A 57671-nucleotide genomic window follows, 5' to 3' on the forward strand; every position below is an offset into this window, starting at 1 on the left:
GCTCCGTCGGTCGTACATGCGCCAGCGACTGCATCCAGTGACTCGGAAAGCACACCAGCTGCCGCGGTGGTCGCAACGCCCGATGCTAAGGCTGCTGCAATTGTCGCGAACCGGATGAAGGGCTACACACCGTTACGTCCGCGCGATGGCTCAACCAAGTCCGTGGCTGTCCCCGCGGACCTAACCACCGAGGAATCCAACCAGACCCCACAGGTCGCAGAACCGGTGTCCGAACCAGCAGTCGTCGCAGCGACGGCCACCGAACAGCCGGAAACCTCGCAAGAGGCCAAGGCAATGAAACCCGTCGCCGAACCGGTGGCAGAAGAAGCTCCTGCGCCCCAGGCACCGGACAAGGCTGCGAACATTGCAGCACCAGTGACGCACTCCGAGTCCCCAGCTGCTGCCAAGCCAGCAACGGCCCCGGTGAGCGGAGCAAAGCAAGATGCTTCATCGATCAAGATGAAGCCTTGGGTAAAGCCCGCGATGCTCATCATCGGTGCGGTGCTGGTTGCACTGCTAGTAGTACTGGCGGCTCGTGGCCTGCGCCTACTTGGCCCGGTCCAGGATTTCATTGGCACCTATGATGGTCATTCGACCATGCCTGATTCGGCGCCCACGGGTATTCCTGGATGGCTCGGTTGGCAGCACTTCTTGAATATGTTCTTTATTGTGTTGATCATTCGCACGGGCTTGCAGGTACGTCATGAAAAACGTCCGGCAGCCATGTGGACTCCGAAACCCAACTCGTGGTTCTCCCCGAAGGGTAATAGTCCAAAGAAATACTCACTGAGCATCTGGACCCACCAGGCACTGGATGTGTTGTGGGTAGTAAACGGCGTGATCTTCGTGATTCTCTTGGCCGCCACCGGTCAGTGGATGCGTGTGGTCCCAACCAGCTGGGATATCTTCCCAAATATGCTCTCAGGTGCGCTGCAGTACGCTTCGCTCAATTGGCCTGTGGAGAACGGATGGATCCACTACAACGCGTTGCAGATGGTCTCCTACTTCCTGGTGATCTATATTGCCGCACCACTGGCAATCTTGACCGGCGTGCGCATGTCCAGCTGGTGGCCAACACAGCCGAAGGCACTGAATAAGTTCTACCCGGTTGAAGTGGCCCGCAAGATTCACTTCCCGGTCATGCTCTTCTTCTCGGCCTTCATTCTGGTTCACGTGTTCCTGGTAATGACCACCGGTGCCTTGAAGAATCTGAACCATATGTATAGCTCCCGTGATGCGACCGATGCCTGGGGACTGGTGATCTTCTTAGTTTCCGTAGCGGTTATCGCGGCCGCATGGATCTTCATGAAGCCAATGTTCTTGTTGCCGGTAGCCTCAGCGACGGGCAAGATTTCCAAAAACTAAGTTTCACTAGATCAGGGGCCTGCCAAACTTTCTCTGGAAAGTTCGGCAGGCGCCTTTTGTTTTTTACTAGCTAGCCAAGTTCCGCTTCGAACAGCAGGAGCTTGGATGCCCCGTCATCCGCGCGTACTGAACGGATTTCTTCGGCTTCTGCGAGCCATTCAAACCCGAGACTCGCGTGTAGCGCTCTGGAGGCCTCATTCTGTTCGTTGGTGAAGTAGTACGCGTTCTTAGCGCGTTGACCTATCCACCGAAGCCGTGCGGCCGTTAGCTGCGTTCCGATCCCCTGCCGTCGCCAGCTCGGATGCACAATAATGCCTCCGAGGTAGTGTCCGGCCGGTGCAATCCCCTCGGCCTGCGCATGCCAATGAGTCTTAGCTAATCCAACGATCTGTGAATTGTGCACCGCCACCTGTACGGTTTTGGTTTCACCGGATGCTAATGATGCTGGCGCCCAAGGTAGTAGTCCGCCGGCTCGGCATAGTTCAGCGATCGGTTCAAAGTCAGCCTCTTCTGCCTGGCGTAGGTCAAACGATCTCTGGTTTTTACTTGCCGCATAAATTCCACTCACCTCCAGACTTGCCTGTGACTCAAGGAAATTATTCGCTACGCAGTGACTTGATGACTTTTTCTACCCGACGGGTCCTCGTGTCTTCGCCGCGCGCGCTGATAATCGGATCAACGTGGCCGCGTTGCTTGCTGTAGGAAAGCTTGTTCCAGGCATCGGCAAGCTCGGGTTCAGCCGATAGCAGCACGGCTAGTGGCTCGGGGACCTCAACGGTGCGTGGTTCTTCATCAAGCTCCAACTGCACCGTAATCTCATCTCCTGCACCTTTGCCGGTAGCCTCACGAGTCTCTGAGTTGAACGAGACCAGAAACTGCCCTGCCATGGAGGCAATGGTATTTCGGTAGGTGTAGTCCCCATTGATTTGTACCGTTACCGGGACGCGTTTGCCGCGGCCAAATCCAAACACGATGTCATCGGGCACAACGATTCCCACGTTGTTACCGCTAGCTGCTACGAGGGTCGTAGTGAATTCTGGCATGAGCTTTACCTTTGATCGGAGCCTACGGTGTGAGCCCACGCTATCTCAGGAACTGAGAGGTGACTAGTGGTAAACAGCAGATTCAGCTTCGCTGTGAGTGTAATTCGCGTACCAGTTGAAACCAACAAACGCCCCGGGTAGCACGCACATTGTGCGCACCGCCCGAGGCGTTGGTGTTCAGACTAAACGTTCACAAGCCCTTAGGCTTCTTCTTCGTCTTCGTCCTTCTTGTATGGATCTGCGTCGCCAGCGAAGGACTTACCTTCACGTAGCGAAGCGACCGCGGCGTCCTTTTCCCGGGCCACGGCCAGCAGTTCATCCAGCTGCGAAGCATTCTCTGGAATCTCATCTGCCACGAAGGTCAGGGTGGGGGTCAACCGGATGGTCAGGTTACGTCCAAGTTCCTTGCGCAGTGCGCCGGTTCGCTTGGCCAAGATCTCGGCAATTTCTGCCTTGATCTCGCCCTCGCCGAATACCGTGTAGTACACGGTGGCGTGCTGCAGGTCGTTGGTGACGCGTGCGTCGGTCACGGTCACGTTGTCGATGCGCTCATCTTTGATGACGGTGCGCAGCGACTGGGCCATGAGGACCTGCACGCGCTTGGCCAGGCGGGCCGCGCGGGCTGAATCAGCCATGGTTCTCTCCTAATAGAAATTGTGGTGAAACTGAGCAACGTGGGCGCCAGCCGGTCAGCTGACCGGCAAGCGCCCACGTGGTACTTAGTTAAGGATTAAGCTCGTGGCTTTTCGCGCATCTCGAAGGTTTCGATGATGTCGCCTTCCTTGACGTCGTTGAACGAGCCCAGGCCGATACCACATTCGAAGCCCTCGCGGACCTCGGTGACATCGTCCTTTTCGCGGCGCAGCGAATCGATGTTCAGGTTGTCTCCTACGACCTTGCCATCGCGAACCAGGCGTGCCTTGGTGTTTCGCTTGATGGTGCCGGAGCGGATGATCGAACCTGCGATGTTGCCGAACTTCGAGGAGCGGAAGACCATACGAATCTCGGCGCTGCCCAGGGCAACTTCCTCGTATTCTGGCTTCAGCATACCGGTGAGGGCTGCCTCGATGTCGTCGATTGCGGAGTAGATGACCGAGTAGAAGCGCATGTCGACGCCTTCCTTGTCGGCCAGGTCTGCCACGCGCTCTGCCGGACGCACGTTGAAGCCAATGATGATGGCGTTATCAACGGTTGCCAGGTTGACGTCGTTCTGGGTGATCGCGCCGACGCCGCGGTGGATCACGCGCAGCTGCACGTCATCGCCCACGTCAATCTTCATCAACGAGTCTTCCAGTGCTTCAACAGCACCGGAAGCATCGCCCTTGAGGATCAGGTTCAGCGTATCGATCTTGCCGTCTGCCACAGCCTGGTCGAAGTCTTCCAGGGTGATGCGCTTACGACGCTTGGCCAGCATTGCGTTACGCTCTGCGGTCTCGCGCTTGTCAGCGATCTGGCGGGCGGTGCGCTCGTCATCGGTGATCAAGAAGCCGTCGCCGGCGCGAGGCACCGAGGACATGCCCAAGACCTGGACCGGGCGCGAAGGCAAGGCCACGTCGAGGTTCTCGCCGTTTTCGTTGAACATTGCACGCACACGGCCGTGGGCGGTGCCCACCACCATGGTGTCGCCAACTGCCAAGGTACCGGACTGAACCAGCACGGTGACAACCGAACCGCGACCCTTATCCAGGTTCGCTTCAATGGCCACACCGCGGGCTGACTTGTCAGGGTTTGCCTGCAGTTCGAGCACGTCAGAGGTCAACAGCACCGCGTCAAGCAGTTCGTTGATACCTTCACGCTGAAGCGCGGAGACGTGGATGAACATGGTGTCGCCACCGTATTCTTCGGGAACCAAACCGTATTCGGCGAGCTGGCCCTTGACCTTGTCAGGGTTTGCAGCTGGCTTATCGATCTTGTTGACCGCGACGATGATTGGCACGCCAGCGGACTGTGCGTGGTTCAGCGCCTCAACGGTCTGTGGCATCACGCCGTCATCAGCTGCGACAACCAGTACGGCAACGTCGGTGACCTTGGCACCACGCGCACGCATGGCGGTAAACGCCTCGTGACCTGGGGTGTCAATGAAGGTCATCGCGCGCTCGCGGTCCTCGTGCTCGTGAACGATCTGGTATGCACCGATGTGCTGGGTGATACCACCGTGCTCGCCCTCGATAACGTTTGACTGGCGGATCGCGTCAAGTAGACGGGTCTTACCGTGGTCAACGTGACCCATGATGGTGATGACCGGAGCGCGCTCCTCGAGCTCGTCCTCGCCTTCAGCCTCAAGTTCGGCGTCAAGGTCAAGGCCGAAGCCTTCGAGCAGTTCCTTGTCTTCGTCTTCTGGGGAGACCACTGCAACCTTGTAGCCCAGCTCTGCGCCGAGGACCTCAAAGGTTGCCTCGTCCAGCGACTGGGTGGCGGTAGCCATTTCACCAAGGTGGAACAGTACGGTGACAAGCGCTGCCGGGTTGGCACCAATCTTGTCTGCGAAGTCGGTGATCGATGCGCCACGGCGCATACGGATCTCTGTTGCTCCGTTGCCGCGTGGAACGTTTACGCCGCCTAGCGACGGAGCACTCATCTGCTCCAATTCCTGGCGCTTAGCGCGCTTGGACTTGCGCTGCTTGCCGCGTCCTGCGCCGCCCTTACCGAAGGCACCGCCAACGCCGCCACGGCCACGTGGTGCGCCTGGACGGAATCCGCCACCGGCACCTGGTGCGCCACCGGTACCGCCTGGACCGCCGCCGCCTGGGCGACCGCGTCCGCCGGCACCCGGACGACCGCCGGCTGCTGGAGCCGGACGATCGGTACGGTTAGGCATCATACGTGGGGTTGCGCCGCTTGCTGCGGCACCCGGACGTGCGCCACCCGCGCCAGCGCCTGCTGGACGAGGTGCTCCCGCGCCTGCTGGGCGTGGTCCGCCCGCGCCGGCACCGGCTGGACGCTGTCCGCCTGCGCCCTGTGGGCGTGGGCCGCGACCTGGTGCGCCACCATCACGTGGTGGGCGTGGACCGCCGGCACCCTGTCCGCCTGCGCCCTGTGGGCGTGGGCCGCGACCTGGTGCGCCACCATCACGTGGTGGGCGTGGTCCGCCGGTTCCGCCTTCGCCGCGCATACCCTGCTGAGCAGAGAATGGCGAGTTGCCCGGACGTGGACCGCCTGGACGTGGGCCACCGGCTCCGGCGCCCTGTGGGCGTGGTGCACGGTTGCCGCCTTCGCGGTTTCCACGGCGTTCGTCGCCGGCTGAGCGCATTCCCTGCTGTGAGGAGAATGGGCTGTTGCCCGGACGTGGGGTGCCTGCTGGCTTAGGTGCTGGCTTTGGACCGGGGCGTGGACCGCCTGGAGCCGGAGCCGAAGGAGCCTTCGCTGCAGGGGCTTCGGAGGCTGCTGCCTCTGGAGCCTTAGCTGCTGGGGTCGCTGGAGCGGCCGGAGCTGCTGGCGTGGCCGGAGCCGCTGGGGCAGCTGGTGCCTTAGCAGCAGGTGCTGGCGCAGCCTTCGGTGCTGGCTTCATACCTGGCTTTGGGCCACCGGTACGTGGTGCTGGCGTAGCGCCTGCTGGCTTTGCAGCCGGAGCCGAACTTGGGAAGGCTTCGCGCAGTTTGCGCGCTACCGGAGGCTCGACGGTTGAGGATGCCGAACGAACGAATTCGCCCATATCCTGCAATTTAGTCAATGCTTCTTTTGAAGTAATTCCGAGCTCTTTAGCGAGCTCGTGAACGCGGGGTTTAGCCACATCTCTCCTGTATCGATGTGATCGGCTAGAACCCCGGGTTCAATAAGACTTGGGTGTTCTGGCTGATCAACGTTGTAATTCGTGAAATTCTTCCGTCGCACGGTTAATCACGCAAAACTGATTGTTCATCGTTGTGCGCTCAACTTAGCGGACTCATCGGGTTGCCATCAGATTTCTGACCCGCTTTCATCATGATTGCCAGATAGTCGGCCTTTTGCCGACTGATCTTCGTATGCAGCGAACTGCTGTGCCACGCAAGAATCATTCACCGAGCTTCTAAAAGCTCGAGAAAACGCCTTGCGTCGCACAGCATGCTGCACACACTTTTCTGTTCCATGGGTCCAGGCTCCCCGCCCTGAGGCGGCGGCCGAAAGATCCAGCTGCACACCGCGTAGCGGCGCTTCCTGGTTTAATACCCAACGGAGTAGCTCATCTTGAGATGTGATGGTTCGACAGCCAATGCACGTACGTTGCTGATGCAGTTTCATGCGAGCGCCATCCTCACCTTCCACAACTTGTCAACGAGCCAACTACTAGTCTAGCGCGTTTGAGCCTCGGTGCGTGCGTGAGGTTCAGATCACAGGCACACCGAGGCTGAAAAACGTGCTAAGCAAATCTTTCTTCCAAGCAGCTTTCTTTGCTGTCCGGAAGGGCAGCTTTCTAAAGCTGTGGTTCCTTGCCACCGGAGACGGCAATGATGTCGATGCGCCAGCCGGTGAGCTTGGCGGCCAGACGCGCGTTCTGGCCTTCCTTGCCAATGGCCAGTGACAACTGACTATCCGGAACCACCACACGAGCCCGACGCTCATCTTCATCGAGGATCTCTACCGAGACGACCTTCGATGGCGACAATGCAGCCGCGATGAATCGTGCTGGATCTTCGTTGTAGTCAACGATGTCGATCTTTTCGTCATTAAGTTCGTTCATCACCGAGCGCACGCGGGTACCCATTTCACCGATGCAAGCGCCCTTGGCGTTCACTCCGGCCTGGGTAGCGTGCACCGCGATCTTGGTGCGGTGTCCGGCTTCGCGAGCCAGCGCCTCAACAACAACGGTGCCGTCTGCGATTTCTGGAACTTCCATTTCGAAGAGCAGACGAACCAGGTTTGGGTGTGAACGGGACAAGGTGATTGCCGGCCCCTTGGTACCGCGCTCGGCGGACACCACGTAGGAACGCAGTCGCGCACCGTGGACGTAACGCTCACCAGGAGCCTGTTCAACTGGTGGCAACAGTGCTTCGACGTCACCGATTTTGACCTGCACCATATGTGAGGAATGACCTTGCTGGATCACACCGGAAATCAGGGTGCCCACGCGGGAAGAGTACTCCCCGACAACTACTGCGTCTTCGGCTTCGCGCAGACGCTGCATGATGACCTGGCGTGCGGTGGAGGCTGCAATGCGGCCAAAACCGTGCGGGGTGTCGTCAAATTCGCCCAAGAGCACGCCGGCGTTGTCGCGGTCCTCTACGAGGATCGCTACGTGTCCGGTGCTTGGCTCGATGTGAGCGCGAGCGCCTGGCATCGCGCCATCGGTTTTGTTGTAAGCCAGCAACAGTGCCGACTCAATGGTAGGGATCAGCACATCCATAGGGATGTCGCGGTCTTTTTCCAGGATGCGTAGCGCATCGAGATCTATATCCACGCTTAGCCCTCCAAATCTTCGTTATTAATATTTTCAAACAGCGCGTCGTCGAAATTAATTTCCGGGTCTACGACTGCCTTGCGGATGTCAGACAGGGCAAAGGTCTTTGGATCATCTATCTTGACCTTCATACCCTTCTTAGCAGGCTCGTGGTGTACGGAAATCACGACTTCGGTGTCTGTTACCTCGGTCAGTCGGCCGCGCAGCTTGGTGCCATCGCTCAGGGTGAATTTCACCATCCGGTTCTTCGCGCGAACCCAGTGACGGTTCAGGCTCAGCGGACGGGAAAGACCTGGGGAGCTTACTTCGAGTTCATAAGGATCTGCGGACGCAAATTTGGCGTCCTTGTCCAGTGCATTTGAAATGGTGGTGGTAACTTCGCCCAGTTCGTCCAAGATCACCGAATCGGTGCCATCGGCTTTGTCGACGAGGACCTGTACAAGAAGCTGCTTGCCCGAGGGGCGCACAGAGACTTCTTCCAGGACCAGCCCGTGGGATTCCACTTCCTTCTGAAGCACAGTCGTCAACCGTAGCGCTTCTTGTTCGGTATCGGCCGGCTTAGCGGTCATGGATATCCTCCCACATTATTCGATGTTGTTCTTTAAGGGTATATGCACCCGCGCAAGATGAGAACTGCTTAATGGCCTCAGGTGAAAGAACTCACGCCCAATTCGCACCTAACGCGAGTTTGAGCCGGGTTCTGCAGTGTGTTTCGTGGCATGATCGATACGCCATGACTGAGAATTCCACACCGCCAGCATCTAATCGCAGTACACGAGTCAAACGTGCACCGGGGTGGATCGCGCCGATTATTGCCGCAGTGCTCTGTATAGGACTCACCTGGGGCATAGGGATGAGCGTATTTCGCGGAGGTCTAGAAAATCGTGGCCTGCCCGAAGAGATCCGTGACAGTTCCGCCGAACAGCGGCAGTTATGGCAGTACGGATCGACGCTGGCAGATCTCGGGGCGCAAGCTAAAGCTCTGGCCGCGGTGGCAGATAAAAAAACCACCCCGGCACTCAACGAGCTAAGTTCCACGCTGAGTTATGGCGCGCAGCTGACCGGACAATTGAGTTTCGATGACCAACCCGAGGTTGAATTGGCGCAAGCTTTCACCCCGGCAGCGCTCTTGGAACTCACTACGAAAGTCGCACAACTCAGTACCGAGCTTCCAACTCTGCCAGCTGATCAAAGTCACTTGGGTGGAGCACTGACCGAATTGGCGTATCAATCAAATCTTCAGGCGCGCAGCGCGCTGCGCACGGTGGCGTCGCAAAAGAGTGTTAATCAGTTGCCCACCCCGCTGGTTGTCGGCGCCGGAGATACCGCAGGAGAGCCAGTTGGCTGCCTGACGAATCTGGCCCTGTTACCCACCACCTCCGAAATTACCGATCCGGCACTAACCGATGACGTGTTGGTGGCCCGGGCCTTAGACCGTGGTTATGCCTTGGACTACACCTTGCAATTACTGGCCGCTCGCGGCTCCGCTGATCAGGCACCTAAAATCGAAGAACGCCGCGCAAAACTTAACACTGAAATTCGCTCGGTGCGTTCGGTCTTGCCCGATAACTGTGCAGATCTCCGACAACCGGCCTACGTCTTACCGCAAGATGGTCTGAAAGACCTCAGCTCGGTGACCACCGCCGCGGAAGAAGACTTTGTCGCCCAGCTGGTGCTGGCCTCTGGTGCTTCTGCAGATCGCGCGCAGGACACCTTGGCGAAGACTACCTGGCAGGTCCTGCTAGATCAGCGCGTACGCGGACTAAACCTGCAGCTATTAGATCCGGTTAAATAACTCGCAGCACCGATGGCGCTCCATACGATGCTGTGAACTTACCTGCTCAGAATGATGTCCGCATCTGCTCCGCTATGACAAGATGCTCTTAACTGCACGAATATTTTAGGAGGGTCAGTGACTATATTCCTCGGCGGCGCTTACGCCTCCGCGCTGAATGCACGTTCGCTGACTACCTTCACTGCACCCACAAGACCTTAGAAAGTCGTTGCCATGGTTGCTCCGCCGGGTTCAGGTCCCACCCAAAATGCCCCGAGATTTCCAATTCGTTCCCAAGCCAGTCTTTCCATGCTTGATCGAGTGAAGGCCCTAATTCGTACCGTCACGTGGCAGCGCTCAATCATTGCTCTTGCCGGCTTTCTCCTCGAAATGTATGTCTGGTACGCGCGAAATCCTAGTGAGTTTAGCGGCTCCGTTTCCGTGTGGATCATCGCAGGGGTTTCTTTCTTGGGATACTGCACACTGGTGTATTCACGTTCCTTTGTACCGGCCTATCTGACGATGATGGCGCTGAGTACCGTTTGCCTCTTCGTGCCCGGAGCCCCGACCATGATGATCGGGTTCCTGATAGCGCTCTTTTTTCTCGCCAGGCATCTCCCACCTCCACGTGCCTATCTGGCCCTGCCAGCCGCGATTATCCCGATCCTCACTGCCTCTTTTGCCTCCACGAAGCTACAGCTTTTGAGTAATTTCACCTCGGCGCTTCCCAGCTTCTTTGTGATGACCCTGTTGGTACTCTCAGTGTGGTTTTCCGCTGTGGCCTTGTCGCGTTATGAACACGCTTTGCGTACCGAACGTGCGTGGGCCACCCAGGCTCGCGAAGAAGCCACCATCATGGAACGTCTGCGGATCAGCCGTGATCTGCACGACAGTGTGGCGCATTCGCTGACCGCAATCGTGTTGCAAACCGCGGGCTTGCGCACCGTGCAACGCACCAAGTCCCGAATGGTGGATTTGGACGCCGCGTTGGCGGACGTTCAAGAAACCGCAGAGCAAAGTATCCGAGAACTCCACCGGCTACTGGGAATGTTGCGCAGCGAAGACGCTAAAGATCTTGGGTCGTTGCCGCGCGAGCTAGATGACATCGCAGAGCTCATCGACGCGGCTCGGGCTGCAGGCGTAGAGATTTCAAAGAAAGTTACCGGCACCGAGTGTCCCATCGATCCAAGTATTGGCCACGCAGGCTACCGGGTGGTGCAAGAAAGCCTGTCAAATGTTATGCGCCATGCTGGGCAAGGTGCGAAGGCAACGGTTGAAATACACTGGGATCCGTTGTCATTAACAATTGTTGTCCGCTCAGTTTCTGGTGCGGTTAAAGCTCCGGGGCTCTCCGGAGGATTCGGACTCTTGGGATTGCACGAACGCGTCACCATCAGTGGTGGCACCTTAGTCGCTGAACCAACTAAAGACGGTTTCTGGGTCAAGGCAGTATTACCTGCCAAGAGTGATCAGGACTCGCGCGAGCAAACCCCGATAGACGATGCTGGGTGAAAGGTAAGTCGACGAAATGAATACCGAAAATTCCAGAACTCTTCCGGCGCAGCTCAAGACTAAAACGCGCGTGCTAATCGTGGACGATCAACACATGGTCCGGGCCGGTATTTCCATGCTACTTTCGGCAGAGCCGGACATTGAAGTTGTTGCTGAGGCTGGATCAGGTACCGAAGCACTCTCAATGGCCCGGGAGTACGCCGTCGATGTGGTGCTTATGGATGTCCGCATGCCTGGCATTGATGGTGTCCAAGCGACGCGGAAACTTGTTCAAGAAACACGTGAGTCCAGTGATCAGCTGATCCGGGTGCTGATCATGACGACCTTTGACGACGAAGAAATTGTAGCTCAAGCCTTGCAGGCCGGGGCCAGCGGATATCTGCTCAAACATGCTTTGCCTACCGAAATTTCCGTCGCGATTCGGCGTGTGGCGGCCGGTGAAACGTGGTTGGATGCCACGGCCGCAACCCGACTCGTTAACCGAATTCGGGCAAGCTCCACGGACCTTCCCGATGTCTCAACTTTATTGACCCGGCGTGAACAGGAAGTTCTGCGGTTAGTGGCCGCTGGTATGTCTAACCACGAAATCCGAGACTTGCTGGTTCTCAGCGAGGCCACGGTGAAAACACATGTTGCCCGGATTCTTTTCAAAACTGGTTCACGGGATCGAGCGTCGGCGGTCGCGTTGGCTTATCGTTCAGGTTTTACCCTGCCAGATGACCCGGTTCCTAAACGAAGCTGAGTGTTCCCCGTGAAAGATACCGTGCTGGTATGACGCGGCTGACTCATAGTTTTGAGATCCTTAAATGAACGTCAGATTATTCCGCTCAAAGTAGGGAATTTTCTGGCACAGCGGGAACTGTTGTTACCAACAAAAATCGTCCTAGAAGACGGTCAGCTTTCGCGGGCACCTGCAAAGAGGGAGAAGGATTGGTTGTGGCAATACAACCAATTCGGCTCTTCAAGCCGCACCGGCCTATGGGGATGGGTCGGGGCTGGTTGATGTTGATTCTAGGTAAGGCAATATGGGGACATTGCCTCCAGAGACTGTCGGTTCACTTTTGAGCGAACCGACAGTTTTTGGTTAAGCAACTGAACGGTGTCGATGCTCCCCCAAAATTGCTTGGAGACGTTTACTTCTTCATGGATTCCACGTCCCAGTTCCGCTGTGTCTGGACTGCGCACCAGAGTGCGATGAGCTTTAGCCCGACTAGGCGAATAACATGTCGGAACCCAGTTTGAGAATCAAGGCGCACACCACAATCACGAAGATGATCCGAATGAACTTACTGCCCTTGGATATTGCCATGCGAGCGCCGAGGTAGCCACCGGCCATATTCATCACGCCCATAGCCAAGCCGAGCCCGAAAACAACGTGCCCAGCGGGAATGAATAAAACCAACGCGCCAAAGTTAGTGGCAAGATTGACGATCTTTGCTTTGGCCGAAGACTGTAAGAAGTTGTAGCCGAGCACCGTGACCATCGCGATGATCAAGAATGATCCGGTGCCGGGGCCAATCATGCCGTCATAACCGCCGATAATCAGACCGATCAGAATTGCACGCAGGTAATGACCGCTGCCTTGATACCGTAGTTTGCTTAGCTCTCCGGCTGCGGGTTTAAAAATTGTAAAGGCCAACACCGCTACGAGAGCAGCAATAATAATCGGCTGGATCCACTGTTCTGGAAGTACCGTCGCAATGGCCGCTCCCCCGAAGGCACCAAGCATCGCCATCAACGCCATGGGGATAGCGGTCTTTAGATCCGGACTAGTTCGCCGGTAATACGTAATAGCACTGGTTGTTGTGCCAAAAATTGAGCCCAACTTATTTGTAGCTAAGGCCTGCACCGGACTCATTCCGGGAAAAAGCAGCAGCGCGGGCAACTGGATCAATCCCCCACCACCGACAACCGCGTCAATCCAGCCCGCCGCGAACCCTGCTAGTAAAAGCAGGATCAGCGACGTCCAATTGAATTCAAGACCGTCAAGTGACAAAAAGGAAAAAATCTCCTGCACCGCGCTGCTACCTCTATTCATTTATTACTGAGTAAATGCACCGGTGTTAAGCGGTCAATTCCTCCACGACATCGGTCACTGCCACGTCGCGGCGTTCGCCGGTCGCACGGTCCTTGACCTCAACGACTCCGTCGGCAAGTCCGCGGCCAACTACCACGATGGTTGGCACACCGATGAGCTCTGCATCGGAGAACTTCACACCAGCGGAGACCTTCGGACGGTCATCAAAAATGACCTCCATGCCCTTGGCTTCGAATTCCTTGGCGAGATTGTCGGCTGCTACCAAAAGCTCTTCACCCTTGCCTGTCACCACAATGTGGATGTCCGCCGGAGCAACCTGCTTAGGCCAGGCCAGACCATTGTCATCATGATAAGCCTCGGCTAGCGCCGCCACCGCACGGGTGACACCGATTCCGTAGGAACCCATGGTGACTACGGAAAGCTTGCCGTTCTTATCCAAAACCTTCAGGTCCAAGGACGCAGCGTACTTACGGCCGAGCTGGAAGATATGTCCCATTTCGATACCGCGCTCGGTGCGTAGTGGTCCAGAACCATCCGGTGCTGGGTCGCCTTCGCGAACCTTAACTGACTCGATGGTGCCGTCAAAGGAGAAGTCACGTTCAGCCACAAGCCCGAAGACGTGCTTGCCCTTTTCATTGGCACCGGTAATCCAGCTGGTTCCGGAAACAATGCGTGGATCTACAAGGTAGATGATGCCACTGGAAGCTTCGGTCCCAAGTACTTGCTGGTCTAGTCCGTTGCCTGGGCCAATGTAACCCGCGATCAGTTCCGGGTGCTTCGCAAGGTCTTCGGCGTTAGCCGCTTCGACAGCCACTTCACCGTTGATCTCCAACGCAAGGCCGATGGTTGCTTCGGCACGCTTCAAATCGACCTGACGGTCACCGGGGATACCGATAACAACCACGTGACGGTTGCCTTCTGGATCAATGACAGCGACAACAACGTTTTTCAGGGTGTCAGCTGCGGTCCATTGGCCTTCGGCGCGCGGGCGCAGCTGGTTAGCCGCCTCAACCAAGGTCTCGATGGTTGGGGTATCGGGGGTGTCCAGTACTTCGAAAGCCGCAGCGTCGCTGAAATCAATGGCGTCAGGGACCACTGTGGTCACTGCTTCAACGTTCGCGGCATAACCGCCTGGCGAACGCACGAAGGTATCTTCGCCTACCGCTGTTGGGTGCAAGAACTCTTCAGACTTGGACCCGCCCATGGCACCGGCCTGCGCGAACACAGGAACAACTTCAAGACCCAAACGTTCGAAGATTCGCACGTAGGCGCCTCGGTGCGCAACATACGCTTCGTCGAGGCCCTCATCATCAATGTTGAAGGAGTAAGAATCCTTCATGATGAATTCGCGACCACGCAATAGACCCGCACGTGGACGAGCTTCATCACGGTACTTGTTCTGAATCTGGTACAGGTACGCCGGAAGGTCCTTGTACGAGGAGTACAAGTCCTTGACCAACAAGGTGAACATTTCCTCATGGGTCGGAGCCAGTAGGTAATCGGCTCCCTTACGGTCCTTCAGACGGAACAGGCCTTCGCCATATTCAGTCCAGCGACCGGTCTGCTCATAAGGTTCACGCGGTAACAATGCCGGGAAGTGAACTTCTTGGGCGCCAATGGCGTTCATTTCTTCACGAACAATGGCCTCTACCCGAGCAAGCACCTTCAAGCCCAGTGGCAGCCAGGTGTAAATGCCCGGCGCTGCGCGGCGAATGTACCCGGCACGAACTAGCAGCTTATGGCTGTCTACTTCTGCTTCAACGGGATCTTCGCGCAAGGTGCGCAGGAACAGGGTGGAAAGCTTCAAAACCACGCGGGGGCGTCCTTTTCCGTCCGTCGACTCCCGAGGCGTTTTCGGGTGCCGACCAGCTATGCAAAATCAAATGGGTTTCGGCCACAATCTCGACCATCTTCAATCCTACCGCTTCCCGCCACTTGCCAATAAATTCAAGGGATACGAGAGGTCGGGTTTCGCCGACAACGGCCTATAAAAGACCTCGGCGGAGCCGTTTTCTACATGCCAATAACCTCATTCTTCGGTTCCATTTTCTTGATCCTTGCTACTAGAACCCGTTTTTGCGTTTCTTCGGTCACTTTTAGTGTGTGTCTGAAGAGACTTCAATGCTCGGATGACAAATTCCCGGAGTCATTGGGTGAGAGGAATTCAACAGCCCTAATTCTCTGGAAAGATACCTTCGGTTATTTTAAGTTGCCTAAGCTCTCACTACTTTGAAGCGAGCTCACGTCTCGTCCCGATAGCCCGGCTTTGACGACAAATTCAATTGACCCTGAAAATAGTATTCAGACCACTCTATTTCAAATGAAATTCAGGAGAAAGACCCTTAGCGTGAATTCAGCACATGCACAGCGGGCCCGGAGAAAGTACGTAGTTCGTACTTTCTCCGGGCCCGCCTGAACCAAGGTTCAAAGGGAGCAGAACTCAGGATCGGTGATAGGTTTCGGCGAGTGCATAAACCGGGGTGGATATGCCCTCGTATCTAGCCTTGAGTTGTAAGCCCAAATATTTGGAGTAGTGCCGTGACTGATGCAGATTCCCACCGTGGAACCACAAGTTTTTAACCTTGGTGGGTTTCCACATATTGCGCAGTTCTCCCTGCCAAGGTCCGGGGTCTTTAGCAGTATCTGAGCCAAGTCCCCAGCATTTGCCGACTTCGTCAGCTACTTCTTGCGAGATCAGTCGAGCTGCCCAACCGTTCATGGAACCATAACCGGTGGCGTAAACAACAGCGTCAGCTGGCAGTTCAGTTCCATCGACCAGCACGACACTGTTTTCCGTAAGGTGGGACACTTCCCCTTTGGCCAGTGCAATAGAGCCATCGGCAACCAGCTCACTGGCACCGATATTGATGTAATAGCCAGAGCCACGACGTAAGTACTTCAAAAAGAGTCCCGAGTCGTCATCACCGAAGTCGAGATCAAACCCTGCGTCCTCTAGGGATTGGTAGAAATCTGCGTCTTGCTCACGAATCTGGGCGAAGGCTGGTTTATGGAACTCGGGAAGAACCCTGTATGGGATAGAGGCAAAGATTAGGTCTGCTTGATTATGGTCAATTCCCGCAGCTAAAGCTTCTTCGGAATATAGCGGACCGAGTACGTTGTTCATTAGCGACTCTGAACGGACAATATGCGTGCTCGAGCGTTGCACCATGGTGGGGTGCGCACCGTTTTGAACTAGATCTGCGCAGATGTCATGCGCGGAATTATTAGCGCCAATCACCACGACGTTTTTACCTGCAAAACGTTCACCGCCGGAGTGTTGTGATGAATGGTTCTGCTCGCCGGTCAATATCTCAGCTCCAGGATATTGCGGGACATTAGGAATACCCGACATTCCCGTCGCGATGACTAACTGCGTGGGGCGTAAGGTCAGTGGCACGCCATCACGTTCAACCTCTACGATCCACCCTTCTCCTTCTGGATCTTGCTTGGCGCTAGTTGCTTCGGTCAGTGACCAGTAATTCAGTTCCATGAGCTTTGTGTAGCTTTCCAGCCAGTCGCCCATTTTGTCTTTGGGAGTGAATACTGGCCAGTGATCGGGGAACTGGATGTAAGGCATATGGTCATACCAGACTGGATCATGCAGGGCCAGCGAATGATACCGTGAGCGCCATTGGTCACCTGGCCGTGCCAGCTTGTCGATAACCAGTGCTGGCACGCCCATCCGTTTGAGCCGAGCGGCCAAACCAATACCACCTTGTCCGCCGCCGATAATAAGCGTGTAGGGCTGCTCGGTGATTCCCAGCGATTGCTGTTCGGCGATACGGCGGTCCAACCAATTTTCTTTGCTCATGCTCGAACCGTGCTCCGCCCCCAGTTCACGGCGGGCACCGGCAGGTTCGGGATGCTCACGCAGTGATTGCGCGGTGCTGAGCATGGTCCAGCAACGACCATCGCGTAAGCGAAGGAGACCAAGGCCTTCAAAGGCGTCGTTGTGAAAGGTAAACCAGGCTTCAATAACCCCGTCAGCATTCGCAGCACTGGTGATCTCCAGATTTCGTGGCCAAGCACCGCGTTCGACTCCGAGCAGCATCTTCGCAATGTCTTCCCGCCCTTCGCTGGTGTGCAGGTTCCAGGTCAACGAAGCGAGATCTCGCCAGTAGCATTCGTCACCGAACAGCTGCACAGCTTCTTGCACATCACCTGCGTCAAGCGCTCGTTGCAACCCTTGGCACCACTGTTGAGCTTGCGTTAGCGGATCGTTGTTCGCCATTCTCATCACTTCAATTCTTCGGGAGTCCGGGAAATGATGCGGCAATATTGCCGCGCTGAAGCAAGACTATGAGCTGGGTCACAAAAAGAAAGTGTTGCAATAGGTTGCAACTATCAAAAATTAGGCTTCCCGAATTACTGGAACTGCCAACCGGTAAGGTCTAGATGCGATCAGTCCGGGCAGCTTTGCGCGCAATCGTGAAAGTTCCGCCCGTATCGTGACGCTAGCGGTGCCTGCCGGCCACAGTTCCTGCAACGAAACGGAACTTACACCTGTTGGGCACGCGGCCAAAAGTTGCACAATCTGCCAATGCTTGGCGCTGAGACCAATACGCGTTGATCCGCTGGCGCTATGCACAACGGCCTGGTGAATCAGCGAATCATTGAGTTCCAAAGTGATCTCTTCTTGTGCGCGCTGCAAGAGCCAACCACCCAAAGTACGTTGCACGTCCACGGCACCTACACCAGCAACCCACTGGCGCCCTTCCTCCATTCCGGCGGGGATCGAGATCCTTGCGTCTACGTCGTAGCCTCGTGACGTGGCCACTGAACCCTGAGTATCCACTAACAGATATTCGGCTTCTGGCAGTGAAGTCGCTAATTCGAGACGTTGCATCCGCAACAGATGCTCGGTGCGTAGAACCGATTGTGCTTCACGCGCCACCGAAGAAACCAGTGCCAAGGAGTGTGGGTGTGCTGTCCGAAATGATCCGGCCAAGGTCACCGCACCGACAAGAGAAGAGTTTCCTGGATTTATCAGTGGTGCCGAGGTGCATACCCACGAATGTTGTTCTTCACGGGCATGTTCTGGCCCAAAGATTTGCACTGGTGCCCGCTCAGCCATAGCTGCCCCAATACCGTTGGTTCCCACATCGTTTTCACGCCACCTTGCTCCGGCAACAAATCCGATGCCGTCGCTGCGTCGGCGAACCATTGATGGGCCAAGTACCCAGAGCACATATCCTTGGCTGTCGGAAATCACGAGTTGATTGCCAGCCTGTGTAGCAAGAGGAAGGAGCCGATCTTTAAAAAGATCTACGAGCGAACTCAATTCATCGTTTGCTTCCCTACGCTCTTGCAAGACAACTGCCGCCAAGGGAACAATGTCATTGATCTGCGCGCCAGCCCGTCCCCAGGAACGTGCGACTACCGGACGAACTACTGAGGGAATCTGTGTTCCTTCTGCCCACCGCTGATGCAAGGCTTTAAGACCTCTCGCCTTGACCATAGGATCTTCACCGGCGGTTAGCGCTGCTTGATATGTCGCTTCGGATTGGCGGCGGTTCACAGTCATTAATTGAGAATGTCACGCAACCCAATGGAAGAGAAGGATTTTCTCTAAATTACGTTCTGTAGCCCGCATTTTGTTTGGCAACCGGTGCTGTCAGCTATCTGTTTAGCTCTTCAGAGAGCAAAAATGCCGCCTGAACCCTTCAGCGGGCACAAACGGCATTCATGTAGAACTTTGTTGCTACTGAGTCTTATTCAGCTCGGCAACAGCGACATTCAATTCTTTGGTTAGTTCATCTAGCTTGGTTTTCTCGTCGTCAACCTCGCCAGAGTAGGCAACAGATACCATGTTCGGGCCAACGAAGCCCTGTAGCGAGAGGCTGCCCATAGGAACTTCCTTGCCGTCCATGGAAATATTCGACTTGGTGGCGACAGTCAGGTCTGCATCCGAAGTAGCGTCCAGGATTTCGGCTGAGGCGTTCAGCTTCATGCCCTGCATCTCCATGGAGAACTTATCGCACCCCTGAAGATCCTTAGTTTCCGCGGCCTTCTTGGCCGTCGCCAACTTCGCGTCGTCCTCGTAGGATGCAACGCTGTAGCTAGTTGATTCGCCAGGCTTTTCGCCGGCAACGATGCCCGTGGCCATGTTAATGCCCGTGATATCTAGAGAACTCTGCTGAACAACTAGATCGGCACATTCAGCTGGTTCGATCTTCATGCTCTCGACCATCTTTTTGGCCTGGGGCAGAGATTCAGCGATCGCGGCGCTATCGATAACCTGTGCGCCGGATTTGTCAGCCACAAGCTTTTCGACAATCGTCTTGACTGCAGCTGCGTCCAAAGGTTCCGCTGCTACGGCTACCTGAGTAGGCTGCGCATCCCCCGAGGCTGCAGGAGCATCCGTACCCGCATCGGAACAACCCGTTAGAGCGAGCGCGCCGGCAAGTGGAAGTAACCACAATGAGCGTTTTTTCATGATTCAATCCTCACGTCGAGTAGCTGTCAGTTCCACTGTATTTGAATATTGGTTAGAAATAAAAGACATTCGGGGGTTTATTGCACCAATTTGATTTCGTCAAACGCTTCACCTCGCTGGTCGCGACAACTCTTCACGCAAACAGACGCTTGAAGCTCCCTGAGAAACCCGAAAGTACACACAGCGCAAGCAAGAGTAAGCCAAATAAATTTCTTCGCACTCATAACGTCTAACGAGATACAGACTCAAGTTCACTATTTGGACATAGCTTAGAAATAACAGAGGACTTCGTATTTACTGCAGTGCTTTGATTTCCGCAAATGCTTGATCCGCTAGTTGCATTGCGTCACCGGCTAATAATGGCGCTTCTACAGTACCGCTAGAAAAAGTCACCAGTACGAAGTTGTTTCCATCAAGGGCTTGAACCGCGACGGAATTCAAGTGCTGATCTGCCCCGACTTTCATCTGCGTAGCCATCGTTAGCGACTGATTCGCAGTGGAATCAAGCTTCAGGATCTGCCTATCCGCACTGACATCCTGCCCAGAAACACTCACCGTAATGGTTTCGCAGCCATCTATGTTTGGCAGCTTTAAGGCCTCTGAGATCTTGGTGCGCGTCGCGTCATCGGTGATCGAGAAAATCTGGATTACTTTCCCCGTAGCGTCACCCTGGACTGTGGCTGAAGCCGCAACAGTCCCCGTCAGGTCGGTGACGCTATATTTTTCCTGCTCGTCGGCGCATTTCTCGGGTTTGATTCCACTGGCACCAGACATGTTCTTAGCCTGTTCCAACTGGGGTTTCATCACTTCGTTATCCAAGATCTGGGCTGAAGAGTCATCCCCCACCAGCTTAGTGACCACGTCCTTAACCTGATCTGCTGACAGCGTCTTACCTGACGTCGGCTCTTGTTGCTGCGATGGCTGCGAGCTCGGTGCGGAGGATGCTACATCGTCACCACCGCTTGAGGAACAACCGCTTAGAGCAAGCATCGCGGCCAGAGGAAGTATCCATAGGGAACGTTTAGTCATGGGTCATCCTTAGAATGTGCCACGGTCTATCGCCGGGCTGTAAGTAAAAGTTTTTATGAAGCCAACAAAGAGCTATTTGAGTTCGTCAAATAACGCGTCGATACGTTCTGCGCCATATTGAAGTTGTTCTTGAGTTTTTTTCGCCGAGGTTTCCTGCTGAAAACCAATCATGACGTTGCCACGAGCGGCACGGATTACCAGCTGCTGCTTCGTCGTTGATCCGTCACTGCTGGTCACCACATATGCGTCGTTTAGCTCGGCTTTGGTCTTCAAAGACTGTTTCGCCAAATGATAAGCACGTGTTTTTCCATCAATGGTCACCGAGTATCTAGCGCATTCACCACTAGCTTTCGCTTCGCTTTCCCACTGATTTTTTAATGCTTGGACATCCTGATAGACGGCGACCGTCAGATACCGGTCCTCAAACTGCACCGCTGCCATTTTTGATTTTGCTAGCTGTTCGGTGACCGGGGCGGCAAAGGTGACACCGCACTTACTCGGCGAAACGCTCAACCCCTCGATCCATGCTTGGGCTTCTGGGATGCTCTTTCGTAATTTCGCATCCGAAATGACCTTGGCCTTCGAATCGACTTTGACGAATTCTTGCAACTGACTTTCAAGTTGGTCTGCATTGATTTGCAACGCGGTGCCCGAAGTTTCTTCGCTCGGCTCAGCCGGTGTGCTGCATCCGCTAAGCAATAGACCGGCGAGGCAAAGCCCCGAGGCAAAGTAGAGTTTGGTGCGTCTGGCAAGAGCCACAGAAATTCCCGTCACGATAGTTACTGTCCTCGAGTCTAGAAGACGGGAGCCTGCTCATCGTGGATTGTGACCATAGAAGGTGACAGAAAGCCGTGGTTAGGGGCTAGAAGAGGATAGTTGCAAAAGTTCCAACCTGCTCAAAACCAACGCGTTCGTAAGACCTGATAGCAGGTTGATTGAAGTCGTTGACGTAGAGACTGACAGTTGGGGCGAATCGCAGGGCGTAAGCAACCGTGGCTGCCATATATCCAGTGGACAGGCCCTGACCGCGATATCGGGGGCTGATCCACACTCCTTGGATCTGCACTGCAGCCGTGGTGACCGTGCCAAGATCCGCTTTGAAGATGATCTCACCGTATTCATCGGTGTCGATGAGAGTATGGCGTTCACGAATCAACTGGCGTACCCGGCTACGGTAGTACCCTCCGCCATTTTCTAACGGAGAATATCCGAGCTCCTCTTCAAACATGGCAGCGCTGGCCGGTAAGACGAGGTCAAAGTCCTGCAAGGTAGCCACACGCAGTGAGCGTATCGCCACCGCTTCAGAGCGACGGCGGATACTCATCATTGGTTGATTTTCTCGTACGTCAAAAAAAACTTGCGGTCCGGTGGCGAGAACTTCACGCATGGCCAAGACGGTTTGTGCTGGTCCGAAAACCGAAGCGAAGCGTTGTCTGGTGTCTAACGCGTATTGGGCGTAGGCACGAGCATGTTCATCGCTCATGGCCGTCGGCGCAATATTTGCACCCACCCAGCAGGCTGATTCCAACCCGTCCTCGCCGTTGATTCCCAGCAGGTGTGCGAACCCATCTGGGACGGCAGAACGGTGCAGGGCAAGCTGAGAACGGGTAAAGATATTAGCGACGGGGTCTTGATCAAGCAATGCGAGTAGGGCCGCAGTGTCCCTGCGGCCCAAGACTCGGACTTCCCCTGGTGGGCTCTGTCTAGCTGACGGAGACCACGGGAGAACCCGAGGTAGGATTCTCGTCATTGTCCAGATCCATTTGTTCAGCTAAACGATTAGCTTCTTCAATGAGTGTCTCGACGATCTGGTCTTCAGGCACGGTCTTGATGACCTCTCCCTTGACGAAGATCTGTCCCTTACCGTTGCCGGAGGCTACCCCGAGGTCAGCGTCACGAGCCTCGCCCGGACCGTTGACAACACAACCCATCACCGCAACGCGCAGTGGAGCCTTCATGCCTTCTAGGCCAGCGGTGACCTTTTCAGCCAAGGTGTAAACATCTACCTGAGCACGACCACACGATGGGCAAGAAACAATGTCGAGCTTACGCGGGCGCAAGTTCAACGATTCAAGAATTTGGTTGCCTACCTTGACCTCTTCGACTGGAGGAGCCGAAAGCGAGACACGAATGGTGTCTCCAATGCCACGCGAGAGCAAGGAACCGAAGGCCACAGAGGACTTGATAGTTCCCTGGAAGGTAGGTCCAGCTTCGGTCACACCTAGGTGCAATGGCCAATCTCCAGATTCGGCCAAAAGCTCGTAGGCACGAACCATGATGACCGGGTCGCTGTGCTTGACCGAAATCTTAAAGTCGTGGAACCCATGCTCTTCAAAGAGGGAAGCTTCCCAAATGGCTGATTCAACCAATGCTTCTGGGGTCGCTTTGCCATACTTTTTCAGAAGTTTCGGGTGTAGCGATCCACCGTTGACACCGATACGGATCGACGTACCGTGATCTTTCGCAGCAGCTGCGATTTCTTTGACCTGGTCATCAAACTTGCGAATGTTGCCTGGGTTTACACGAACAGCGCCGCAGCCGGCTTCGATCGCAGCAAAAACATACTTCGGCTGGAAGTGGATGTCTGCAATAACCGGGATCTGCGATTTCATCGCAATAATCGGCAACGCCTCGGCATCTTTATCGGTCGGGCATGCGACACGCACGATATCGCAACCGGCGGCCGTCACCTCGGCGATCTGCTGCAAGGTTGCGTTGATGTCATAAGTCTTGGTGGTGGTCATCGTCTGTACGCTGATTGGCGAGTTCGAACCGATGCCCACACTGCCGACATTAAACTGACGAGTCTTACGACGTGGAGTAATTACCGGCGGTGGTGCCGCCGGCATGCCGAGTTTGACCGAAGTCAATGGATGCCTCCGAAGTGATTGTAGGTTTTTCTATACCAAGTATCGCACCGTCTGGCGTGCTAGTGGTAAGGATGCGAGAAAAGCCACGACGAGGCCGTGGCTTTTCTCGCAAATTCACGGATAAAACTTAGTTAGCTTCGGCTACCGTGCGAATGTTTGCCAGTACTTCGGCGACCTGTCCAACAACCTCGGCGTCATCCTTCGGGTGAAGCTCAGCGAAACGAACAACAGAATTAGGGATAGAAAGCTTCACGTCTTCCAAAACGTTAGCTCCGGCGATGGTCAGTGCCTTGCGGGCCTCATCCTGGGCCCATACGCCACCGTACTGACCGAAAGCGGTACCAATGACCACAGATGGCTTGTCCTTCACAGCACCAGTACCGAATGGACGTGACAGCCAATCGATGGCGTTCTTGAGTACCGCTGGCATGGTGCCGTTGTATTCAGGGGAAATCAGCAAGAGCGCGTCTGCTTCACCGGCTGCATCGCGAAGCGCCTGAGCAGCTGCTGGCACAGCACCTTCAACATCGTGGTCTTCGTTGTAAAACGGAAGGCTGTCAAGGCCCGAGTAAACGCTGACTTCAACGCCTTCTGGTGAGTTCAATGCGGTTGCTTCAGCGAGCTGCTGGTTTGTTGAACCTGCACGAAGGGAACCGACCAGGGTAAGGACCTTAGTAGCCATATTGTGTTGCTCCTATTTAGCGAATCGAAAAGTAAATAAAGCTGACGCTTCATCTACTCCAACGAGCACTTCCCCAATTCAATTCCGAAGTCTTACGTGACTTGAAGCACTAGGCCGACTAGATCGGCACCGGCATTGCTTGCACGGCGCGGCAAATTTTCCAAAGAAAAAACCCAACGTTGCAGAAGCAAACGTTGGGTTTTTGCCACAAACTTGGGTTAGGGAGCGAATTCGGAGAGTAAACCAATAACCGGGTTCCATTCGGTGATGGTGGTCTTTGCCAGGCCACCGACCTTGTTGAACGGATCAAGGGCTAGTACTTCTTTTAGCGCCGCTTCGTTCGCGGCGGCAAATATCAGCAACGCACCGTCAAGTACCGGGGTGGGACCAGAGGCCAGCAGTCGAACGTTGACCTCCTCCAAATACTCAGTGAGGAAAGCGCGGTGGGCCGGACGGTGCTCGTTGCGCAGTTCCGTAGAGTCCTGTGCATACTCGTATTCAACAGCAAAAACAGTCATGGCTACAGCTTATTTCCTTCAGTGCTAGAAGATGCTTATTGGCTTGAAAATGTCCGCGTATATTAAGAGACCGCCCATCAGCAACATCGCGGCAGCCACCACGTAGGTCATCGGCAACAATTTAATGGTGTCGACCGGCGCCACGTTTTTGCGGCCGAAGATGCGTGCTACGGTTCGCTTCACACCCTCATATAAGGCACCAATCACATGCCCACCATCTAGTGGTAACAGCGGAATTAAGTTAAACGCGAACAACGCGAGGTTTAATCCGCCAGCGAGGGAAAGCAACGAAGCAATCTTGTCCCCCATCGCGATTCCTTCGTGAGCATTGATTTCACCGGCGATACGGCCCACACCCACAATAGAAACCGGACCGTTTGGGTCTCGTTCTTCCGTACCAAAGGCAGCCTGCGCAACATCAACCATGCGTTGCGGTAGATGCAAAATAACGTTGCCAATCGTCAGCAACTGGTCTCCCACCACGCTAGGTACTTCGGTAACTGGCTGAGCTATATTCTCAACCTGCGAGCTCATTCCCACGAAGCCTACCTGCGCTGTTTTCATGGTGCCATTTTCATCAGTGACCGGGTAACCCTGGTCATCTAGCACCGGGCGTTCGGTCAAATGTGGCTTGAGTGTGGTCTGGTGTTCCGCTCCCCCGCGGGTATAAGTCAGGCTGATGCTCTGACCAGGATGATCGCGAATCACACCGGTGAGCTCGTACCAAGCGTCGTGAGCCACGGCGGTCCCATTGACGGATGTGATGGTGTCCCCCGGGAGTAAACCAGCGGCATAGGCGGGAGCCTCAGTGTCTTTAGCCGTGCATTCGGTCGCATCCGCATTTTCGGCGCTTGCAATGCACTGGTATACCTCGGAAACTGTCGTGGTAGTTGTGGGAACACCAAATCCGGTAATCACCACACCAATGAGCAAGAATCCTAGCAAGAGGTTTACGAACGGGCCGCCGAGCATAATTATCACGCGCTTGTAAATGGGCAGCTGGTAGAACAGTCGCCCCTCGTCGCTGCTTTCGACATTTTCGTTGGCTTGCGAGCGGGCGTCATCCACCATCTGGCCAAAGATCTTGTTAAAGAATCCTGGCTTCTTCTGCTTCCCGGCTTCAGTGACCGGACGTGGCGGATACATACCCACCATGGAGATGTAGCCACCTAGGGGCAGCGCTTTGAGCCCGTATTCGGTTTCTCCTCGTTTGAAAGAGAAGATCGTTTTGCCGAACCCAATCATGTATTGCGGAACACGCAATCCAAATTTCTTAGCGGGAATCAGGTGGCCCACCTCGTGCAAAGCAATAGACAAGGCAATGACAACGACCATGAAGAGCACGCCGCCAAGGAACATTAGTACGTTCATGCTTTTTCCCTCAGCAACGTGGTGGCGTGGGCGCGCGCCCACTGATCTGTCTGAAGAACTACTTCAGCCGAAAGCTCCGCGTTCACCGGCGTATAAGCCTCAAGTACCCGTTCAATGGTTTCAACGATATCTGTGAAACGAATCCGGCCCTCATGGAAGGCATCAACAGCGACCTCATTTGCCGCGTTGTACACAGCCATGTGGGTCCCGGAGGCAGCAGCTGCCTGTTTCGCTAGCTTCACCGCGGTAAACACCGACTCGTCCAATGGTTCAAAGGTCCAAGAGGACGCGGTGGAAAAATCGCAGGGTTTTGCGGCACCAGCGACGCGGTGTGGCCAATTGATACCCAGCGCAATTGCCAGACGCATATCCGGCGGCGAGGCTTGCGCGATCACCGAACCGTCGATGAACTCAACCATAGAATGCACAATAGATTGACGGTGAACTAAGGGTTCGATGCGCTCTAGTGGCACATCAAAGAGCAGGTGGGCTTCGATAACTTCCAATGCCTTGTTGACCATGGTCGCCGAATTCGTGGTCACCATGCGTCCCATATCCCATGTAGGGTGCGCCAATGCTTGTGCTGGACTCACCTCACGCAATTGTTCATAGCTATATCCGAAGAAGGGGCCACCAGACGCGGTGACAATCAATTTGGAAACTTCTTCTGGAGTCCCAGAACGTAGTGCTTGAGCGAGCGCGGAATGTTCAGAGTCGACAGGAGAAATCTGTCCGGGAGCCGCGATCTGTTTAACGACTTGTCCGCCGATAATCAGCGACTCTTTATTTGCCAGCGCCAGCAGGTGTCCGGCTTGGAGCGCCGCAATGGTTGGTTCTAACCCAATCGCTCCGGTAATACCGTTGAGAACTACGTCGGCTTCGCTGTATCCAGCTATTTGCGTCGCGGCATCGGCGCCACTGAGCAGTTGTGGCGCATAGTCGCTCACTCCTGCCTTTCGCGCGGCTGAAGAAATCGCGGTAGCCAGTTCGTCAACATTCTCGACTGCGGCGCCAACCACCTCCGGCCGGAAGGTGACTGCCTGCTCGGCCAACAGTGTCAGGTTGTAACCGCCACTAAGCGCTGCCACGCTAAATTGTTCTGGCGCATTCTGAATGACGTCTAGACCCTGAGTACCAATTGATCCGGTAGAACCGATCAGTGTGACACGGCGGGGACCATCCGCAGTTTTAAAAGAAGATTGGGTGCTCACCCAATCCATTATGGTCGCTATAACTGTGAGGTCCCAAAGTGCCATTCCATCAGAGCATCAAAAAACAGTTCGGGCCGGTGAATAACCGCGGATAAGCGTTATTAACCGGCCCGAGTGCTGGGATACTTCTACAGTCCGAGGCTGCGGGCAATCAGCATCAATTGCACTTGGGTAGTGCCTTCACCGATTTCTAGGATCTTCGAGTCTCGGTAGTGGCGTGCCACCAAAGAATCATTGATGAATCCGTACCCACCGAAGATCTGGGTCGCATCACGTGCGTTGTCCATGGCAGCTTCGCTGGCCACGAGTTTTGCGTGAGCGGCTTCGATCTTGAAGTCTTTACCTGCAAGCATTTTCGCGGCGGCCGCATAGTAGGCCAGACGTGAAGTGTGCACACGTGAAGCCATGCGGGCAATCATGAATGAAATCGCCTGATTTTTACCAATGGCTGCACCGAAGCTTTGGCGGGTCTTCGCGTAGGACACTGCCTCATCTAGACAGCCCTGAGCAGCGCCGGTTGCCAGAGCCGCGATAGCAATGCGACCCTCGTCAAGGATCTCTAGGAAGTATGCGTAGCCACGTCCACGCTCCCCCAGCAGATTTTCCTCGGGCACTCGGGCACCGTTGAAGCTAAGTGGGTGGGTGTCGCTGGCGTGCCAACCGACCTTGTTGTAGGCAGGCTCCGCGGTAAATCCTTCGGTTCCGGTCGGAACGATGATTGTGGAGATTTCTTTTTTGCCGGTTGATTCGTTCACCCCAGTCACCGCGCTGACCGTGACCAGAGAGGTGATGTCTGTGCCGGAGTTCGTGATGAACTCCTTCGAACCGTCGATTACCCATTGGCCATCTTCAATTTTCGCTCTGGTCCGTGAAGCCGAAGCATCAGAGCCGGCCCCTGGCTCGGTCAGCCCGAAACCTGCGAGTTTTTTGCCAGCTGCTAGGTCTGGCAGCCAAAGCTCTTTTTGTTCTTCGTTACCGAAGCGGTAGATCGGCATAGCGCCGAGCGATACACCAGCTTCCAAAGTAATCGCTACTGACTGATCGACTCGGCCAAGTTCCTCTAATGCCAAGGCAAGAGCGAAGTAGTCACCTCCAGATCCGCCGTACTCTTCGGAGATTGGAAGACCAAATAGCCCCAATTCACCCATTTGTGCGACCACGTCATACGGGAAACTATGTTCCGCATCGTGTTTGGCGCTGACAGGAGCAACGACTTGCTGGGCAAATTCACGCACGACATCGACCAGGTCTTGGTACAGTTCGTCGAGTTCGAGATCAATCACGGGCACTCTCTTCTTTCGAGGTTGTCCTCACCGAGGCGACCCTTGTGACGTCGTCTGCGGTGACGGGTTATACGGAACGCGGACGCAATACCTTGGAAGCTGACAGTCCGGCGCGTATGGTTAATTCTTATTAACTGTGTTTACTACCTACATTTTGACATTAGTGGCGTAGATCATACTTGTCCAGTTGTGGACGGGGTTTCTAAGGAGTAATTGCATTGAGTAGATATCAATCTCTCACTGAGCCAACAGATCGCGAGCGCGCCAAGGCAGAACGCCGTGACGCGCTGCTACGCGAAGCTACCCGGCTCTTTGCGTTGCACGGATACGCAGGGGTGTCCCTAGAAGATCTAGGCGCTGCCTGCGGCATTTCGGGCCCTGCGGTGTATCGGCATTTCGCAGGTAAGCAAGCGTTGCTCATTGCTTTGCTCGTGGACATGTCGAAAGATATCTACGCTGGCGGGCTGGAAGCCGCAGAAAACGGCGGGGATCCACTTCAGGTCTTGTCACGTTTAGTAGATTTTCACACTGATTTTTCACTTTCCCGACCCGATATCCTCCAGGTACAGGACCGTGATTTGAAGTCATTACCGAAGTCGGAACTCGCTTTAGTTCGTAAACTTCAAAATAGTTACATCTCTTTATGGACCGAACAGCTGGCCAAAATGCACCCCACCGGCAGTCCGCAATCGCACCGATTCAGGGCTCATGCGGTGTTCGGGCTGCTGAATTCGACGGCGCACTCCGCACACTCCCCACGCACCAAAAAATCAGGGTTAAAACCGTTACTGTCCAATATGGCACTCGCGGCACTAACATCCCCGGTAGTCTAGAACCTAAGTCCCACACATCTTTGGGCGCGTTCAATCGGGCGCGTACCACCTCACGAAAGAAAGGTCTTTATCGTGCAACTACGTGAAGTCCGCCCTTCCGACTTGGACGCCTTCTTTGCTCATCAGCAAGAGCCCGAGGCGAACCTCATGGCCGCATACCAGGCGCGTAATCCGTCAGACCGTGCGGTATTTGATCACCACTGGAGCTCCATCCTCAATGACGAATCGGTGCTGGTTCGCACCATCGAGCACGAGGGCGAAGTTGCCGGATCAATCTTGGTATTTGATGGTGCGAAACCAGAAATCAATTTCTGGACCTCCACCAAGTTCTGGGGCAAGGGAATCACCACCAGCGCGGTAGACGCCTTCTTGGCAGAGTTCACCAAGCGTCCGTTGACCGCTCACGTGGTTCAGGACAATCTTGGTTCGCTCAAGGTATTGGAGCGTCGCGGATTTAAGCAGGTCGGCACGGAGCAGATTTTCTCCAACGCACGCGCCGCAGTTGTCACCGAGATCGTCTTAGAGCTCAACGACTAATTTTCGGAGCATTCAAGCTAGCCGTGGTTCACTCAATGATGAGTGAACCACGGCTAGCTTTTTAAGCATCCGCTGGGCATGTAGCAACCCATTCATCTCGCACAATTCGAAAGTGATCGGGACAAGAGGTTAGCAGTCTGCACATCGCATTGTTGCAAGACCTTGGAGTGGTGGCCTGATCCGCTGGGGATCGAGAATCAATACAATTCCCAAATCCCATGGGTTGCAAGACGTCTCACGAGCACGACTAACCAGCCGTTTCACCGTCGACTTCTAACGCAGCCGCAATCGCTTCGGGGGAAGGCAAAGTCGTCTTCTCTTCTTGAGGCAGAGCCTCGTATGTATAAGAAGAAACCGTCAATGGCTGTGTAGAGCCATCCAACGCGTAGCGTACCGTCCGCTCGTTCTTGGAACCGCACACTAGTATCCCCACTGTTGGAGCCTGACGGGGAAGCCGCAACATAGAAGTTCAGTTTCCCAAGTGCTCGGGTTTGAACTTTCCAGCTTTCAACTCAACCACGACGTAGCGATCTGACGGCACGTGATAAAGCAACAGATCAATATAAAAATCATCACCATCGACATCAAGATGGTACTGCCGTCCTACAAACGCGAAACCCGCACCAAATTCTGCCAAGGTCTGCGACAAATGCAAGGTCATAGGTTCTTCCAAGGCGTGCTCTTGCGCCTCTGCTGTTAGCCCTAAGAAGTCGAAGATTAGCGGATCTTTAGCAACCTCTCGAGCTAGGTCAGTGCCCCCGCTCAGTAAACGAGATTCAAGATTGTTTGGAGCTGCGCCTTCTCTAACGTGTAATCGAGTGTGAATTTGGTGTTCCAGAACCGCCACCGACCAACCATGCTGAACAGCACGACGCGCGTACCACTGGCGTAGTTCTCGGTCACTAATCTTGTTCAGAAGTGCGACGTCGTGAGTCCAGCTCAATTGTCCAGTTACTGACTGGACAATTGACTCTTCGTCGCCCCAGGCCTCGGCAAAGGTTCGCATGTTGTATAGATTCGTCCGCGAAAAACCTTTCATGTGAGGGAACTCTGCTCGCAGACCCCGAGCAACCCTGTCGAAAATTTTGCTTCCCCACAGCTGGTCTGACTGACGATTAAGAATGATTCGTCCGATATTCCAGTACAGCTCAACCATTGCCGTATTGACCATCCGCTGGGCACGATGCTGAAGCTCTCCGAAATTGTCCAGTCAACAACTGGACGATTAATGGGCAACTTCCTATGCTTCATACAATGCAGGGCACAATATTCCGGGGTGCATCTTTCGCTGTGTCAAAAACGACCGTTTTAGACCAAGATTATGTTCTCCAAAGTTAACGGTAGTTTAGGGAAAACTAATAACAGTAGTCTTGAAAACCCAAGGAACGGATATTTGCTTCACAGGCTCAACTGAGAACCAACGGCATTATTCGAAGAAGGCGTTCTTATCTTTCATATAGACGTCCGGTGTCCCGTATTCGTGTAACGTCGCTTTGACTCAAATTTGTACGAACACCTATTGCACGGACGGATACTCCATGCGACAGGGCTAAAGAAATAACATGTTCAAGTTCTGCAATGCAGCCAACCAAAGCGTCGGTAAGTGTGGGGTTCTTCTCGACTGCTTGCAACTGGGCCAATCTAGCGATCAACGTGTCAATCTTCGCCCAGTCATGCTCAACCGCTGTGTTGGAATCGTTCTCGTGGTGAAATATGACCCAATCATTCATCAGGTGCAGTCCTCTCATGCGTTGACGTTGCAAGCAAATATCTTGCTTGCAGACTCATTGGGGCCAAATTGAATGCCCCTTGCGTAGACTCTAACTCTGGTGAGGAAGCGATAGTTCGCATTGGTGTCGCAGCGTGGTTCGCGATAGATTTTGGCCACACGGTATGAACGATTATTGGTAGACGAAACCGGCCCATCTTCATCTCGATCCAGCCCGCACGCAGGCTAACCCAAGCGTATGCAGAGGTTGTCGGAAATTATCGAATCGACAGGATTCTGCTACCAAAAAATCTCCGTATGGCCTGCCCGCAAAAGTGCCCGATGACCAGACGCCAAATGAAACACACGATTAAACCTTAGGAACGAATTGCCGTGCCCCAAATCCCTTGGTTCTAGTGGCGCCCCTAGCCAATTAGGCGTCTTGGCAGATCCAGCCTTCGGGAAGCGCTCCCCCGGCTAACAGATGGGCAACCTGTTGTTGCTCCAGCACACTGAGCGCGGCGTCCATCTGCGGATAAATGATCGGCTCCTCTTTAGAATTATGGTTTTCCAACAAGGACAACAGCTCTTGGCAGTCAGCCACCAACTGTTCATCGGTGCTTCCGCCTTGCAAAGACTCTTCTAGGGCATCCATTCGACGCCATAGTTCACCGTGTTCCCGGTGCATCACCATCAAGGGCATCATCAGCGTGGCGCGAGGTAGATGACGGAATACGACTTCCTCTTCAAGATAAATATGCCGCCGCAACGCGCTAACCGCTTCCAGCAACATCTTGGCCCGCGATTCTGGGTCATCATGAGTCGAAGCCATGTATTTTTCAATCGCCACATCGATTTCATGATGTTCTTTAGTAAAAGCTTCCGCTAATGATCCGCCGGGGGCACTCGATACGTTTACAGGCAAAGCAACCTCGCTTCAGTATTTGGCCGGGGGCCAGCAGATTCTGATTCCACTTTAGGCAGGTATAGACAAATACGAAAGGGACTGGCTTGCCGAGTAATATCTCGACAAACCAGCCCCTTTTCTATGCAGCGTTCTTTGGCTACTTAGTGCTGTTCAAAATTCTCCATGCATCACGTCGTACGGCCTGCTCGATTGGGTCCGGCACCGGAGCGGCGGCCAACAGGCGACGAGTGTAATCGTGGGTAGGTGCGTGCAATACGGTATCAACACGTCCCTGTTCCACGGCCTTGCCGTTTTGCATGACGACCACTGAATCGGCGAGCATATCCACCACGGCCAGATCATGGCTGACGAAGAGGCACGCAAAATTGAAGTCGCGCTGCAAGTCTTGGAGCATCTCCAAGACAACTGCCTGAACAGATACGTCCAACGCACTGGTTGGCTCGTCAGCGATTAGCAATTCTGGATTCATGGTTAGCGCACGCGCGATACAAATACGCTGGCGCTGACCGCCGGAAAGCTCATGCGGGTAACGGTTGATCACGTTGCGTGGCAGCTTGACCGCATCCAACAGCTCCAAGGCACGCTTGGTCCGAGAGGCCTTATTGCCGACCTTGTGCACCACCATTGGTTCGGTAATGCAGTCGCCAATAGGGAAACGCGGATTTAATGACGCGGCAGGATCCTGGAAGATCACACCGATGTCCTTACGCACTGCACGTGCCTGACGCGTCGAGAGCTTCGGCAGGTTATGACCCTTGACCGCGAGCGTTCCCGAAGCCACCGGAAGCAGCCCGAGTACCGCCTTGGCAATAGTCGACTTACCCGAGCCGGATTCGCCCACGATGCCCAGTACCTCGCCCTTAGCGACGTCGAAGCTAACGTTCTCCACCGCACGGAAGATCTTGCCACGCATGTTGTATTCCAACACCAGATCTTTGGCTTCCAGCACTAGCTCGCGTTCCACCGGGGCGGTCGGTTCACTGCGTGGGGCGCTCTCATCGATGATCACCGGTGAAAGCCGGGGTACCGAGGAAAGCAGACGCTGCGTGTATTCGTGTTGCGGGTGCAGCAAGACTTGTTGAACGTCGCCGGTTTCCACCAAGTTGCCTTGGAACATCACCGCAACCTGGTCTGCCATATCTGCCACGACACCCATATTGTGAGTAATCAGCAAGATACCGGTGTTCAGTCGGTCTTTGAGCTCACGTAGCAGGTCAAGAATTTCTGCCTGCACGGTAACATCCAACGCGGTGGTTGGCTCATCGGCGATAATCACCTTCGGATCACAGGAGATCGCCATGGCGATCACGATGCGCTGACGCTGACCACCGGAAAACTGGTGTGGGTACTGCTTAATACGTTTGGCTGGATCCGGGATGCCCACCAGGGTTAGCAACTCGATTGCCCTGTCGGTAGCTTCCTTACCGTATGCCACGTCGTGCAGTTCTAGTGCTTCGGTGAGCTGGCGTTCAATGGTCAGTACCGGGTTCAATGCCGTCATGGGTTCTTGGAACACCATGGCGATGTCGGTAGCGCGCATCTTGCGCATCTTGCCCTGGTCCAAGCCCACCACGTTCACGTTGCCAACTCTGGCCTCACCGGTGATGTACGCGTTCTCCGGAAGTAATCCCATGGCGGCGGTGGAGGTGACGGATTTACCCGAACCGGACTCGCCCACCAAGGCAACCACTTCGCCGGGGCGTACAGCGAGGGATAAACCCTTGACCGCGTGCACGTCAGGTCCGGCGGTTTCAAAGGTGACCTTCAGGTCGGTGAAGCTCAGTGCATAATTTTCTGCTGCTTCGGTGCTCATGGCTTCTCCTTACGAGTTGGCAGGGCGAAGAGCCCAGCTCGGCGGCGGCGCTTCTTGCCGGTGTGGCGTGGGTCAAAAGCATCTCGCAGGCCATCGCCGAGGAAGTTCACGCTCAGCGCGATAGCAACGATGATCATGCCTGGCCACCAGAAGAGCCACGGACGAGAGGTGAACGCATTCTGGTACTGGCTAATGAGTAGGCCCAGTGAGGATTCAGGTGGCTGGACGCCGAAGCCTAGGTAGGACAGCGAGGATTCCAGCAGGATCGCACCGGCGATGGCGAAGGTCGCGTTGACCACGATCACACCGATGGTGTTTGGCAGCAAGTGCTTAAAAATCACCCGAGAGGTCTTGGAGCCCATGGCTTGGGCTGCCGCTACGTATTCGCGTTCACGTAGCGAGAGAATCTCACCGCGAACCAGACGGGCCAAGCCCGTCCAGGTAACCAGACCCAAAACGAAGGCCAAGGTAATAATTGAGCCTGAGCTCGCACCGGCGATCTGACCCAACACAGCTGCCAGCACCAACAGCGGGATGACGATGAACAGGTCAGTGATACGCATCAGTACTTCATCAACCCAGCCACGGAAGTAACCGGCAACTGCACCGATAATTGCGCCGAGGAATGTAGCGACGGTTCCGACTACCACGCCGATGATGATGGACTTCTGTGTTCCGGTCATCACCAGGGCAAAGTAATCTTTGCCGATGGAATCTTGGCCGAAGGGATTTTCTCCCCAGCGAATTCCTTCTCCACCTAACCAGGTAGGCACCAGGCTAAGTGTTGGCTTGCCACCATTGATGACCGCGCCAGCGTCTAGATAGGACTTGTCCCACCATCCGGGGATTACTCCCCACCCTACGGAGCTGAAAGCAAAGATGGTGATAAAAACTAGGATCACGCTGGAGGTCATGGCTAGCTTGTGCTTAACGAACCGCCCGATAACGATGCGGCCTTGGCTTTTTGAATCTTCGGACTGGCGAGCCAGCTTCGCGTCCTCGACCTCGGCTACGGAGGTGAGGTTCTGCGGCAGATTGTCGTTGGTGTTACTCATCGTTTGTCCTTAATGTCCCAGACACGATTGCTGATGATTGTCATGGCCGCCTAGACGCGAATGCGTGGGTCGAGCATGGCGTAGACAATGTCTGCCAGCAGGTTGAAAATGATCGCTGCGGTACCGGTGACCAAGAAGAAGGCCATGACCGGGTTAGCGTCCACATGGTCCAGGCCGGTGGCGAACATTTCGCCCATGCCCTTCCAACCGAAGACGCGCTCGGTAATCACCGCACCACCGATGAGCCCGGCGAAGTCGAAGGCCGCGATGGTGGCGATAGGGATCATCGCGTTGCGGAATGCGTGACGGAAAATCACTGTACGTTCGCTTAGCCCCTTCGAGCGGGCGGTACGAATGTAATCCTGCTGCTGAACTTCAAGCATTGAGGAGCGGGTGTAGCGCGAGTAGCTTGCCAGCGAAATGATTGCCAACAAAATGGTGGGCAACAGCAATTGGGTGGCGTTATCCAAGAAGTGATCCCAGTAACCGCCCTCAAAGTTTGCGGTCGAGGAACCAATGGTGGAAATTGGGCGACCCTTGTTGTCCAAGAAGCCTGGCCAAGCACGGAATATGTGGTCGATAACGGTCAGTGCCGCACCGACAAAACCTGTCACCATGGCTACGCTGGCTGCGTTCTTACGAAGTCGTCCACCCATAAGGCGTCCAACCAGGGCCGGAATCGCTACGGCGAGGATCAATCCACCCAAAAGGATCCAGGTGTTCGGTTCGGACATCAGGTAGAAGGTCGCGTAGTAGGCGGCAAGTACGAGCACCACGGTGATCAGTGCCGGATAAAGTACGCGTTTTTCTTTCAGGCCAGCTGTCATCGCGGTGCCAGAAAGTGCCACCAGCAAGGTCAGGACGACCACGATTGCTGGGCCCATTTGCGGGAACCGGTAGAAGTTCAGCCAGAGTGAGTATTGCAGTACCAGTGGCACAAAGATCGCTACAGCGACGAAGGTCAGCGCACGGCGTTTGAGCGAGCCGCCTAAGAACATCTGCATAATCAGGCCCAGGACTATGCCGATGAGTATTGAAGTACCCACGGATATGTCTGGCGAGGCTATCCAGTCGTTAAATCCAATGGCCAGGTATTCCTTCAGCAATACCGCTGCCCAGAAGACTGGAAGGGAGAAGAAGAGGAAGGTCAGGAAGGTGACGAGGTAGTCAAGTCCGGAGTATTGACGCACCGCGGTGAGCACACCGATGGCGATACCGAGGATTGCGGCGATCACCGTGGCGATGAGCACTAGGCGCAAGGTCGAGGCGGCAGCGTTGGCGAGCAGCCCGGAGACTTCCACGCCGTTGATATTACGACCTAGGTCGCACTGTCCAACAAAGCACTTGGAAACGCCGGTCAGCCAGTCCCAGTAGCGAAGGTACCAGGGCTGGTCTAGCTCCATGTAATCGATACGTTGTGCCATCAGGTATTCGCGGTTATCTGCGTTACTTTCACGCAGGTCTTTCAGCGGGTCACCCGAATTAATGACCAGGATGTACAGCAGCAACGAGGCCGCAAAAAGCACACCGATGGCCGATCCAAGTCGTTTGGCGATGAATTTCAACACGGCGTTTTTGTCCTACTTTCGTTTCTCACCGGACGATTCGTTCACCTGGGGTGGTGGTGATATCGAATCAATGTGGGGATGTGGTGGACACACTGCGGGGCCCGACGGTTCATCGGGCCCCGCAGTCGTTCACTCACGGTGATTGAGCTCAGTGCCTAGAGGCAATTACTCTGCACGTACCCACTGTTCGGCGTTCCAGACGATTCCGTTCTGCGTCGCGGTGTGGCGGACATTCTGGATATCTGAACCCGAGGCACTCAGCCCTGGGTGGGCAAATACTGGGATGCCGTACAGGTCATCCCACAGGAGCTTCTCAATCTTCTTGATCTGCTCCTGGTGTACCGCTGGGTCCAGTGAACTTGCCAAGGTCTTCCACTCTGCGTCAACCTCCTTGTTGGAGTACTGGCCGTAGTTCTGTGGCTTACCGGTGGCGTAGATGTTCTGGCCCGAAGAGATCTGGCCCGAACCTGCCCAAGCGAACAGTGCTACGTCGTAGTCACCGCGTTCCTGGGTTCCGCCTGGTGCGAAGAACTTTGGATCTCCAGCGTCTTCGACCTTGAAGCCGGCTTCATCACACGAAGACTTGATGGCAGCAACTTCGTTGGTGCGACGCTCGTTTGGAGCGGAGTAACCAATGCGCACCTTGGTGCCCACTGCATCCTCGGCTTCGAGGATCTTCTTTGCGCCTTCGAGGTCAACCTGATCGTAGCGTCCGTCATAGGAAGCTGAGACAACATCTTCGTAGTTGTCCTGGAATGGGAATACTTCGCGAGCATTCATGACCACTGCTTCTGGGTTCAGAGGCTTGACCAAGTTGTCGACGATGTTCTGACGTGGAACACACATGGCAAACGCCTTGCGCAGTTCCAAGTTCTTGAAAGCATTCTTTCCACGGAAGTTGAAGTCCAAGTGCTCCCAGGTCAAAGTGTCACCCTGTTGGATGGCTACCTGATCGCCAAGTGCTTCAAGCTGAGCCAAGGTATCAACCGTTGGCTGTGGGCCAATGACGTCGATATCCTTGTTCTGCAGTGCCTGAACCATGGCAGCATCTTCAACGAAGCGGAAGTTCAGCTGCTTGGTAGCAGCTGGGGTACCGTAGTAGTTCTCATTTGCTACGATGGTCACCGATTCGCCGGCCTTCCAAGATCCGAGCTTGTATGGCCCGGAAACTGGCATGATTTCTTCCTTTGGAAGGGTGCCAGGGTTGGTGTTCCAGCCTTCGTTCCAGAACTTGGCGGCCTTCTTGAGCTTGTCTGATTCACCTGCGAGGATGGCGTTAGCCAGCTCTTCGGTGCTCATGCCAGCTTCCTTAGCTACCACGTGTGCTGGATGAAGTAGCCAAGACTGCAGAGCCCAGTCGGGATCCGGAGCCGAGAATTCAACGGTGAATTCCTTGCCAGCGATGTCGCCCTGTGGGCCCTTTGGCACGGTGTCGCCTAGGTCAACGGAGACCGAGTTGAACAGTGGCTTTTCCTTGGAACCTTCGTTGAGGTTCAAGTTCTGTACACCCCAGGCCAAGACCGAGTCGGCCACCGTGATAGGCGTACCATCTGACCACTTAGCGTTTTCGTTGATGGTGTACTTCACGGTCAGTGGATCGTCGCTTATTTTCTCGTAAGAGCCGAGGTCCTCATTCGGATAGAGGGCTCCATCGGTACCGGTGTAAGTGAAACCTGCGAACATGCGGTCCGTGATTGCGGAGTTGTAGGTCGAGTAAGTGTTCGGGGTGAATCCGTTGTAGCTGATGAACTCTGGTGCGCCCACCGAGACTGCAATGGTGTCATCCTTGGTGGTGATGTCACCGAGGTCTGCGAGACCACTGTTGGTTAGTTCAGCTGAACCGTTCCCGCTGGTGTTGCCCGACTCCGAAGCCTTCGGATCGGTGCCGCTGCCGCCTGGTGCACATGCCGACAGGGCCAAAGCCATTGCAGCACCTACTACTACTGCCTTCGAAACACGTTGGAATCGCATTTCGCCTCCTTGAGAATATGAAAGATACGAGTTCGGAACCATGAGGTTCACTGTGGAACACATCACACGATGGAACCATTGAGCAATAGACTAACTGGATTTTGCCATCTTGGATATAGAAAGATGCGCTTCATATCTCCGAAGAGCGCCGCCCAAAGCGTCGGGTCACGATCGCTATGTTACTAACAAGTTACGAGACGCGACTCACATCCGCGAGATTTCAAGGGTTTCTTTCACATTGGGTTTTTTCAATCAGAAACGGCGGTTGGCCCCTTCGTCCGCCAAACTCTTTTATAACGTTTTTGCAACATTTATTTCAGATCAGAAAAAACTGAAACATTTCTTGAATAAGTCACTTTTTAACGAACTCAGGGCAGTGACTCTATGAAGAAATCACTGCCCTGAGTTGGCGGCCAAAGCCGTGGAATACTTAAATTAAGCTGGCACCTGGGATGGCCGACAGCAAGTTTCGCGTGTAATCGCTCTTCGCATTATCGAAAATCTCATCCACCGTTCCCTGCTCAACAAGCTGCCCATGCTCCATCACACAGACGTTGTCTGCGATCTGACGCACCACAGCCAAGTCGTGGGTGATGAACAGGTAGGTTAGCCCCAGTTCACGCTGAAGCTCATCGAGCAGCTCCAGCACCTGGGCTTGAACCAACACGTCCAACGCCGAGACAGCCTCATCACAGACGATCATCTCTGGCTGCAGGGCCAAGGCTCGCGCGATGGCAATACGCTGTCGTTGACCGCCGGAGAGTTCGTTCGGGAATCGGTGCATGGTCGAGGCCGGCATGGATACCTGATCCAGCAGTTCCTTGACCTTCTTCTCCCTCGAAGCCTGATTGCCAATACCGTGGATACGCAGTGGCTCCTCGATAGTGCGGTAAATCGAGTACATCGGATCCAACGAACCGTAAGGGTCCTGGAAGATAGGTTGCACACGACGTCGGTACTTAAACAGTTCACGTTCGCTGAGCTTGCCAATAGCTTGCCCGTCGAAGACGATGTCTCCGGAAGTTGCATCCAGCAGGTTCAGCACCATTTGGGCAATAGTCGACTTGCCCGAACCTGACTCACCGACCACTGCGGTTGTCGTGCCCTTGGGAATCTCGAAGGAGACCTTGTCCACCGCGGTGAACTTATCCTTACGTCCGAAGCCCTTACGGATGTCGAAGACCTTCGTCAGATTTGAGACTTTCAACAGTGGTTCGGACTTTTCCGCCACTACTTCGTCCACTGCCATCTCATGCTTATCACCACGCTGCGCGGCCAACGACGGCGCAGAGTTGATCAGTCGCTTAGTGTATGGGTGCTGCGGGTTGCGCAACAGTTCCAACGCTGGACCAGATTCAACAACCTGCCCCTTGTACATCACGATGACCTTCTCGGCGCGTTCTGCTGCCAACCCCAAATCGTGGGTGATCAGCAGGACGGCGGTACCCAGTTCGCTGGTCATAGTGTCCAAGTGATCCAAGATCTGCTGCTGCACCGTCACGTCCAACGCGCTGGTGGGCTCGTCAGCGATCAGCAGGCGTGGACGACAGGCCAAACCGATAGCAATCAGCGCACGCTGTCGCATACCGCCAGAGAACTCGTGCGGGTACTGATTCATACGAGTTTCTGGTTCAGGCAGGCCCGCATCCGCCAAGACCTGCGCTACGCGCTGCTTGGGATTATTTCCAGCCAGTCCATTGGCTTTCAAAGTCTCTTTGACCTGAAAACCAATTTTCCACACAGGATTTAAGTTGCTCATCGGATCCTGTGGGACCATGCCGATGTGGTTACCGCGCAACTCAACGAACCGCTTTTCGCTGGCTTTGGAAATATCCTCGCCATCAAAAAGAATCTGGCCAGCTGAGACTTCGCCGTTACTTGGAAGTAGACCGATGGCCGCCAGTGCGGTGGTGGATTTACCCGAGCCGGACTCCCCCACGATGGCCACAGTCTCGCCGGGCATCACCGTCAAGTTGGCGTTGCGCACGGCGTTGACCGGACCATCTGGCGTACTGAAGGTGATAGCCAAGTCTTTGATTTCTAGCAGGGGCTTGGGTTCTGAATTCTGCACCACAGTTAGTTCCCCTTTCGAGACTTAGGATCCAGTGCATCACGCACTGCATCGCCGAGCATGATGAAGCTCAAGACGGTGACGGACAAGAACAACGCAGGCCACATCAACATCATCGGGTTATTACGTAACTGAGACTGAGCCGAAGAGATATCGTTACCCCAGCTCATTACCTCAAATGGAAGTCCAAGACCAAGGAAGGACAGCGTCGCCTCGGCGACAATGTACACACCAAGGTTTACGGTAGCGACCACGATCACCGGTGCCATAGCATTAGGGATCACGTGCTTGACCAATGATTTGCCACGCGATAGTCCCAAAGCACGTGAGGCTTTAACGAAGTCCGCGTTGCGCGCTTCGAGCACCGCACCACGGGTAATGCGAGCGACCTGCGGCCAACCGAAAATGGAGAGAGTGACAATAACGGTCCATACGCTCTTGTTGTCGCGGAATGCGGGTAGCTGCATCACGATGATGGCACCGAGCACCATTGGAAGTGCGAAGAAGATGTCACCCAGACGAGCGAGGATCGTATCCAACCAGCCGCCGTAGAATCCTGCGAGGGCGCCGATGGTGCCACCGAGCAGAACCACAAAGAGTGTAGTGAAAATACCGACCATCAGCGAGGCGCGGGTTCCGTGGATGGCGCGTGCATAGACGTCGCAACCTTGGAAGTTATAACCCATCGGGTGGCCGGCGCTTGCTCCTTCATTAGAGAATTGCAGGTCACAGAATCGCGGGTCAACCGCGGAGAATACTCCAGGGATTGCCGCAATAGCGATCACCAAAATGATCAATAGCGCCGAAATAATGAACAGCGGACGCTTGCGTAGTGAGCGCCAAGCTTCTGCCCACATGGATAGTGGCTTACCGGTTTCCTTGACCGCATCGACGCCGTGCAACGGCGTCTCATCAAGTGGTGCAACGAAGTGGGGAATAGCGTATTTAGAAACTTTTCCGGCACGGATCTTGCTGATAGGCAATCCGGCCTCAGGATTTTGATTCTGGTTCTCAGGCATATCGGATCCTTGGGTCAAGCAGGGCGTAAAGCATGTCTACGATGAGGTTAGCGAGCACGAAGACGATCACGAGCACACCGACAACCGCGACAACCGTGGGGGTTTCACCCTTGAGGATTGCGCGGTACAGCAGGTTACCGACTCCGGGAACGTTGAAAATACCCTCGGTCACAATTGCGCCACCCATAAGCGATCCCAAGTCGGCACCGAGGAAGGTCACCACTGGGATGAGCGAGTTTCGCAGAATGTGTACGTTAATAACACGACCGCGACTTAGCCCCTTGGCTGTTGCGGTGCGGACGTAATCCGCCTGTTTGTTCTCGATAATCGAGGTACGGGTCAGACGCAAGACGTAGGCAAAGGAGACAAGACCAAGCACGACTGCAGGGAGAATGAGTTCGCCCCAGCCGGCTCCACCAGACACCGTAGGTTTAGCCCATTCGAGCTTAACTCCGACGACAAACTGCAGCACAAAGCCCAGTACGAAGGTAGGAACTGCGATCACAATCAGCGAAAGGATCAGCACGGTGGAGTCAAAGGCTTTGCCTTTACGCATGCCGGCGATTACACCGAAGAAGATACCGAAGACTGCTTCGATGGCCAACGCCATCACTGCTAGTCGTGCAGTAACTGGGAAGGCACGAGCCAAGAGGTCACGGACTTCCTGTCCGGAGAAGGACATACCCAAATCTAGGGTAACCAAGTTCTTCAGATACAAACCATATTGAACCCAGAATGGCTGGTCTAGGTTGTACTGGGCACGCAGCGCAGATTCGACGGCAGGCGTCATTGGCTTACCGCCAGAAAGTGCGGAGATTGGGTCTCCAGGGGTCGCGAAGACCAAAAAGTATACGAGCAGTGTGGCACCGATAAACACCGGAATCAGCTGCAAGAATCGTTTGAGCGTAAAAGCTAGCATGTGTGCGTCTCACCTCGAGACGTTGCAAGGCACGTGGCCATTTTTATTTCCTCTTTCCGTCGGCACAAACCAGACGTTCAGATAGAGAGGGAGGACTGACACGCCAAAGGGAGACCCTGATGTTGCCGGGTCTCCCTGAGACGTTTTCAACTGAGTCGGACCTAACTAGGCGACTTAGCTAGTGAATCTATTTGCCGGTGATGGCGTTGTAGATTGGAACACCGTTCCAACCGAACTCGACGTTTGAAACGTTCTCGCTCCAACCGCCCTGGACTGCCTGGTACCACAGTGGGATAGCTGGCAAATCCTTGAAGAGGATCTCTTGCGACTCGTTGAAGATCTTTGCGCCCTCGGCCGGATCGGTTGCGGCGAGACCTTCCTTGAGCTTGTTGTCGAAGTCCTTGTTCGAGTAATCGCCATCGTTGGAACCTGCACCGGTGCCGTAGAGCGCACCGAGGAAGTTGTACATCGATGGGTAGTCTGCCTGCCAACCGGAGCGGTGCGCGCCGGTCATCTTCTTCTTGGTAACGTCATCGCGCAACGCCTTGAAGGAGGTGTAAGGCTTAGCTACAGCGTTGATACCCAAGGTGTTCTTGACCTGGTTAGCTACAGCTTCAACGAATTCCTTATTACCGGCGCCGTCAACGTTGTAACCGATGGAGAACTCTTCTGAGTCACCCCAGCTTTCAATGGCGTTGGCTTCATCCCACAGCTTCTTGGCTGCATCGGCATCGAAGTCGAGAACTTCGCTACCTGGAATGTCGGCGTTGTAGCCTTCAAGCACAGGTGCGGTGAATTCCTCGGCCTTAACCTTGCCACCGAAGTAGACCTTGTCGATGATCTGCTGACGGTCAATGGAGCGTGAGATCGCTGCACGACGCAGGTTACCTTCTTCGCCCTGCTTGAAGTGATCCAAGTAGCCGGAGATGGTGATGGTTGCGTTACCAGCATATGGAGCGTTGACCGAACGGTCACCCAGATCGGACTCGTAGTTGGCCAGTGCCGATGGTGGGATCTGGTCCAGTACGTCCAAGTTGCCAGCCATGATGTCCTGGTAGGCGGACTCCGTGGACTGGTAAACTTTGAAGTCGATACCGCCGTTGGCGGCCTTACGTGGTCCTTCGTAGGACTCGTTAACTTCAAGCTTCAGGTTGACGTCGTGGTTCCACTCGGTCAACTTGTATGGGCCGTTGCTGACAGGTGCTTCGCCGTATGCCTTTGGATCCTTGAAGGCTGCTTCGGGAAGAGGCATGAAGGCGGTGTAACCAAGACGCAGCGGGAAGTCAGACTCCGGCTGGCTCAGTTCAACGGTGAAGGTATTGTCATCGACAATCTTCAACCCTTCCATCTTCTCGGTCTTCGCATTCTCGGCGCTTACTTCTTTGTAACCCTTGATGGATTCGAAGAAGTAGGAGTTTAGCTGTGCGTTCTTAGCGGCTGCACCGAAGTTCCAGGCATCTACGAAGGAAGCAGCAGTGACTGGAGAGCCATCGGAGAAGGTGTGACCTGGAGCGAGCTTGATGGTGTAGTTCTGGGAATCTTTTGTATCAATCGATTCCGCGATCTCGTTGACAGGCTTGCCCTTAGCGTCATAGCTGACCAGACCGGTGAAGATCATATCCATCACACGGCCGCCACCTACTTCGTTGGTGTTTGCCGGCAATAGGCCGTTCTGTGGTTCGGTGGTGTTAGCGGTGATGACCTTGGTGGCATCTCCCTCGGAACCACCGTTGGCAGATTCCTCCGGCGTCCCTCCGCCACAGGCGGTAAGGGTCAATGCCAAGGCAGCGGACAAAACCAGCGCCTTCGATGCGTGCGAGTATCGCATCCTTCTTCTCCTCAAAAGTTCGTTGCTGCTTCTGCAATTCACAGATGCCGTGTACCTCAAAAGTGAGCTATAGCACGTAGTGAACGAGATTACATCAAATATTGCGAAACAACCAATGAATAAATATGAAAGTAGTGCTTGAGGCTGATCTGATCAACCTAATATGTTAATTATCAACAAATGAAGAATGCATAGGGTCAAATAAAAATATTTATCATCCCTGGGTCCTCCAAGACTGCACCAAGACCAGCGAGGAACTCACTAGCTTCCTTTCCATCGACAACACGATGGTCGAAGGACAGTGCCAACGTTGAGGTGTGACGCAAAGCCACTTGATCCTCAAACTCCCACGGACGGCGCTTGACCTGTCCAAGGGCAAGAATTCCGGACTGGCCCGGAGGCAAAATTGGGGTACCGGCATCGACGCCAAACACTCCAACGTTGGTAATTGAGAAGGTTCCGCCGCTCAACTGAGCCGGCGAGAGCTTTCCAGCCCGTCCTAATTCAATGATCTGCGTCAGCTCTTCGGCTAGATCTCGCAAGGACTTTGATTGTGCATCCTTGACGACGGGAACCAACAGGCCACGATCACTGGCCACAGCCATACCCAAGTGCACCGAGCCGAACTCGATAATCTCGCCGTTTGCTTCGTCCCACCGTGAGTTGAGCGCACGGTAGGTGCCCAGCAAGCGGGTCACTATCAACGACGTCAAGGTCGTGATGTTGAGCTTCACGTCCCTAAGCAGGGGATGCTTGCGCAACTTTTCGACAAGCTTCATTGACTCGGTCAGATCCACAGTGAGAAATTCGGTGGCGTGTGGAGCGGTGAACGCCGATTCCACCATGGCCTTCGCCGTGGCGCGACGTACCGCGCTGATTTTGACCCGGCGATCCCCCGCAAGAACTGCGGTAGCTGCGACAGGCTGAGACGCAGTCTGCTCCGGCACTCCAATCAAGGCTTCGATATCGCTACGCAACACCGCTCCATCGGCGCCAGTACCTGCAACAGCTGAAATTTCGATGCCATGATCCCGGGCGAGCTTACGCACCGGCGGGGTGCTACGCGTGACAGTCCGGCGAGCGCCTGCGCCTGTCGACTGCGCCTGTTGCGTTGTGCCCTGGCTCGTGGATGCCGCCGGCTCCTGTGCGAGGGGTTCGTTGCGAACCGGTCGCGATCGACGAGACGGGCGCTTTCCACTGGTTGCGGGTGCTCCGTAGCCAACGAGTGTCGGAGTCCGGCTACCATCCTGATCTGCATCTGGCGTATCGCTCTCCGCCCCGGGTGCCTCATCCCCAAAGGTGACCAGTGGTCCACCCACGGGGACTACTTCACCGGCGGAAGCATGCAATTTCTGCACGATTCCGGCAAATGGCGAAGGTAGCTCAACGACAGCCTTCGCGGTTTCGACCTCGGCGATGATCTGGTTCAGCGTGACATGCTCGCCAACCTGAATTTTCCAGTTCAAAACTTCGGACTCGGTGAGTCCTTCACCTAGGTCTGGCAACTTAAAAGTATTGGGAGCCATCACTTGGCACCTCCGGAATGTGTCTCGTCGCGGCGCATAACCGTATCTACGGCATGCATCACTTTGTCCAGGTCTGGCAAATGATGGGATTCGAGCCGTGAAGGTGGATAGGGAATATCAAATCCAGTCACGCGCAATGGTGCATGCTCTAGGTAGTCAAAACAGGTCTCGGTGATTTGAGCGCAAATTTCCGCACCAATTCCCGAAGTCCTGCTCGCTTCGTGGACCACCACAAGTTTTCCGGTGTGCTTGACCGATTCGGCTATGGTGTCCATATCCAATGGGTCCAGACAGCGCAGGTCAATAACCTCTAGGCTCACGCCTTCATCTTCGGCTGCTAGCACCGCGTCGTTGAGGGTATAAACGGTGGGACCATATCCCACCACGGTGACATCCTGTCCCTGATGAAGCACCTTTGCCTTAGGCGAAGCGGTCTGCTCCGTGGTCTTGAGTTCAATGTCTGCTTTTTCGTGATAGCGACGTTTTGGTTCAAAGAAGATCACCGGATCATCGCAAGCAATCGCTTGACGCAACATCACGTAGGCATCTTCCACGCTTGATGGCGCAAAAACTCTCAATCCTGCGGTGTGGGAGAAATAGGCTTCCGGCGATTCCGAGTGATGCTCCGGTGAACCGATTCCGCCACCATAGGGAATGCGCACGGTCACCGGCATTTTCACCCGACCCCGAGAGCGGAAGTGCATCTTTGCCAGCTGTGAAACCAGCTGGTCAAAAGCCGGGTAGGTGAATCCATCGAATTGGATCTCCACCACCGGACGATACCCACGGTAGGCCAAACCGATGGCGCTACCGACGATCCCGGATTCGGCCAGTGGTGTGTCAACCACCCGATGCTCACCGAATTCGGCTTTTAGCCCGTCGGTAATACGGAATACGCCGCCGAGGGTACCAATGTCTTCACCGAGCAGGATGACCTTTTCGTCTTCGGTCAATGCATCACGCAAGGACTGGTTTAGCGCCTTCATCATTGAAACGCTCATAGTCCACCATCCTGGAAATTTGTCAGGTACTGCAGGTAGGTGTCCCGCTCCCTGCGACTTGGTTCATGTTCTTCGGCATACACATGGTCAAAGAGTTCATGTGGTTCGGGATCTGGCATCGTGGTGATTGCCTCGCGTAGTTCGGCAGCGAGTTTGTCCGCAGCATTCTGGGCTCGTTGCTGGTAGGACTGCACATCTGCGCCGAGCACCGTCAGGTGGTTGACCAATCGGTCAATAGGATCCTTGGCACGCCACTGTTCGACCTGCTCATCTTTTCGGTAACGAGTCGGATCATCGGCGGTGGTATGCGAACCCATCCGGTAGGTCACTGCCTCGATAAAGGTTGGACCCAGTCCATGTCGAGCATGCGCCAGCGCGGCTTTAGTGGCTGCATAAACCGCGAGTACGTCATTGCCATCTACCCGCCAGGTTTTGACTCCGAATCCACTGGCACGGTCAGCGATCTGCGTGCGACTTTGCAAGCCGACAGGTTCGGAGATGGCCCACTGGTTGTTCTGGCAGAAGAACAGTACCGGCGCCTGGTAGCTGGCGGCGAAAACCAGCGCTTCATTGACGTCACCTTGGCTGGTCGCCCCGTCCCCAAAGTAGGCCACGGCAACTTCTTTACCCCCATCAAATTTGATGCCCATGCCATACCCGGCAGCGTGCAGCGCCTGGGATCCAATGACAATCTGCTGGCAAGCAATATTTACCTCATGAGGGTCCCAACCACTGGCGGTGGCACCTCGCCAAACGCTGAGCAGATCCTCGGCTTTAACGCCGCGGGCCCAGGCAACTCCGTGCTCACGGTAGGAAGGGAAAATGAAGTCGGTATCTTCGGTGGCTCGGATTGAACCAATTTGGGCAGCTTCCTGGCCAAGTAATGGCGCCCAGAGGCCCAACTGTCCTTGGCGTTGTAGCGCCGTAGCTTCATTATCTAGGCGACGTAGGACAACCATGTCGCGGAGGAAATCTGCCAGGTCTTGTTCGGTGATCCCGGTCAGATGGTGGTCAAGTTCTTCGTCTGGAGTTCGTTCTCCAGAGACGTTGAGCAGCTGGTGCGTGGGTAGGCATCCGGCGGCTACGTCGATGTGCTGGGTGGACACGATCGGCATCCTTACTCTCGCGTAGTCAGTGGTGGACGGCTAATTCAGCGCGACCACTTACCTGTGATGCTACTCACATGGCGCAAGTTGCACAATGGCAAGAAAGGAAATAAAGCAAAACGCACTATCCTGACCTTTGCCCGAGTGCTAATGTGCGCATTATGCAACCTTTAGACACCACAGATCGACGAATCCTGCTCTCGCTGTCAAAGCTCACCCGCAGAACCGCTTCGTCGCTGGCAACAGCGCTTGGCTTGGGTAGAAATACTGTGCAGTCACGGCTCAATCGCTTAGAGACCGATGTCCTGTCCCCCATAGATCGACGGATCCCACCGACTGCTCTGGGCTTTGGATTGTTGTCCTTTATTGAACTGCACGTAGATCAACGTCATTTGGAGGAGATTGCCAAGAAATTAGAGCAGATTCCCGAAGTTTTAGAAGCCCATGGGCTAACCGGTTCGGCCGATATTTTAGTGCGCGCAGCTGCCGCAAATGCCGAGGAGCTTTTCCGTGTGCATGGGTTGCTGCTGAACATCGAAGGAGTCAACCGCGCCGATTCGGCCCTATCCATGGCTGAACTAGTTCCCTATCGCACCACAAAACTCATTGAGCTCTCACTGGCTCAAGATTCAGAGGGCAAACGTAGCTAAATAGTCACTACTTACCCCAGCGCATCCATCGCCACACAGGAATTCACTCCAGGTTGCGCAAGATGAATACTTTTCAAAAGCTCCGAGAGCAGATGCGCTAAGCGCTCGGACTGCTCTGCATTCAGACCCTCCACCAGCTCTGTTTCCGTCTGACGCACTTTGCTTTAGAGTTCCTTCAACTGCTCTGTACAGTGTGGTGTTGCTCGCGGACTCAAAAGACTCAATCTAATGACCTCTTCGGTAGGTAATTAAGGACGACACACTTATGGAAATCGGCACTTACAGCTTCGGTGATACCCAACGAAACGCTGACGGATCATTAGGCTCAACAGCCCAAGCCATCACCAACCTTTTCGAAGCTATCAAGGTGGCTGACCAAAACGGACTGGATTACTTCGGCATTGGTGAGCACCACACCACAACCATGCCGGCCTCCTCTCCTGGCGCACTGATCAGCGCCGCTGCGGCGGCAACTAAGCAGATCATCTTGGGAAGTGCCGCCAGTATTATCAGTACCGATGACCCGGTGCGCGTGTACCAACAGTTCGCCACGGCAGATATCATCTCCGGTGGCGGACGAGTTGAGATTACCGCCGGACGTGGTTCTTCGGTCGAGACCTTTCCGCTCTTTGGATATGACCTCCAAGAGTATGACGAGCTCTACGCGCAGAAGCTTGATCTGCTCATGACCATCAACAATTCAACGAATGAAAATGTCACTTGGTCTGGCAGTAAACGTCCGGCATTGACCGACCTCGCCGTGGTACCTCGCCCTATCCAGGGGAAGCTACCCATCTGGCTAGCCACCGGTGGAAACGCAGCATCTTCTGCTCGTGCCGGTCAATTAGCTCTACCCATCTCCTACGGAATTATCGGTGGGGCTCCGCACCGGTTTGCGCCGCTCGCTGAGCTCTACCGCAAGTCTGGTGCCGTGGCCGGACACAATGCACAAGATCTGAAGGTTTCCGTCGCTGCCTTGGGACTTGTCGCACCCACCAAACAAGAAGCTCTAGATCGTTTCTACCCCGGTTGGTACAACTTGAACGTGGAAATGGGCAGGCTCCGGGGCTGGCCGGCGCCGGATAAACGCGCCTATGACGCCCAGGCTGAGGCCCCGGGCGCCTACTATGTCGAGTCCCCCGACGAGGTCGCCGAACGTATCGTGCATTTGCACGGCTACCTTGGACATATGCGCCATTTCTTGCAGACCGACATTGGTGGCTTACCGCAAGAACATCTCTTGGAATCCATCACCTTGCTGGCCACCGAGGTTAAACCACGGGTCCAACGGTTGTTGGCCCAAAAGTAAATATTCTGCACAGCACAAAGCGGTGGCCGGGACCGGTCTTGATAACTGATCCCGGCCACCGCCGGTTGTTTACTTACAAATTAGATTGTTGATCGTCTAGTGATCAACCGCCTTCTCGGCACCCACGCCGGTCAGCGAACGAACTTCCATTTCTGCCTGCTTGGTGATGTCTTCGGTACCTGGATCGGTAATCGAACCCAACCAACCAAGGATGAAGGCCAGCGGGATGGACACAATGCCAGGGTTAGCCAGCGGGAAGATCGAGATATCGATGCCTGGGACCATCGCGGTCGCCGACCCGGAGAAGACCGGGGAGAAGATGATCAGCAAGATTGCCGAACCCAAACCGCCGTACATGGACCAGACTGCGCCGCGAGTCTTGAAGCCCTTCCAGAACAGCGAGTACAGAATCGTTGGCAAGTTGGCCGATGCTGCGACAGCGAAGGCCAATGCAACCAAGAAGGCAACGTTCTGTCCCTGGGCGCCGATACCACCGGCGATAGCGAAGATACCGATCACGATTACGGTGCGACGAGCAACCTTCATTTCCTTTTCAGGGGTCGTCTTATCCTTGGCGATCACCGAGGCATAAACGTCATGAGCGAAGGATGCGGCCGCGGTAATCGTCAGGCCAGCGACCACCGCAAGGATGGTTGCGAATGCGACTGCCGAGATTAGACCCAGTAGCAGCGTGCCACCCAGTTCGTAAGCCAGCAACGGTGCAGCTGAATTCACGCCACCCGGAGCGGCCTTGATCTTGTCTGGGCCAATCAACGCACCGGCACCGAAACCAAGAACCAGGGTGAAGAGGTAGAAAGCACCAATCAGCCAAATCGCCCAAACTACCGACTTGCGAGCTTCCTTCGCGGTAGGAACCGTGTAGAAGCGCATCAGTACGTGTGGCAGACCTGCGGTACCAAGTACCAGAGCTAGCGCCAGCGAGATGAAGTCAAGCTTCGATGTTTCGGACTTACCGTACTGCATTCCTGGATTCAGAATTTCTGGATTACCAGCAACCTCGGCCGCCTTGCCCAGCAGAGCAGAGAAATTGAAGTCGAACATTGCCAAGGTCCAGATGGTCATAACCAAAGCACCTGCGATCAACAGGCAGGCCTTGATGATCTGTACCCAGGTAGTGCCCTTCATACCGCCAATCAATACATACATGATCATCAGTGCACCGACGATGACGATGACCAAAGACTGGCCAAGTTTCTCGTCGATACCCAGCAGCAGCGAAACCAGCGCGCCAGCGCCAGCCATCTGTGCCAGCAGGTAGAACACGCAAACTGCAAGAGTGGAGATCGCCGCAGCAATACGTACCGGACGCTGCTTGAGGCGGAAGGAAAGCACATCGGCCATGGTGAACTTGCCGGTGTTACGCAGTAGCTCAGCTACCAGCAATAGTGCGACAAGCCAAGCGACGAGGAAGCCAATGGAGTACAGGAATCCGTCGTAACCGTTGATCGCGATTGCGCCAACAATACCCAGGAAGGAAGCTGCCGAGAGGTAGTCGCCGGCGATGGCGGTACCATTCTGGGTTCCGGTGAAGGAACGGCCACCGGCATAATAATCCGCCGCGGTCTTGTTGTTCTTACTTGCCTTGAGCACAATCACCAGGGTGATGCCCACAAAGGCTGCGAAAATCGCAATGTTAACTATCGGGTTACCCACCTGGGTAGCCTCGGCCGCTTGGGCCAGGATCAGCGAAGAATTCATTAGTTCACGCCCTCTTTTTCAAGGCGCTTACGAATCTTCGTTGCCTTGGGATCAAGCTTTTTATTGGAGAACTGCACGTACAAAGCGGTAATGACGAAGGTCGAGACAAACTGCAACAGGCCAAGAAGGATACCTAAGTTGACGTTGCCGAAAACCTTGATGGACATGAAGTCGTGGAAGTAGTCGGCTAGCAAGACGTAAGCGAAGTACCAGACGAGAAAGAAGATTGCCATGGGGAAAACGAAGCTGCGGTGAGTCTTGCGCAGTTCCTGGAATTCTTCCGAATTCCTTTCCGCCACAAAATCAATGTCCTCTGAGACATCGGGTTGCGGTTCAGCACTCATTGGTGCCCTCCTTGAGCGAGTTACAAAATTAGTGATGATGCACATATGTGCGTTGTGACTAAGTTCACTATTAGCTATTTATGTTCAGCTCACTAGGGGTTGCGTAACGTACGTGGCCTAACGGGTAAATTCTTGCGCCCAACGGCAAGTTGCCCAACGACGAACGGTTAGCGGTATTGGGTGGCTTTAGGATGGGCATATGTCTTCCGCGCTGCAGATCACCCTCATCGTCACTATCGTGATTGTTGGCATCGCCATTGTTGGCTACCTGGGTTTTAAGATTTCCCGTTCAACTAAGGATCTGGGCACTTACGCCGAAGAAGCTACTTTCCAGTCCCTGCACCATATGTCTGTAGCGGTGCCGCACCTAGGGCGCGGCCTCACCGAAGAAGGGGCAGCAAAAAGCGCCAAGGCGTTGCGTAAACTTCTGGGCTGCTCAGCATTTGTGATTAGTGATTCCCAGCAGATCCTCGCTACCGACTCGGCAATTGACTTTACGCCCGGGCTTGAAGAGCGCGCGCAGGCTATCGGCCTCTCGGCAATCACCAGTCAGAAAACGCAAGTTCACCGCACACCCGGCTTTGATCTTGTGGCCGCGCCCATATTGGTCGGCGGGCAAGCAGTAGGCACCGTCACTGCGTTGTCCGAACGCGCCGGAGCAAGCTTCGTGCGCGCCGTATCGGAGGTAGCCGTCTTCGTTTCCGCTCAGGTCACCACCGCAGAACTCGATGAGTCAAAGGCGCAGCTGCTCGAGGCACAGATGCGCGCGCTCCGTGCGCAAATCTCCCCGCATTTCATCTACAACTCACTGAACGCAATCGCCTCATTTATCAACACCGATCCGGCCAGGGCGCGCGAGCTAGTGATTGAATTTGCTGACTTCACCCGGTATTCGTTCCGCAGGCGTGGTGAATTCACTACGTTAGCCGAGGAGCTAGAGGCAATCGACCGGTATTTGCTATTGGAAAAGGCCCGTTTTGGGGACCGCATCAAGGTTTCCTTGCAAATCGCTCCCGAAGTACTTACCACCCAGATTCCTTTCCTCTGTCTCCAACCATTAGTGGAAAATGCCGTCCACCACGGGTTGGAAGCACGCCCCGATGGCGGGAGAATCTCGATTACCGCTACCGAGGACGGACTACACGCGGTGATCAGTGTCGAAGACGACGGGGCAGGTATGGATCCCGAGCAGCTAGCCTCTGTTTTGGCCGGAACTACCGTCAATATGCATGTGGGTCTGCGTAACGTGGATGTCAGGCTACGTCAGCTCTATGGCAACGCAAATGGTCTGATTATCGATACCGCGCCGGACGAGGGAACGCTGATCACCATGAGAATCCCGAAGTTCCGCCCCCCACAGGCCTTAGAACCAGACGTAATGCCCTAAGCAACGGTAGAGTTTTAGGCATGATTAATGTGGTCGTTGCCGATGATGAACTTCCAGCGGTAGAAGAGATATCTTTCCTGCTCGGACAAGAATCTCGAATCGGAAAAATCCACCGAGCAACTTCCGGCGCCGCAGCGCTCAAAGCCTTGGAAGAAAACGATGTAGATGCCTTGTTCTTGGACATCCACATGCCTGCACTGTCCGGACTGGACATTGCCCGAGTCATCTCGCGATTCACTCATCCGCCGCTGATCGTATTTGTCACCGCGGACGAAGACCAAGCCTTAGAGGCCTTCGAACTGGCGGCTATCGACTACGTACTGAAACCCATCCGTCCGCAGCGGCTGGCCGAATCCGTTCGCCGCATCTGCGAGTTGGTTGAGGACGAACCGGCAAAGCCGGAAATGATCACCGTTGATCAAGGTGGCATCACCAAGCTCATACCGCGTGACGAAATCGGTTTTGTACAGGCTCAAGGTGATTACGCCCGGCTACACACCCGAGAGTCCAGCTATCTGATTCGGGTACCGCTCAACGATCTGGAACAGCAGTGGGCAGAGTCCGGTTACGTGCGCATTCACCGCTCGTATTTGGTCTCCATGGACAAGATCGAGACGGTGCGGTTGCAAACGGGTAAGGCTGCGGTAGTGGTCAACGGCGTTGAACTGCCGATTTCACGCCGTGCGTTGCCCTACCTTCGCGAGCGCTTGGCTGCAAACCGGGTTCGCCCATTGTGAGCGAACCATTAGGTCGCTTTGCCCAGCAACGTCCGCAACGTGTGCGGGTACAGGCTCCACAAGACGCAAGCCTAAACATCCCCGCTACGCAGCCTGAGCAGAGTGCCGAAAACTTTTATGTACGTCAGCTGATCCGTTCCCAGCTGCGGCTAGCCATGGCCGTAGCTGCTGGGTTGCTGATTATGCTGGTGGGAATCTCTGCGATCTTGGCTTTTTGGCCGGTGGTCTCGCAGATCATGCTCTTTAATATTCCACTGCCTTGGTGGATTTTGGGTGTAGGTATTTACCCATTGATCATCATTGCCGGCATGCTTTATAACCGGACAGCAGCACGTAACGAACGACGCTACCGGAGTATCTCGCGATGACTAACCTGTTCTCCGTGCTGGCACTGGTTCTGGTCAGCCTGACCACCATGCTGATCGCCTTCTATGGGCTGCGGCTATCGCGGACCACCAGTGACTTTTATGTTGCTTCGCGTACCGTACGTCCTTGGTGGAATGCCTCTGCCATTGGTGGTGAGTACCTCTCGGCCGCCTCTTTTTTGGGTGTCGCAGGACTGATTGTGCTCAGTGGGCAATCCGGGCTGTGGTTCCCGATTGGCTACACGGCCGGATATTTGATGCTCTTGTTATTTGTTGCGGCTCCGTTGCGCCGCTCGCAGGCTTATACGATTCCGGATTTTGCCCAGATCCGCTTCGAAGACTCGATCATGCTACGCAAGATCACCACCTACTTGGTGGTGATCATCTGCTGGTTATACATCGTCCCGCAAATGCATGGGGCGGCGTTAACGTTATCAATTGCCACCGGGCTACCTGGCTGGATTGGTCCTCTTATTGTCGCCGCGGTGGTGTGTCTGACGGTGGTATCAGGTGGCATGCGTTCGGTGACGTTTGTGCAGGCATTCCAATACTGGTTCAAACTTGCTGCCTTGGTGATCCCTACACTTTTTGTACTATTCCAAGTCTTGCCCGAGTATTCGGTTCCCGAGCGAGCCGCGGCGGTTGCCGGGCAATTGGAATCGATCAGTTCGATGAGCCTGTATGAAACCATCTCGATCATTCTGGCTTTGCTCTTTGGCACACTAGGTCTACCGCACGTTCTGGTGCGCTTTTACACGAACCCGACGGGGCACGCTGCACGCACCACCACGGCGATTGTGCTCTGCCTGCTCTCGGTTTTTTACCTGTTGCCGACCACCTTGGGCGTGTTGGGAATTCTCTACACCAAAGATCTTTCGGCATCTAACGCCGATGCCACCATCTTGCTCTTACCGCAAAGTGTCTTTGACGGGATCCTTGCAGATCTGTTGACCGCGGTAGTAGTCGGCGGCGCGTTTGCCGCATTCTTATCCACCACCTCCGGGTTGGCAGTCTCTTTGGCCGGAGCACTTTCACAGGAGTTCTTTAATGGCACCGTGCGCGGTTTTAGGATCTCCACGGTACTTGCCACCGCAATTCCGGTCGTAGTTGCCCTACTCACCAGCTCGTTGGCACTAGCCGGTGCTATTGGCAATGTCTTCGCGTTTACGGCGTCAACGATCTGCCCCCTGCTGCTGCTGGGCATCTGGTGGCGTTCGCTTACTGCACGCGGAGCCATTGCCGGAATGTTGGCTGGCGCTGCGAGCTGCGGGCTCGCTCTGCTCGGTTCAAGCATGATGCCACACAACGACTCGTTCTGGGTGCTGATGCTCCGCCAGCCGGCCGCGTGGAGCGTCCCACTGGCCTTTGTAGTGATGATCTTGGTATCCAAAAGGTCCAAACGCAAGATTCCCACGAACGTCGAGCGCGTCATGGCCTTACTGCACGTGCCAGAACGCAGCTACAAGTAGGCCTCGTTCCGCCCCTAGTACTTAAGGACGATTTACTGATTTCGGTGAGGCTGTTAGCCTCAAATGATCAGTTCGTCTAACGAAAGTTCGCGTAATCCACATGTCGCTATCGAGATGTAAGAATCGTTTTTGAACGTTGCTCACGTCTTAGCTGGCAGAGGGAGTGTGAAAATGTACGTTTTTATCGGAACGTTTCTGATGATAATTGTTGCCTTTGTGAGCCCATATTTTTGGGACTCCAGCGCCGACCCTTCGCGGTACACATCCATCACGAATGCAGTTGCTTCGGTACTGTTCATTGGAACTGGGTGGCTCATTGACCGGCGGATACGACAGAGCAAGGCAAAGCACAAAGCGAATGAGATTTAGGGGGCGCTACGACCCCGTTTTGAGGGCTATCTGCTAGCACATCGAAATCTTAGGGATCCTCAGCTCAAGCCTGAAATTCTCTACCGACTCTTTGGGAGGAACATTTATGTCCTCATCCCATCCGATCAATGACCCATCATGGACACCGCCCCAACTGATCCACACATTCACCGGCCATCTGTTCACCGGAGCAGTGAAACTACTGGTTGTTGCGCTACTTTTCTGGGTATCCAGCCTATTCAGTGACTCTGTGACCGTCAGCTTGGGATCCAGCATAGGGTGTGCTGGCGGCAACTCTGCTCCTCGGAGAGCTTCTCGCTGTGGGTATTTAACGTCCCTTTGTGATTAGAGGAAGACTTAATGAACCTGGTGGCTGGGGTTATAGCGTATTGCCGTTGCTCGTCTACCCGCTGACCGGCACCGTGTTTGCCTTCCTTGCATGGGGCAATTCAGTCGCCGCCATGGTGTTTGGAAATATTCACGCAGCGGTGAATATGGGGTTATTTTTCCTGCTGAAACCCTGGCAGGCAGGTGAAACTCAGCAAGAGACCGACGCGAGGTTTGCCGAGTTCAAAGCCATGACTAAGGAGCACTTCGCAGAGGACATCGTGGAAATCAAAGCACGAGCTCGGGAACGAACTAAAAATGCCTACTACGCTTCAGAAGATCAAAAACGGCATCAGGCAAAATCCGAAGACCAAGACTAAAGGCTTAAACCACATCGCGACCGCTACGGAACATCTGTTCCCTAGCGGTCGCGACGTATCTAGTGCGAGAAAATCTAGTCTATTGAGGCCATCAGCTCGACCACACGGTCCAGGAAGGCGTCCACCTGCGACTCTTCATAGCCTTCTGTACCCACTGCAGAGCGGAACTCCACACGACGCACGGAGTCGACTGCCATAGGCACGTCACGCTCGAAGTAATCGATGA

49 protein-coding genes and 1 pseudogene (2 of these 50 cut by a window edge) are annotated in these 57671 nt (G+C 54.8%); 13 read left to right on the plus strand and 37 right to left on the minus strand.

The window, feature by feature from the left end; genetic code table 11:
• On the plus strand, positions 1–1365 hold the 3' portion of the coding sequence (locus CQ011_RS18095) for a cytochrome b/b6 domain-containing protein (RefSeq protein WP_286161227.1). It extends 444 nt beyond the left edge of the window; the window shows 1365 of its 1809 coding nt (coding positions 445–1809); its start codon lies beyond the left edge, outside the window; the stop codon is at positions 1363–1365.
• A gap of 70 nt (positions 1366–1435) precedes the next feature.
• Here CQ011_RS18095 and CQ011_RS15640 read toward each other — a convergent pair whose 3' ends face one another.
• From CQ011_RS15640 to rimP, 7 genes are all read right to left on the minus strand, one after another.
• Positions 1436–1933 (minus strand): GNAT family N-acetyltransferase, encoded by a 498-nt coding sequence (locus tag CQ011_RS15640; protein WP_286161228.1) that lies wholly within the window; start codon positions 1931–1933, stop codon positions 1436–1438.
• A 28-nt stretch (positions 1934–1961) separates the two neighbouring features.
• Entirely contained in the window at positions 1962–2408 is a 447-nt protein-coding gene (locus CQ011_RS15645; RefSeq protein WP_105678640.1) for a YdeI/OmpD-associated family protein, read from the minus strand.
• Positions 2409–2608: 200 nt separating this feature from the next.
• Positions 2609–3043 carry a 30S ribosome-binding factor RbfA gene (gene rbfA, locus CQ011_RS15650; protein ID WP_105678641.1) on the minus strand — a complete coding sequence of 145 codons (435 nt, stop codon included), beginning with the start codon at positions 3041–3043 and terminating at the stop codon, positions 2609–2611.
• A gap of 95 nt (positions 3044–3138) precedes the next feature.
• On the minus strand, positions 3139–6138 hold the full coding sequence (infB, locus tag CQ011_RS15655) for a translation initiation factor IF-2 (RefSeq protein ID WP_105678642.1): 3000 nt from the start codon (positions 6136–6138) through the stop codon (positions 3139–3141).
• Between the two features lie 167 nt (positions 6139–6305).
• Positions 6306–6626: a YlxR family protein gene (locus CQ011_RS18155; protein WP_096257859.1), complete on the minus strand. Its 321-nt coding sequence runs from the start codon at positions 6624–6626 to the stop codon at positions 6306–6308.
• Between the two features lie 172 nt (positions 6627–6798).
• Positions 6799–7782: a transcription termination factor NusA gene (gene nusA, locus CQ011_RS15665; protein WP_105678643.1), complete on the minus strand. Its 984-nt coding sequence runs from the start codon at positions 7780–7782 to the stop codon at positions 6799–6801.
• Between the two features lie 2 nt (positions 7783–7784).
• A complete protein-coding gene (rimP, locus tag CQ011_RS15670; RefSeq protein ID WP_105678644.1) occupies positions 7785–8351 on the minus strand; it encodes a ribosome maturation factor RimP in 567 nt (188 codons plus the stop codon).
• A 164-nt stretch (positions 8352–8515) separates the two neighbouring features.
• Between rimP and CQ011_RS15675 the strand changes: the two genes are divergently transcribed.
• From CQ011_RS15675 to CQ011_RS15685, 3 genes are all read left to right on the plus strand, one after another.
• A complete protein-coding gene (locus CQ011_RS15675) occupies positions 8516–9577 on the plus strand; it encodes a hypothetical protein (protein WP_146112647.1) in 1062 nt (353 codons plus the stop codon).
• A 300-nt stretch (positions 9578–9877) separates the two neighbouring features.
• Positions 9878–11068 (plus strand): sensor histidine kinase, encoded by a 1191-nt coding sequence (locus tag CQ011_RS15680; RefSeq protein WP_181148161.1) that lies wholly within the window; start codon positions 9878–9880, stop codon positions 11066–11068.
• Positions 11069–11084: 16 nt separating this feature from the next.
• Positions 11085–11810, plus strand: coding sequence for a response regulator (locus CQ011_RS15685; protein WP_105678647.1), 726 nt, complete (start codon positions 11085–11087; stop codon positions 11808–11810).
• 468 nt (positions 11811–12278) lie between these two features.
• Here the strand turns inward: CQ011_RS15685 and CQ011_RS15690 are convergent, their stop codons facing one another.
• The 14 genes from CQ011_RS15690 to CQ011_RS15755 form a co-directional block, all read right to left on the minus strand.
• Positions 12279–13064, minus strand: a complete 786-nt coding sequence (locus CQ011_RS15690) for a sulfite exporter TauE/SafE family protein (protein ID WP_286161229.1) — start codon at positions 13062–13064, stop codon at positions 12279–12281.
• A 67-nt stretch (positions 13065–13131) separates the two neighbouring features.
• Positions 13132–14919: a proline--tRNA ligase gene (locus CQ011_RS15695; RefSeq protein ID WP_105678649.1), complete on the minus strand. Its 1788-nt coding sequence runs from the start codon at positions 14917–14919 to the stop codon at positions 13132–13134.
• Positions 14920–15546: 627 nt separating this feature from the next.
• Complete coding sequence (locus tag CQ011_RS15700) at positions 15547–17337, minus strand: NAD(P)/FAD-dependent oxidoreductase (RefSeq protein WP_105678650.1); 1791 nt, start codon at positions 17335–17337, stop codon at positions 15547–15549.
• A 120-nt stretch (positions 17338–17457) separates the two neighbouring features.
• Entirely contained in the window at positions 17458–18630 is a 1173-nt protein-coding gene (locus tag CQ011_RS15705) for a helix-turn-helix domain-containing protein (RefSeq protein WP_105678651.1), read from the minus strand.
• A gap of 177 nt (positions 18631–18807) precedes the next feature.
• The gene (locus CQ011_RS15710) at positions 18808–19542 is read right to left on the minus strand and encodes a hypothetical protein (protein WP_105678652.1); all 735 of its coding nucleotides are present in this window, start codon (positions 19540–19542) and stop codon (positions 18808–18810) included.
• 294 nt (positions 19543–19836) lie between these two features.
• A complete protein-coding gene (locus CQ011_RS15715) occupies positions 19837–20571 on the minus strand; it encodes a hypothetical protein (RefSeq protein WP_105678653.1) in 735 nt (244 codons plus the stop codon).
• Positions 20572–20643: 72 nt separating this feature from the next.
• Positions 20644–21345: a VCBS domain-containing protein gene (locus tag CQ011_RS15720; RefSeq protein ID WP_105678654.1), complete on the minus strand. Its 702-nt coding sequence runs from the start codon at positions 21343–21345 to the stop codon at positions 20644–20646.
• Between the two features lie 88 nt (positions 21346–21433).
• Positions 21434–22246: a GNAT family N-acetyltransferase gene (locus CQ011_RS15725; RefSeq protein ID WP_105678655.1), complete on the minus strand. Its 813-nt coding sequence runs from the start codon at positions 22244–22246 to the stop codon at positions 21434–21436.
• Positions 22247–22274: 28 nt separating this feature from the next.
• Positions 22275–23441, minus strand: coding sequence for a flavodoxin-dependent (E)-4-hydroxy-3-methylbut-2-enyl-diphosphate synthase (gene ispG / locus CQ011_RS15730; protein ID WP_105678656.1), 1167 nt, complete (start codon positions 23439–23441; stop codon positions 22275–22277).
• Positions 23442–23568: 127 nt separating this feature from the next.
• A complete protein-coding gene (locus CQ011_RS15735; RefSeq protein ID WP_105678657.1) occupies positions 23569–24123 on the minus strand; it encodes an NAD(P)H-dependent oxidoreductase in 555 nt (184 codons plus the stop codon).
• Positions 24124–24341: 218 nt separating this feature from the next.
• The gene (locus tag CQ011_RS15740; protein WP_105678658.1) at positions 24342–24641 is read right to left on the minus strand and encodes a YciI family protein; all 300 of its coding nucleotides are present in this window, start codon (positions 24639–24641) and stop codon (positions 24342–24344) included.
• A gap of 24 nt (positions 24642–24665) precedes the next feature.
• A complete protein-coding gene (locus CQ011_RS15745) occupies positions 24666–26012 on the minus strand; it encodes a M50 family metallopeptidase (RefSeq protein ID WP_105678659.1) in 1347 nt (448 codons plus the stop codon).
• Positions 26009–27232: a 1-deoxy-D-xylulose-5-phosphate reductoisomerase gene (gene dxr / locus CQ011_RS15750; RefSeq protein ID WP_105678660.1), complete on the minus strand. Its 1224-nt coding sequence runs from the start codon at positions 27230–27232 to the stop codon at positions 26009–26011. Before dxr ends, CQ011_RS15745 begins: the two co-directional genes overlap by 4 nt.
• A gap of 119 nt (positions 27233–27351) precedes the next feature.
• The gene (locus CQ011_RS15755) at positions 27352–28506 is read right to left on the minus strand and encodes an acyl-CoA dehydrogenase family protein (protein WP_105678661.1); all 1155 of its coding nucleotides are present in this window, start codon (positions 28504–28506) and stop codon (positions 27352–27354) included.
• 218 nt (positions 28507–28724) lie between these two features.
• On the opposite strand from CQ011_RS15755, the gene CQ011_RS15760 reads away from it, so the two are divergent.
• Both CQ011_RS15760 and CQ011_RS15765 read left to right on the plus strand, forming a co-directional pair.
• Positions 28725–29339, plus strand: coding sequence for a TetR/AcrR family transcriptional regulator (locus tag CQ011_RS15760; protein WP_286161230.1), 615 nt, complete (start codon positions 28725–28727; stop codon positions 29337–29339).
• Positions 29340–29411: 72 nt separating this feature from the next.
• Positions 29412–29876 carry a GNAT family N-acetyltransferase gene (locus tag CQ011_RS15765; protein ID WP_096256767.1) on the plus strand — a complete coding sequence of 155 codons (465 nt, stop codon included), beginning with the start codon at positions 29412–29414 and terminating at the stop codon, positions 29874–29876.
• 247 nt (positions 29877–30123) lie between these two features.
• On the opposite strand, the pseudogene CQ011_RS15770 reads toward CQ011_RS15765, so the two are convergent.
• From CQ011_RS15770 to pdhA, 13 genes and pseudogenes are all read right to left on the minus strand, one after another.
• Positions 30124–31086, minus strand: a pseudogene (locus tag CQ011_RS15770) (PDDEXK nuclease domain-containing protein).
• A 931-nt stretch (positions 31087–32017) separates the two neighbouring features.
• Positions 32018–32509 carry a hemerythrin domain-containing protein gene (locus tag CQ011_RS15780; RefSeq protein ID WP_105678664.1) on the minus strand — a complete coding sequence of 164 codons (492 nt, stop codon included), beginning with the start codon at positions 32507–32509 and terminating at the stop codon, positions 32018–32020.
• 139 nt (positions 32510–32648) lie between these two features.
• On the minus strand, positions 32649–34325 hold the full coding sequence (locus tag CQ011_RS15785; protein ID WP_105678665.1) for an ABC transporter ATP-binding protein: 1677 nt from the start codon (positions 34323–34325) through the stop codon (positions 32649–32651).
• Positions 34322–35380 carry an ABC transporter permease gene (locus CQ011_RS15790; protein ID WP_105678666.1) on the minus strand — a complete coding sequence of 353 codons (1059 nt, stop codon included), beginning with the start codon at positions 35378–35380 and terminating at the stop codon, positions 34322–34324. Before CQ011_RS15790 ends, CQ011_RS15785 begins: the two co-directional genes overlap by 4 nt.
• Before the next feature lie 50 nt (positions 35381–35430).
• The gene (locus CQ011_RS15795; protein ID WP_105678667.1) at positions 35431–36948 is read right to left on the minus strand and encodes an ABC transporter permease; all 1518 of its coding nucleotides are present in this window, start codon (positions 36946–36948) and stop codon (positions 35431–35433) included.
• A 165-nt stretch (positions 36949–37113) separates the two neighbouring features.
• Positions 37114–38919: an ABC transporter family substrate-binding protein gene (locus CQ011_RS15800; RefSeq protein ID WP_105678668.1), complete on the minus strand. Its 1806-nt coding sequence runs from the start codon at positions 38917–38919 to the stop codon at positions 37114–37116.
• A gap of 430 nt (positions 38920–39349) precedes the next feature.
• Complete coding sequence (locus tag CQ011_RS15805) at positions 39350–40990, minus strand: ABC transporter ATP-binding protein (RefSeq protein WP_502692895.1); 1641 nt, start codon at positions 40988–40990, stop codon at positions 39350–39352.
• A 5-nt stretch (positions 40991–40995) separates the two neighbouring features.
• Entirely contained in the window at positions 40996–42009 is a 1014-nt protein-coding gene (locus CQ011_RS15810; protein ID WP_105678670.1) for an ABC transporter permease, read from the minus strand.
• Positions 42002–42928: an ABC transporter permease gene (locus tag CQ011_RS15815; RefSeq protein WP_096256760.1), complete on the minus strand. Its 927-nt coding sequence runs from the start codon at positions 42926–42928 to the stop codon at positions 42002–42004. The genes CQ011_RS15810 and CQ011_RS15815 overlap by 8 nt, the downstream gene beginning before the upstream one ends.
• A 187-nt stretch (positions 42929–43115) precedes the next feature.
• On the minus strand, positions 43116–44756 hold the full coding sequence (locus tag CQ011_RS15820; protein WP_105678671.1) for a peptide ABC transporter substrate-binding protein: 1641 nt from the start codon (positions 44754–44756) through the stop codon (positions 43116–43118).
• Positions 44757–44953: 197 nt separating this feature from the next.
• Positions 44954–46282 carry a dihydrolipoamide acetyltransferase family protein gene (locus CQ011_RS15825; RefSeq protein ID WP_105678672.1) on the minus strand — a complete coding sequence of 443 codons (1329 nt, stop codon included), beginning with the start codon at positions 46280–46282 and terminating at the stop codon, positions 44954–44956.
• Positions 46282–47283, minus strand: a complete 1002-nt coding sequence (locus tag CQ011_RS15830) for an alpha-ketoacid dehydrogenase subunit beta (protein WP_105678673.1) — start codon at positions 47281–47283, stop codon at positions 46282–46284. The genes CQ011_RS15825 and CQ011_RS15830 overlap by 1 nt, the downstream gene beginning before the upstream one ends.
• A complete protein-coding gene (pdhA, locus tag CQ011_RS15835) occupies positions 47280–48398 on the minus strand; it encodes a pyruvate dehydrogenase (acetyl-transferring) E1 component subunit alpha (RefSeq protein WP_105678674.1) in 1119 nt (372 codons plus the stop codon). The genes CQ011_RS15830 and pdhA overlap by 4 nt, the downstream gene beginning before the upstream one ends.
• Positions 48399–48550: 152 nt before the next feature.
• On the opposite strand from pdhA, the gene CQ011_RS15840 reads away from it, so the two are divergent.
• On the plus strand, positions 48551–49039 hold the full coding sequence (locus tag CQ011_RS15840; protein ID WP_105678675.1) for an Lrp/AsnC family transcriptional regulator: 489 nt from the start codon (positions 48551–48553) through the stop codon (positions 49037–49039).
• Positions 49040–49304: 265 nt separating this feature from the next.
• The gene (locus CQ011_RS15845; RefSeq protein WP_105678676.1) at positions 49305–50348 is read left to right on the plus strand and encodes an LLM class flavin-dependent oxidoreductase; all 1044 of its coding nucleotides are present in this window, start codon (positions 49305–49307) and stop codon (positions 50346–50348) included.
• 96 nt (positions 50349–50444) lie between these two features.
• Here the strand turns inward: CQ011_RS15845 and CQ011_RS15850 are convergent, their stop codons facing one another.
• Together CQ011_RS15850 and CQ011_RS15855 are read right to left on the minus strand one after the other, a co-directional pair.
• On the minus strand, positions 50445–52067 hold the full coding sequence (locus CQ011_RS15850; RefSeq protein ID WP_105678677.1) for a monocarboxylic acid transporter: 1623 nt from the start codon (positions 52065–52067) through the stop codon (positions 50445–50447).
• Positions 52067–52411: a DUF485 domain-containing protein gene (locus CQ011_RS15855; protein WP_105678678.1), complete on the minus strand. Its 345-nt coding sequence runs from the start codon at positions 52409–52411 to the stop codon at positions 52067–52069. The genes CQ011_RS15850 and CQ011_RS15855 overlap by 1 nt, the downstream gene beginning before the upstream one ends.
• A gap of 199 nt (positions 52412–52610) precedes the next feature.
• Here CQ011_RS15855 and CQ011_RS15860 point away from each other — a divergent pair, with 199 nt between their 5' ends.
• From CQ011_RS15860 to CQ011_RS15890, 5 genes are all read left to right on the plus strand, one after another.
• Complete coding sequence (locus CQ011_RS15860; protein WP_105678679.1) at positions 52611–53798, plus strand: sensor histidine kinase; 1188 nt, start codon at positions 52611–52613, stop codon at positions 53796–53798.
• A 20-nt stretch (positions 53799–53818) separates the two neighbouring features.
• Positions 53819–54535 (plus strand): LytR/AlgR family response regulator transcription factor, encoded by a 717-nt coding sequence (locus CQ011_RS15865; protein ID WP_105678680.1) that lies wholly within the window; start codon positions 53819–53821, stop codon positions 54533–54535.
• Positions 54532–54903 carry a hypothetical protein gene (locus CQ011_RS15870; RefSeq protein ID WP_105678681.1) on the plus strand — a complete coding sequence of 124 codons (372 nt, stop codon included), beginning with the start codon at positions 54532–54534 and terminating at the stop codon, positions 54901–54903. Before CQ011_RS15865 ends, CQ011_RS15870 begins: the two co-directional genes overlap by 4 nt.
• Positions 54900–56369, plus strand: a complete 1470-nt coding sequence (locus tag CQ011_RS15875) for a sodium/solute symporter (RefSeq protein WP_105678682.1) — start codon at positions 54900–54902, stop codon at positions 56367–56369. The genes CQ011_RS15870 and CQ011_RS15875 overlap by 4 nt, the downstream gene beginning before the upstream one ends.
• Positions 56370–57079: 710 nt before the next feature.
• Positions 57080–57445, plus strand: coding sequence for a hypothetical protein (locus CQ011_RS15890; protein WP_146112648.1), 366 nt, complete (start codon positions 57080–57082; stop codon positions 57443–57445).
• Between the two features lie 74 nt (positions 57446–57519).
• On the opposite strand, the gene CQ011_RS15895 is transcribed toward CQ011_RS15890, so the two are convergent.
• On the minus strand, positions 57520–57671 hold the final stretch of the coding sequence (locus CQ011_RS15895; protein WP_414652640.1) for a DivIVA domain-containing protein. 421 nt of this gene lie beyond the right edge of the window; the window shows 152 of its 573 coding nt (coding positions 422–573); its start codon lies beyond the right edge, outside the window; its stop codon occupies positions 57520–57522.

Source organism: Arthrobacter sp. MYb213, assembly GCF_002979915.1.
Lineage (GTDB): Bacteria > Actinomycetota > Actinomycetes > Actinomycetales > Micrococcaceae > Glutamicibacter.

Excerpts from the sequence above, each read along its gene's own strand:
- CQ011_RS15645 (WP_105678640.1), bottom strand. The coding sequence starts at position 2,408 with ATGCCAGAATTCACTACGACCCTCGTAGCAGCTAGCGGTAACAACGTG.
- rbfA (WP_105678641.1), bottom strand. The coding sequence starts at position 3,043 with ATGGCTGATTCAGCCCGCGCGGCCCGCCTGGCCAAGCGCGTGCAGGTC.
- CQ011_RS18155 (WP_096257859.1), bottom strand. The coding sequence starts at position 6,626 with ATGAAACTGCATCAGCAACGTACGTGCATTGGCTGTCGAACCATCACA.
- rimP (WP_105678644.1), bottom strand. The coding sequence starts at position 8,351 with ATGACCGCTAAGCCGGCCGATACCGAACAAGAAGCGCTACGGTTGACG.
- CQ011_RS15675 (WP_146112647.1), top strand. The coding sequence starts at position 8,516 with ATGACTGAGAATTCCACACCGCCAGCATCTAATCGCAGTACACGAGTC.
- CQ011_RS15685 (WP_105678647.1), top strand. The coding sequence starts at position 11,085 with ATGAATACCGAAAATTCCAGAACTCTTCCGGCGCAGCTCAAGACTAAA.
- CQ011_RS15700 (WP_105678650.1), bottom strand. The coding sequence starts at position 17,337 with ATGGCGAACAACGATCCGCTAACGCAAGCTCAACAGTGGTGCCAAGGG.
- CQ011_RS15705 (WP_105678651.1), bottom strand. The coding sequence starts at position 18,630 with ATGACTGTGAACCGCCGCCAATCCGAAGCGACATATCAAGCAGCGCTA.
- CQ011_RS15710 (WP_105678652.1), bottom strand. The coding sequence starts at position 19,542 with ATGAAAAAACGCTCATTGTGGTTACTTCCACTTGCCGGCGCGCTCGCT.
- CQ011_RS15715 (WP_105678653.1), bottom strand. The coding sequence starts at position 20,571 with ATGACTAAACGTTCCCTATGGATACTTCCTCTGGCCGCGATGCTTGCT.
- CQ011_RS15735 (WP_105678657.1), bottom strand. The coding sequence starts at position 24,123 with ATGGCTACTAAGGTCCTTACCCTGGTCGGTTCCCTTCGTGCAGGTTCA.
- CQ011_RS15740 (WP_105678658.1), bottom strand. The coding sequence starts at position 24,641 with ATGACTGTTTTTGCTGTTGAATACGAGTATGCACAGGACTCTACGGAA.
- CQ011_RS15745 (WP_105678659.1), bottom strand. The coding sequence starts at position 26,012 with ATGAACGTACTAATGTTCCTTGGCGGCGTGCTCTTCATGGTCGTTGTC.
- dxr (WP_105678660.1), bottom strand. The coding sequence starts at position 27,232 with ATGGATTGGGTGAGCACCCAATCTTCTTTTAAAACTGCGGATGGTCCC.
- CQ011_RS15785 (WP_105678665.1), bottom strand. The coding sequence starts at position 34,325 with ATGAGCACCGAAGCAGCAGAAAATTATGCACTGAGCTTCACCGACCTG.
- CQ011_RS15790 (WP_105678666.1), bottom strand. The coding sequence starts at position 35,380 with ATGAGTAACACCAACGACAATCTGCCGCAGAACCTCACCTCCGTAGCC.
- CQ011_RS15800 (WP_105678668.1), bottom strand. The coding sequence starts at position 38,919 with ATGCGATTCCAACGTGTTTCGAAGGCAGTAGTAGTAGGTGCTGCAATG.
- CQ011_RS15810 (WP_105678670.1), bottom strand. The coding sequence starts at position 42,009 with ATGCCTGAGAACCAGAATCAAAATCCTGAGGCCGGATTGCCTATCAGC.
- CQ011_RS15815 (WP_096256760.1), bottom strand. The coding sequence starts at position 42,928 with ATGCTAGCTTTTACGCTCAAACGATTCTTGCAGCTGATTCCGGTGTTT.
- CQ011_RS15820 (WP_105678671.1), bottom strand. The coding sequence starts at position 44,756 with ATGCGATACTCGCACGCATCGAAGGCGCTGGTTTTGTCCGCTGCCTTG.
- CQ011_RS15825 (WP_105678672.1), bottom strand. The coding sequence starts at position 46,282 with ATGGCTCCCAATACTTTTAAGTTGCCAGACCTAGGTGAAGGACTCACC.
- CQ011_RS15830 (WP_105678673.1), bottom strand. The coding sequence starts at position 47,283 with ATGAGCGTTTCAATGATGAAGGCGCTAAACCAGTCCTTGCGTGATGCA.
- pdhA (WP_105678674.1), bottom strand. The coding sequence starts at position 48,398 with ATGCCGATCGTGTCCACCCAGCACATCGACGTAGCCGCCGGATGCCTA.
- CQ011_RS15840 (WP_105678675.1), top strand. The coding sequence starts at position 48,551 with ATGCAACCTTTAGACACCACAGATCGACGAATCCTGCTCTCGCTGTCA.
- CQ011_RS15845 (WP_105678676.1), top strand. The coding sequence starts at position 49,305 with ATGGAAATCGGCACTTACAGCTTCGGTGATACCCAACGAAACGCTGAC.
- CQ011_RS15850 (WP_105678677.1), bottom strand. The coding sequence starts at position 52,067 with ATGAATTCTTCGCTGATCCTGGCCCAAGCGGCCGAGGCTACCCAGGTG.
- CQ011_RS15855 (WP_105678678.1), bottom strand. The coding sequence starts at position 52,411 with ATGAGTGCTGAACCGCAACCCGATGTCTCAGAGGACATTGATTTTGTG.
- CQ011_RS15860 (WP_105678679.1), top strand. The coding sequence starts at position 52,611 with ATGTCTTCCGCGCTGCAGATCACCCTCATCGTCACTATCGTGATTGTT.
- CQ011_RS15865 (WP_105678680.1), top strand. The coding sequence starts at position 53,819 with ATGATTAATGTGGTCGTTGCCGATGATGAACTTCCAGCGGTAGAAGAG.
- CQ011_RS15875 (WP_105678682.1), top strand. The coding sequence starts at position 54,900 with ATGACTAACCTGTTCTCCGTGCTGGCACTGGTTCTGGTCAGCCTGACC.